Annotated in this window: 50 protein-coding genes and 5 tRNA genes (1 of these 55 cut by a window edge); 24 read left to right on the top strand and 31 right to left on the bottom strand. The window is 71.3% G+C overall.

Annotated elements, in window-relative coordinates; translation table 11 throughout:
• On the top strand, positions 1-120 hold the 3' portion of the coding sequence (locus tag Vse01_RS25035; protein WP_170863366.1) for a winged helix-turn-helix transcriptional regulator. Its footprint begins 552 nt before the window's first position; 120 of the gene's 672 nt are visible here — the last part of the coding sequence; its start codon lies beyond the left edge, outside the window; its stop codon occupies positions 118-120.
• A gap of 54 nt (positions 121-174) precedes the next feature.
• Here Vse01_RS25035 and Vse01_RS25030 read toward each other — a convergent pair whose 3' ends face one another.
• Entirely contained in the window at positions 175-1758 is a 1584-nt protein-coding gene (locus Vse01_RS25030) for an alpha/beta hydrolase (RefSeq protein WP_373870718.1), read from the bottom strand.
• Between the two features lie 33 nt (positions 1759-1791).
• Entirely contained in the window at positions 1792-2892 is a 1101-nt protein-coding gene (locus tag Vse01_RS25025) for an ATP-dependent DNA ligase (protein WP_093402857.1), read from the bottom strand.
• A 136-nt stretch (positions 2893-3028) separates the two neighbouring features.
• Here Vse01_RS25025 and Vse01_RS25020 point away from each other — a divergent pair, with 136 nt between their 5' ends.
• The gene (locus Vse01_RS25020; protein ID WP_093402858.1) at positions 3029-3241 is read left to right on the top strand and encodes a hypothetical protein; all 213 of its coding nucleotides are present in this window, start codon (positions 3029-3031) and stop codon (positions 3239-3241) included.
• A 9-nt stretch (positions 3242-3250) separates the two neighbouring features.
• Here the strand turns inward: Vse01_RS25020 and Vse01_RS25015 are convergent, their stop codons facing one another.
• The 11 genes from Vse01_RS25015 to Vse01_RS24965 form a co-directional block, all read right to left on the bottom strand.
• Complete coding sequence (locus Vse01_RS25015; protein ID WP_093402859.1) at positions 3251-4168, bottom strand: DNA-3-methyladenine glycosylase family protein; 918 nt, start codon at positions 4166-4168, stop codon at positions 3251-3253.
• Positions 4169-4289: 121 nt separating this feature from the next.
• Positions 4290-4958: a COG4315 family predicted lipoprotein gene (locus tag Vse01_RS25010; RefSeq protein ID WP_093402860.1), complete on the bottom strand. Its 669-nt coding sequence runs from the start codon at positions 4956-4958 to the stop codon at positions 4290-4292.
• A 219-nt stretch (positions 4959-5177) separates the two neighbouring features.
• The gene (locus Vse01_RS25005) at positions 5178-5954 is read right to left on the bottom strand and encodes an anti-sigma factor family protein (RefSeq protein WP_093402861.1); all 777 of its coding nucleotides are present in this window, start codon (positions 5952-5954) and stop codon (positions 5178-5180) included.
• The gene (locus Vse01_RS25000; RefSeq protein WP_093402862.1) at positions 5951-6643 is read right to left on the bottom strand and encodes a sigma-70 family RNA polymerase sigma factor; all 693 of its coding nucleotides are present in this window, start codon (positions 6641-6643) and stop codon (positions 5951-5953) included. Before Vse01_RS25000 ends, Vse01_RS25005 begins: the two co-directional genes overlap by 4 nt.
• Before the next feature lie 83 nt (positions 6644-6726).
• Entirely contained in the window at positions 6727-7584 is an 858-nt protein-coding gene (locus Vse01_RS24995) for a spermidine synthase (RefSeq protein ID WP_093402863.1), read from the bottom strand.
• Positions 7584-8549: a hypothetical protein gene (locus tag Vse01_RS24990; RefSeq protein ID WP_093403184.1), complete on the bottom strand. Its 966-nt coding sequence runs from the start codon at positions 8547-8549 to the stop codon at positions 7584-7586. The genes Vse01_RS24995 and Vse01_RS24990 overlap by 1 nt, the downstream gene beginning before the upstream one ends.
• Before the next feature lie 7 nt (positions 8550-8556).
• Entirely contained in the window at positions 8557-11031 is a 2475-nt protein-coding gene (locus Vse01_RS24985; RefSeq protein ID WP_093402864.1) for an AAA family ATPase, read from the bottom strand.
• Positions 11031-12179, bottom strand: a complete 1149-nt coding sequence (locus tag Vse01_RS24980) for an exonuclease SbcCD subunit D (RefSeq protein WP_093402865.1) — start codon at positions 12177-12179, stop codon at positions 11031-11033. The genes Vse01_RS24985 and Vse01_RS24980 overlap by 1 nt, the downstream gene beginning before the upstream one ends.
• Before the next feature lie 16 nt (positions 12180-12195).
• Positions 12196-13947, bottom strand: coding sequence for an ATP-binding protein (locus tag Vse01_RS24975; protein ID WP_093402866.1), 1752 nt, complete (start codon positions 13945-13947; stop codon positions 12196-12198).
• Between the two features lie 221 nt (positions 13948-14168).
• Complete coding sequence (locus Vse01_RS24970) at positions 14169-16475, bottom strand: hypothetical protein (protein WP_093402867.1); 2307 nt, start codon at positions 16473-16475, stop codon at positions 14169-14171.
• Between the two features lie 80 nt (positions 16476-16555).
• A complete protein-coding gene (locus Vse01_RS24965; protein ID WP_093402868.1) occupies positions 16556-17302 on the bottom strand; it encodes a pyrimidine reductase family protein in 747 nt (248 codons plus the stop codon).
• 151 nt (positions 17303-17453) lie between these two features.
• Between Vse01_RS24965 and Vse01_RS24960 the strand changes: the two genes are divergently transcribed.
• The 6 genes from Vse01_RS24960 (at position 17454) to Vse01_RS24935 (ending at position 24125) form a co-directional block, all read left to right on the top strand.
• A complete protein-coding gene (locus tag Vse01_RS24960; protein WP_093402869.1) occupies positions 17454-17999 on the top strand; it encodes a plasmid pRiA4b ORF-3 family protein in 546 nt (181 codons plus the stop codon).
• A 266-nt stretch (positions 18000-18265) separates the two neighbouring features.
• Positions 18266-19555, top strand: coding sequence for an ABC transporter substrate-binding protein (locus Vse01_RS24955; RefSeq protein WP_093402870.1), 1290 nt, complete (start codon positions 18266-18268; stop codon positions 19553-19555).
• Positions 19556-19744: 189 nt separating this feature from the next.
• Positions 19745-20713, top strand: a complete 969-nt coding sequence (locus tag Vse01_RS24950; RefSeq protein WP_093402871.1) for a carbohydrate ABC transporter permease — start codon at positions 19745-19747, stop codon at positions 20711-20713.
• Positions 20714-20723: 10 nt separating this feature from the next.
• A complete protein-coding gene (locus Vse01_RS24945; protein WP_093402872.1) occupies positions 20724-21566 on the top strand; it encodes a carbohydrate ABC transporter permease in 843 nt (280 codons plus the stop codon).
• Positions 21563-22996, top strand: a complete 1434-nt coding sequence (locus Vse01_RS24940) for a GH1 family beta-glucosidase (RefSeq protein ID WP_093402873.1) — start codon at positions 21563-21565, stop codon at positions 22994-22996. The genes Vse01_RS24945 and Vse01_RS24940 overlap by 4 nt, the downstream gene beginning before the upstream one ends.
• 82 nt (positions 22997-23078) lie before the next feature.
• Entirely contained in the window at positions 23079-24125 is a 1047-nt protein-coding gene (locus Vse01_RS24935) for a LacI family DNA-binding transcriptional regulator (protein ID WP_093402874.1), read from the top strand.
• A gap of 352 nt (positions 24126-24477) precedes the next feature.
• Here Vse01_RS24935 and Vse01_RS24930 read toward each other — a convergent pair whose 3' ends face one another.
• Together Vse01_RS24930 and Vse01_RS24925 are read right to left on the bottom strand one after the other, a co-directional pair.
• On the bottom strand, positions 24478-25698 hold the full coding sequence (locus Vse01_RS24930) for an acyl-CoA dehydrogenase family protein (RefSeq protein ID WP_093402875.1): 1221 nt from the start codon (positions 25696-25698) through the stop codon (positions 24478-24480).
• A complete protein-coding gene (locus Vse01_RS24925) occupies positions 25698-26750 on the bottom strand; it encodes a phosphotransferase family protein (protein ID WP_093402876.1) in 1053 nt (350 codons plus the stop codon). The genes Vse01_RS24930 and Vse01_RS24925 overlap by 1 nt, the downstream gene beginning before the upstream one ends.
• Positions 26751-26898: 148 nt before the next feature.
• On the opposite strand from Vse01_RS24925, the gene Vse01_RS24920 reads away from it, so the two are divergent.
• Both Vse01_RS24920 and Vse01_RS24915 read left to right on the top strand, forming a co-directional pair.
• Entirely contained in the window at positions 26899-27600 is a 702-nt protein-coding gene (locus Vse01_RS24920) for an ACT domain-containing protein (protein WP_093403185.1), read from the top strand.
• Between the two features lie 101 nt (positions 27601-27701).
• On the top strand, positions 27702-28763 hold the full coding sequence (locus Vse01_RS24915) for a GNAT family N-acetyltransferase (RefSeq protein WP_093402877.1): 1062 nt from the start codon (positions 27702-27704) through the stop codon (positions 28761-28763).
• 98 nt (positions 28764-28861) lie between these two features.
• Here the strand turns inward: Vse01_RS24915 and Vse01_RS24910 are convergent, their stop codons facing one another.
• Together Vse01_RS24910 and Vse01_RS24905 are read right to left on the bottom strand one after the other, a co-directional pair.
• Positions 28862-30430, bottom strand: a complete 1569-nt coding sequence (locus Vse01_RS24910; protein WP_093402878.1) for an aldehyde dehydrogenase family protein — start codon at positions 30428-30430, stop codon at positions 28862-28864.
• A gap of 349 nt (positions 30431-30779) precedes the next feature.
• Complete coding sequence (locus tag Vse01_RS24905; RefSeq protein WP_093402879.1) at positions 30780-31511, bottom strand: LPXTG cell wall anchor domain-containing protein; 732 nt, start codon at positions 31509-31511, stop codon at positions 30780-30782.
• A 361-nt stretch (positions 31512-31872) separates the two neighbouring features.
• On the opposite strand from Vse01_RS24905, the gene Vse01_RS24900 reads away from it, so the two are divergent.
• Positions 31873-34818 carry a glycoside hydrolase family 9 protein gene (locus tag Vse01_RS24900; RefSeq protein ID WP_373870717.1) on the top strand — a complete coding sequence of 982 codons (2946 nt, stop codon included), beginning with the start codon at positions 31873-31875 and terminating at the stop codon, positions 34816-34818.
• Between the two features lie 69 nt (positions 34819-34887).
• On the opposite strand, the gene Vse01_RS24895 is transcribed toward Vse01_RS24900, so the two are convergent.
• Entirely contained in the window at positions 34888-35445 is a 558-nt protein-coding gene (locus Vse01_RS24895) for a TetR/AcrR family transcriptional regulator (RefSeq protein WP_093402881.1), read from the bottom strand.
• 92 nt (positions 35446-35537) lie between these two features.
• Between Vse01_RS24895 and Vse01_RS24890 the strand changes: the two genes are divergently transcribed.
• On the top strand, positions 35538-36461 hold the full coding sequence (locus Vse01_RS24890) for an NmrA family NAD(P)-binding protein (RefSeq protein ID WP_093402882.1): 924 nt from the start codon (positions 35538-35540) through the stop codon (positions 36459-36461).
• Positions 36462-36466: 5 nt separating this feature from the next.
• Here the strand turns inward: Vse01_RS24890 and Vse01_RS24885 are convergent, their stop codons facing one another.
• Genes Vse01_RS24885 through bioB form a run of 3 tightly spaced genes read right to left on the bottom strand, consistent with a single transcriptional unit; the run spans position 36467 to position 38170 of the window.
• Positions 36467-36973 carry a GNAT family N-acetyltransferase gene (locus Vse01_RS24885; protein WP_093402883.1) on the bottom strand — a complete coding sequence of 169 codons (507 nt, stop codon included), beginning with the start codon at positions 36971-36973 and terminating at the stop codon, positions 36467-36469.
• Positions 36974-36977: 4 nt separating this feature from the next.
• A complete protein-coding gene (gene bsaP / locus Vse01_RS24880; RefSeq protein ID WP_093403187.1) occupies positions 36978-37175 on the bottom strand; it encodes a biotin synthase auxiliary protein BsaP in 198 nt (65 codons plus the stop codon).
• On the bottom strand, positions 37175-38170 hold the full coding sequence (gene bioB, locus Vse01_RS24875; protein WP_093402884.1) for a biotin synthase BioB: 996 nt from the start codon (positions 38168-38170) through the stop codon (positions 37175-37177). Before bioB ends, bsaP begins: the two co-directional genes overlap by 1 nt.
• A gap of 163 nt (positions 38171-38333) precedes the next feature.
• On the opposite strand from bioB, the gene Vse01_RS24870 reads away from it, so the two are divergent.
• Together Vse01_RS24870 and bioD are read left to right on the top strand one after the other, a co-directional pair.
• Complete coding sequence (locus Vse01_RS24870; protein ID WP_093403188.1) at positions 38334-39470, top strand: 8-amino-7-oxononanoate synthase; 1137 nt, start codon at positions 38334-38336, stop codon at positions 39468-39470.
• Positions 39458-40195: a dethiobiotin synthase gene (bioD, locus tag Vse01_RS24865; RefSeq protein WP_093402885.1), complete on the top strand. Its 738-nt coding sequence runs from the start codon at positions 39458-39460 to the stop codon at positions 40193-40195. The genes Vse01_RS24870 and bioD overlap by 13 nt, the downstream gene beginning before the upstream one ends.
• 13 nt (positions 40196-40208) lie before the next feature.
• On the opposite strand, the gene Vse01_RS24860 is transcribed toward bioD, so the two are convergent.
• Together Vse01_RS24860 and Vse01_RS24855 are read right to left on the bottom strand one after the other, a co-directional pair.
• Entirely contained in the window at positions 40209-41387 is a 1179-nt protein-coding gene (locus tag Vse01_RS24860; RefSeq protein WP_093402886.1) for a cytochrome P450, read from the bottom strand.
• A 9-nt stretch (positions 41388-41396) separates the two neighbouring features.
• Complete coding sequence (locus Vse01_RS24855) at positions 41397-42065, bottom strand: class I SAM-dependent methyltransferase (protein ID WP_093403190.1); 669 nt, start codon at positions 42063-42065, stop codon at positions 41397-41399.
• 176 nt (positions 42066-42241) lie between these two features.
• Between Vse01_RS24855 and Vse01_RS24850 the strand changes: the two genes are divergently transcribed.
• On the top strand, positions 42242-43144 hold the full coding sequence (locus Vse01_RS24850) for a hypothetical protein (protein ID WP_093402887.1): 903 nt from the start codon (positions 42242-42244) through the stop codon (positions 43142-43144).
• A gap of 59 nt (positions 43145-43203) precedes the next feature.
• On the opposite strand, the gene Vse01_RS24845 is transcribed toward Vse01_RS24850, so the two are convergent.
• Entirely contained in the window at positions 43204-43779 is a 576-nt protein-coding gene (locus Vse01_RS24845; protein ID WP_093402888.1) for a TIGR03086 family metal-binding protein, read from the bottom strand.
• Positions 43780-43870: 91 nt separating this feature from the next.
• Positions 43871-44473 carry a TetR/AcrR family transcriptional regulator gene (locus Vse01_RS24840; protein ID WP_093402889.1) on the bottom strand — a complete coding sequence of 201 codons (603 nt, stop codon included), beginning with the start codon at positions 44471-44473 and terminating at the stop codon, positions 43871-43873.
• A 175-nt stretch (positions 44474-44648) separates the two neighbouring features.
• Here Vse01_RS24840 and Vse01_RS24835 point away from each other — a divergent pair.
• From Vse01_RS24835 to Vse01_RS24815, 5 genes are all read left to right on the top strand, one after another.
• Positions 44649-44721: transfer RNA gene (locus Vse01_RS24835), tRNA-Gly, on the top strand.
• Positions 44722-44755: 34 nt separating this feature from the next.
• Positions 44756-44826 (top strand) — tRNA-Cys (locus tag Vse01_RS24830).
• A gap of 15 nt (positions 44827-44841) precedes the next feature.
• Positions 44842-44916, top strand: a tRNA-Val gene (locus tag Vse01_RS24825).
• Positions 44917-45045: 129 nt separating this feature from the next.
• Complete coding sequence (locus tag Vse01_RS24820; protein WP_093403192.1) at positions 45046-45642, top strand: PadR family transcriptional regulator; 597 nt, start codon at positions 45046-45048, stop codon at positions 45640-45642.
• The gene (locus Vse01_RS24815) at positions 45639-46859 is read left to right on the top strand and encodes an FAD-dependent monooxygenase (protein WP_093402890.1); all 1221 of its coding nucleotides are present in this window, start codon (positions 45639-45641) and stop codon (positions 46857-46859) included. Before Vse01_RS24820 ends, Vse01_RS24815 begins: the two co-directional genes overlap by 4 nt.
• An 82-nt stretch (positions 46860-46941) precedes the next feature.
• Here the strand turns inward: Vse01_RS24815 and Vse01_RS24810 are convergent, their stop codons facing one another.
• The gene (locus Vse01_RS24810) at positions 46942-47187 is read right to left on the bottom strand and encodes a DUF6458 family protein (RefSeq protein WP_093402891.1); all 246 of its coding nucleotides are present in this window, start codon (positions 47185-47187) and stop codon (positions 46942-46944) included.
• Positions 47188-47340: 153 nt separating this feature from the next.
• On the opposite strand from Vse01_RS24810, the gene Vse01_RS24805 reads away from it, so the two are divergent.
• Both Vse01_RS24805 and Vse01_RS24800 read left to right on the top strand, forming a co-directional pair.
• Positions 47341-47413, top strand: a tRNA-Gly gene (locus Vse01_RS24805).
• Positions 47414-47452: 39 nt separating this feature from the next.
• Positions 47453-47527 (top strand) — tRNA-Val (locus Vse01_RS24800).
• Between the two features lie 38 nt (positions 47528-47565).
• Here Vse01_RS24800 and Vse01_RS24795 read toward each other — a convergent pair.
• Positions 47566-47991 carry a hypothetical protein gene (locus Vse01_RS24795; protein ID WP_139233116.1) on the bottom strand — a complete coding sequence of 142 codons (426 nt, stop codon included), beginning with the start codon at positions 47989-47991 and terminating at the stop codon, positions 47566-47568.
• Positions 47992-48240: 249 nt separating this feature from the next.
• Positions 48241-49188, bottom strand: coding sequence for a helix-turn-helix domain-containing protein (locus tag Vse01_RS24790; protein WP_093402893.1), 948 nt, complete (start codon positions 49186-49188; stop codon positions 48241-48243).
• A gap of 106 nt (positions 49189-49294) precedes the next feature.
• Here Vse01_RS24790 and Vse01_RS24785 point away from each other — a divergent pair, with 106 nt between their 5' ends.
• The gene (locus Vse01_RS24785) at positions 49295-50371 is read left to right on the top strand and encodes a saccharopine dehydrogenase NADP-binding domain-containing protein (protein ID WP_093402894.1); all 1077 of its coding nucleotides are present in this window, start codon (positions 49295-49297) and stop codon (positions 50369-50371) included.
• A 96-nt stretch (positions 50372-50467) separates the two neighbouring features.
• Here Vse01_RS24785 and Vse01_RS24780 read toward each other — a convergent pair whose 3' ends face one another.
• The 3 genes from Vse01_RS24780 to Vse01_RS24770 form a co-directional block, all read right to left on the bottom strand.
• Positions 50468-51136 carry a polysaccharide deacetylase family protein gene (locus Vse01_RS24780; RefSeq protein ID WP_093402895.1) on the bottom strand — a complete coding sequence of 223 codons (669 nt, stop codon included), beginning with the start codon at positions 51134-51136 and terminating at the stop codon, positions 50468-50470.
• 94 nt (positions 51137-51230) lie between these two features.
• Positions 51231-52424: an endo-1,4-beta-xylanase gene (locus tag Vse01_RS24775; protein WP_093403193.1), complete on the bottom strand. Its 1194-nt coding sequence runs from the start codon at positions 52422-52424 to the stop codon at positions 51231-51233.
• A gap of 425 nt (positions 52425-52849) precedes the next feature.
• Complete coding sequence (locus tag Vse01_RS24770) at positions 52850-54472, bottom strand: glycoside hydrolase family 43 protein (RefSeq protein ID WP_093402896.1); 1623 nt, start codon at positions 54470-54472, stop codon at positions 52850-52852.
• 253 nt (positions 54473-54725) lie between these two features.
• Between Vse01_RS24770 and Vse01_RS24765 the strand changes: the two genes are divergently transcribed.
• Complete coding sequence (locus tag Vse01_RS24765) at positions 54726-56018, top strand: extracellular solute-binding protein (RefSeq protein WP_093402897.1); 1293 nt, start codon at positions 54726-54728, stop codon at positions 56016-56018.
• Positions 56019-56164: the final 146 nt, after the last annotated feature.

Genomic DNA, 56164 nt, shown 5'->3' with positions numbered 1-56164 from the left:
GTGCTCTTCGACGGCCTGCCGCTCACCGGCGCCGAGCGCGCCGGCACCGTACGCGTCGAGGGCGACCGCGACACCGTCACCGACGTTGTTCGCCTCTACCTCGCGGCCCCTCGCGGCTAGCGAGAGGGAGTACGCCGACGGATGCGCTGGCCGCCAGTCCGGGGAGCGGGCAGGCTAGCGCGCTGGGCAGCGCTTGCCGTCGGGCGGGACGGTGAGGTCGATCAGGTATGCGTTGACGGCCTGGGTGATACAGGTCGTCTGCGGGTAGGCGGTGTGCCCCTCGCCCTCCCAGGTGAGCACTCGCCCCACGCCCAGCATCTCGGCCAACGCCGGGGTCTGCTCGTACGGCGTGGCGGGGTCGCCTGTGGTGCCGACGACAAGGATCGGCGGGGCGCCCTCGGCGCGGCCGGTCGGGTAGGGGTCGCTGCCGCCGGGCCATTCGGTGCAGGAGACCAGGCCGGCGGCGAGCGGTGCGCCGAAGAGTGGGTACCGCGTGCGCCACTCGGACTGGAGCTGGCGGATCCGCTCCAGGTCGGGGCGTTGTTCCTCGTCGGCGCAGTTGATGGCCAGGTTGGCGTCGAACAGGTTGCTGTAGTTGCCGTCGGAGTCGCGGTCGGTGTAGTTGTCGGCGAGCCGGAACACGTCGGTCGGGTTGCCCTCGTTCAGCCGGTCGATGGCCTGAGCGAGCTGCTCCCAGCCGGGCTCGGAGTACAGCGACGAGACGATGGCGTAGAAGATCCAGCCGGCGGTGGCCTCCCGGCCGTCGGCGGAGCGGACGGGGGAGATCTCGGCCTTGTCCATCGCCGAGGTGACAGCCGCCCGGGCGTCGGGGGCGATGGGGCAGCGGGCCGCGTTTGCCGCGCACCACCTGGTGAAGTTGTCGAAGGCGCGTTCGAAGCCCCTCGCCTGGCTCTCCGAACCTTCGATCAGACCTTGCCGGGGGTCGACGGCGCCGTCGAGCACAAGCGCCCGCACCCGCTGCGGGAACAGTTGGGCGTACGTGGCCCCCAGCAGGGTGCCGTAGGAGTAGCCGAGGTAGGTCAGCTTCTCGTCGCCGACAGCGGCCCGGATCGCGTCGATGTCGCGGGCCGCCTGCTCGGTGCCGTACAGCGGTAGCTGGTCGCCGTACTTGGCGCCGCACCCTTGACCGATCTGCTCGTTGAGCGCGACGAAGTCGTCGAACGACGCCTGGCTCTCCGGGTCGGGGTTGTAGCCGAAGACGGCGTCGAGGTCGGCGTCGGAGATGCACTCGACCGGGCTGGACCGGGACACCCCGCGCGGGTCGAAGCCGACGATGTCGAAGCGTTCGAGGATCGCGTCGGGCAGGCCGCCGTACTGTTCGCCGAAGGTGAGGTAGACGGCGGTGTCGACGCCCGAGCCGCCGGGGCCGCCCGGGTTGACCAGCAGGGAGCCGATCCGGTCGCGCTGGTTGGTGGAACGGGCCCGGAGCAGCGCGATCTCGAAGGTCTCACCGGCGCCCGGACCGGTCGTGGCGGCGCTGCCGCCCGCCCAGTCGCGCGGCACCTGGATGCGGGTGCATTCGTACCTGATGTCCGGAGCGCGTCGCCCGACCACCTCGTCGGCCACCTCCGGGCAGGATCGCCAGGTCGGCGCGGCCCCCGGTGCCGCGGCCTCGCCGTCGACGTCGGTGCGCGGCGCGAACGCCGGCAGCGTGCAGCCGGCGGTGAGCACCACGGCGGCGGTCAGGCCGGCCATGGTGAGCCGGAAACGGCGGGTCCGATCGGGCGTACGGGTCACGAACGAGCCTCCGTGATCAGATTGCCGGCCAAGCTATGCGGGCCCGGCCGGTACCGCCGGGTCACCCCGCAGCACCTGGTCCACGTCGAACCGGACCGGCCGGTCGAGTTGATCGTATCGGCAGGAGAGCGGGTCGCGGTCGGGTCGCCAGCGAACGAAGCGCGCGGTGTGTCGGAACCGGTCACCCTCCATCGCGTCGTACGCCACCTCGACCACCAGTTGCGGGCGCAGCGGCTCCCATTCCAGGTTCTTCGTGCCGGTCCAGCGGCTGACCCCGCCGGGGATGCGTTGCCCGCGTTCGTGGTCGCCGTGCACCCACGGGTGCTCGGGCCCGGCGTCGCGGTAGGGGGCCAGCTCGTCCAGCAGCTCGGCGCGGCGGGCCATGGTGAACGAGGCGCTCACCCCGACGTGGTGCAGCACCCCGGCGTCGTCGTAGAGGCCGAGCAGCAGCGACCCGACCACCGGACCGGACTTGTGCCAGCGGAACCCGGCGACCACCGCGTCGGCGGTGCGGGCGTGCTTGACCTTGGACATGAGCCGCTTGCCCGGCTCGTACGGCAGGTCGGCGGGCTTGGCGATCAGCCCGTCCAGGCCGGCGCCCTCGAAGACGTCGAACCAGCGGCGCGCCACCTCGGCGTCGGTGGTGATCTGGGTGACGTGCACCGGGGGTCGCACCCCGGCCAGCGCCTGCTCCAGCCGGGCCCGGCGGGTCGGGTAGGGGGCGTCGAGCAGGCTCTCGTCGTCGAGCGCGAGCAGGTCGAAGGCGACGAAGTCGGCGGGGGTCGTCTCGGCGAGCAGCTTCACCCGGGAGGCCGCCGGGTGGATGCGCTGGGCCAGCAGCTCGAAGTCGAGCCGGGGCTTCCCGTCCGGGCCGTCGCGGCGGATCACGATCAGCTCGCCGTCGACCGCGCAACGCGGCGGCAGTTGCCGGCGGGCCTGCTCGACCACTTCGGGAAAGTAGCGGGTCATCATCTTGCCGCCCCGGCTGGCCAGCTCCACCTCGTCGCCGTCCCGGAGGACGATGCAGCGGAAGCCGTCCCACTTGGGCTCGTAGGTCATCCCCGGGGCGGTGGGGATCGAATTGACGCTGCGGGCGAGCATCGGCTCCACCGGCGAATTGATCGGCAGGTCCACGGCGATCAGTCAATCAGACGGCACCGACAGTGGTGAGCCGGATCACGGTCGCCCGGTGGGCGGCCTGTCCGCATCTGACCCGTCACGTACTACCCGGGCGAATCGCAAAACCGCAGGTCAGAGCTACTTTCGCGAGGTGGCGGAGTGGGTGTGCGGGTGCTGCGGGCGGTGGCGGGTCAGCGTCGAGCTGATCCACGGCCGGTACGTGTACCGGTTGGTGCACACCTATCCCCGGCGCTTCGGCGGCGGCAAGAACGTGCTCGGCGAGGTGGGGTCGGTGGACGAGTTGGCCGAGCTGCTGCGTCGGCGTACCCCGGTCGACCTGGCCGACCTGCGCGAGGCCGCCTGATCCCGGCGTTCAGTAGTGGGCGAAGGATCGGATCGGGGCGCGCGGGCCGAACTTCGGCGCCTGCACGGCGGCGGCCTCCAGCAGCCAGCAGACCCGGCCCCGGTGGCCCCGGAACGGCTCCAGCAGCTCCAGCATCCGGGCGTCGTCGCCGCGCGGTTCGCCGGCCAGGGCCCAGGCGACCGTGTTGGGTACGTGGTAGTCGCCGACGCTCACCGCGTCCGCGTCGCCGTACGCGACCCGGACCACCTCGGCGGCGGTCCACGGCCCGATGCCCGGGATCGACCGCAGCAGCCGGGTGGCCTGGGTCGAGTCGGCGCATCGTTGCAGGCGGTCGGCCATCCGCGCGGCCCGGATCAGGGTCTCGGCGCGGCGCTGTTCCACTCCGAACGGGTGGAAGACCCAGTAGGGGGCGGCGGCGATCACCGCCGGGTCGGGTGGCAGCAGCAGCCGTAGCGGACCCGGGGCCGGCTCGGCGAAGTGGCGCACGGTCGCCGCGTACCCCCGGTAGGCCTCCTTGCCGGTGACCTTCTGCTCCAACACGGCCCGCAGCACCCGGGGAAATATCAGCCCGCTGGCCGGCATCCGTAGCCCCGCCTGCTGGCTGGCCAGCCGCGCCACGACGGGGTGGCTCGCGGCCAGCTCGGCGAACCCGGTCAGGTCGTCGCGGAGGCCGGCCGCCGCGTCGGCATGCTCGACCATCCAGCCGGCGCCCGGCCCGTGGCCCTCGGCGATCAGATCGCCGCCCTCGGGTCGCAGGGCGAGGGTGCCCGGTCCGTCGGGTGTGCGCGCCGCCCACCAGAAGACGCCCGCGATCAGCCGCGCGCACGGGTCGTACGGACTGAAGGTGAGCGGACGCACCGAGGCGGCGAAACGGTAGCCGGCTGGTGTTCGCAGGACCCGCCTCGTGGTTGGTGCCGTCCAGTTCACCGGCTCACTCTGCCACGCGAGCCGCCCGGGTCGACGAGGCGCACCCTCTGGTCCGCGTCAGGAACGCCGGTGGCCGGCCGCGCCATTGCTGGCTGCGGCCGGCCACCGACGTGCTGACGGATCAGTAGTCGTAGTCGGAGTCCGAATCGTTGGACTCGGTCTTCGACGGCGGGGCGACCGCCTTCGGGGTGCCCTTGGGCAGGCACTCCAGGTTCTTGCTGCCGTCCGGGTTGACCACGAACCAGGTGCCGCCGACGCCCTGGCCCTTCCAGGCGCCCGGCTTCTTGTCGCCGATGTAGGTGTAGAGCGGCCACCCGTCGAGGGTGATCTGGCGGGTGCCGTCCTCGCGGGTGATCGTGCCGACGTCGTCGTCGGAGACGCCCTTCAGCTCCGGGGCGCCGTCGGTTAGCGCCGGCGGCCACACCTCGGCGCACTGGCCGTCGCAGTTGGACGACGGCGGGTCGTTGGTGTCGCGGTCGAAGCGGTACAGGATGTATCCGTCCTGGTTGACCACGGCGCTGCCCATCCGGGGGAACTTCTTGCCGGTCAGGCTGTCGGTCAGTTCGACACCGTCGGGCAGGGGAGCGTCGGTCTCTTCCTCCGCGCCCGGTGACGCCGAGGCACCCGGCTCCGCGCTGGCCTCGGGGTCGGCGGTCACGCTGGGCTCGGCCGCGGCGACGGCGACCGGCTCGGCCGCGCCCGCGTCCGCCCCGTTGTAGCCTGCGGGAGCGCAGGCCGTAAGTGCGAACATGGCGCCCACGGCGATGACGGTTCGCTTCATCTGTGCCACGTGCCCTCCTCATACTTGGCAAGTTCACCGGGAGATACGGGACTAGCGCTGTCAAGGTTGAATCCGAAAGGGTGGGCAAGTTCACAAGTATCCATTGAACCGTCTGGGTTCTCTGTCCGTGTGAGTCCGTATCCCCAGGTCGCCGCGCCGCGCCCGACCGGGTGGGCCCGCAACGACGAAGGCCCGCCTCGATCGAGGCGGGCCTTTCGAACAGGTGGATCAGGCCGCTGGGACGGTCACCAGAGTGTCCGTGGCACCCCGCGAATCGATCTCCTGCACCTCGAACTGCTTGATGTTGTCCCGCTTCGTCGACGTGGCCGCCGACAGGGTGAGCAACTGCGTGTTGGCGTTCGTGCCGTACCCGCCGTCCGGCACCAACCAGGTGGAGACGACCTCGGTGGAGCCGTCGTCGCGTACCACCACCAGGCGGCAGGTGCGCGGCCCCGGCAGCTTGCCCAGGCTGAAGTCCATCTTCGTGCCGAAGTCCTTCGAGGTCAGCCAGAACGTCGCCTCGACACCGGTGGCCGGGTCGGTGACATCGACCTGCTCACCCTCCTGTTCGTTGCCACCCAAGCTAGGGCCGCTGGGGTTGCCGGTGCGGTCGGTCGGTGGGCCCACCGGAGCCGTGGTCGGCCCGGCGAACGGCGGTGCGGTGCTGCTGTCGGTGAGATTGCTGAACACCACACCGGTCAGCCCACCGAAGACCACCACGGCCGCCGCGGTCGCCAGGACCTGCCGGAACCGGGCTCGCCGACGATGCGTACGCAGCGCCACGAGCGTCCGGTCCAGCAGGACCGGATCCGAGTGGGTCTGCTCCAGCGCCGTGATCGACTCCTCGTCGATGTCGGAGAGCAGCCCGACCACCGGCACCATCGTCTCCAGCTCGGCGGCACAGGCCCAGCAGGTCGCGAGGTGTTCCTCGAACCGCTCCATGTCCTGTTCGTCAAGCACGCCGAGCGCGTACGCGGCGACGTCCATGTGGTCAACCCGGCTCATTCCGTCACCCCCCTCTCCTGCAGAGCTGTGCGCAGCGCGCGCAGCGCGTAGTAGACCCGCGACTTCGCGGTGCCCAGTGGCAGACCGAGCTCCTCGGCCGCCTCCGGCACCGTCCGGCCCCGGAAGTACGTCGCCACCAGGATCTCCCGGTGCGACTGACTCAACGTTCGCAGCGCGTCCGCCACCGTCATCGACCGGAGTACCCGGTCGGTGCTGTCGGCCTCGGCGAACGCGGTCAGGTCCCGGTCGTACGTCTCGGCCGGGCGGGCCTGCTCGCTGCGGTGTTCGTCGATGGCGATCCGTCGCGCCACCGTCACCAGCCACGGCCGTAGCGACCCCTGTCCCTGCGTGCCCAGCCGATGCGCGTTGCGCCAGGCCCGCAGCAGGGTCTCCTGGACGATGTCCTCGGCGCGCTGCCGGTCACCGCCGGTCAACCGCATCACGAACATCAGCAGCGGCCCGGCGTGTTCCGCGTAGAGCGTGCGGACCAACTGGTCGGAATGGGCGGCTTCGGTGGTAGAAGCCTGGTGGCGGCCAGGGGTGGGTCGCGGCGTCACCGGGCTATTCTGGCGAGCCGCCGCACGAGAGTCGACCCCACGGGTGGACGTGGTCGGCCGCGACTGGGACCGGGCGGACATCCAGTCCACCCGCACCCGGTCGCCCTGCCAACCGACCGCCAGTGCGTGCATGCAGACCTCCGACGTCCATGGACAGAAAGCCGTCCCCCCACGGGCATGGCTGCTGACTGGTACGGGAGGCAGCACCGAACGGATCAACGTTCGACGGAAAAAATCCCCGGCGGAGGTGGCGTCGAGTCGACGGCGTCGGCGTCGTGCACCACCGTGGCGCCTCCGGTGAAGCGATCGAGTTCCGCCTCGACCAGCACCCGGCCGGGAAACCAGTCACCGGCGGCCCGGCGCGTCAGCGCGGCCACCGGCGGATCCTGACGGCCGGCGAGCAGCACCAGATTGCCGTAGCGCCGCCCTCGCAGCACGGCGGCGTCGGCGACCAGACACGCCCGGGGTAGCACCGCCCGTACGGTGGCCACCTGCCCCCGGGCGTGGCGCAGCGGCGGCCCGTCGGCGATGTTTGCCAGATACCAGCCCGCCGGGTGCAGCACCCGGGCCGCCTCGGCCGCGTACTCCACCGAGGTCAGCCGGGCCGGTGTCCGGGCACCCGCGAAGACGTCGGCGACCACCACGTCGTAACTGGCCTCCCGGGACGAGGCGAGTACCGCCCGCGCGTCACCCACGCGTACCTTCAGGCGCGGATCGGCCCGCCACGGCAACGCCCGCCGCACCAGGTCGACGAGCGCCCCGTCCACTTCGACCACCCGCTGCGTCGAGCCCGGGCGGGTGGCCGCGACGTACCGGGGCAGGGTCAGCGCACCGCCGCCCAGATGCAGCACCCGCAGCGGGGCACCCGCCGGTGCCACCAGGTCGATCGCGGCGGCCAGTCGACGGACGTACTCGAACTCCAGGTGCGTGGGATCGGTCAGGTCCACATGCGACTGCGGCGCGCCGTCGAGCAGCAGCGTCCACGAGCCGGACCGGTCCCGGTCCGGCACCAGCTCGGCGAGCCCCGTGTCGACCGGCTCGATGATCCGGTCGGCGGCGCGACGCCGACCCATCAGCGGCCGGTCCGGGTGGCGGCGCGGGCGGCGACGGTCAGCGCGCGGTGCAGCAGGCGCGCGTCGCCCAGCCGGGAGCGCAGCAGCCGCTCCAATCCGGCGATCGGCACGAGGTTCTGCGGGGCCCGGGGATCCTTGTACGGGCTGGACGCGAACCGGGGCAGGGTGACCGCCGACAGGTCGGCCAACCGCACCGCCTCGGCGGTCTCCAGGTCGGCGGAGCATTCCAGCCGGACGATTCCCGCCCACGGCGCGCCCGCAGCCACCGGCAGCCGCAGATACCACGACCAGCCGCCCCAGGCGGTGCCGAGCCGGAACACCGGCGAGCGGTGGCCCGGTGGCAGACCGGTGACCACGGCGGTGAGCCGGGCGTCGAGATACTGGCTGTGCTGGGTCTTGATGTAGCCGAGGGTGCGCGGCAGCTGCCGCCGGTTACGCAACGGCCCGTCGACCACCAGCAGGTCGTCGTCGGTCCGCGCGGCGGCCGAGACCTGCACCTCAAGCGCAGTCAACGGCCCCTGCACCGCCGCCGGCAGCTTGGCCAGCTCACCGCTGCCGCTGACCCGGTGCACCGGGTAGCGGACGTTGCCGGCCACCACGTCGGTCGCCGACGGGCTGGCGGTGAACAGGCCACGCTCCACCGTGGCGCCGGCCAGTTGCGCGGCACCGCGATCCAGGTCGCACCGCACCACCCCGGCCGCGTACGAGGCGGCCAGCCCGGGAAACGAACCGCCGTCCTCCTCGGCCGTCCAGATGCTGGCGTCGATCCGGCGTACCCCGTCGACAAGCAGCACCACGTCCGGTGCCCGGACCTCCGGACGGGGGCCGATCGCCCGCCAGTCCACCACCGGCAGCTCGTGCTCCGCCTCGACCTGGGCGCTGCTCGGCGCGGCCGGACCGGCCGGCGCGGCCTCGAACGACGCCCCGTAGCCCGGATCCCAGGCATCGACGAAGAAGCGGTTCACGTCCGCATCACCGGCCGGTCCGTTCCACCCGGGCCGAGCGGGCATCCTTGTGCACCTCGAAGCGGACCGGGATGCGCTCGGCCAGCGCCGGCACGTGGGTGACCACGCCGACCATCCGGTCGCCCCGGGCGGCGAGGTTCTCCAAAGTGGCGGCGACCGTGTCGAGGGTGGCCGCGTCGAGGGTGCCGAAACCCTCGTCCAACACGATCGACTCCAGGCTGGCCGCGGTGGTGGACATCCCGGCCAGCTGCTCGGACAACGCCAACGCCAGCGCCAGCGACGCCTGGAACGTCTCACCGCCGGAGAGTGTCCGCACCCCCCGACGCAGCCCGGCGTCGTGGTGGTCGACCACGAAGAACTCGCCCTTGTCGTGGACCAGGTCGTACTGACCGCCGGAGAGTTCCCGCAGGATCCCCGACGCACCGTCGACAAGCAGATCCAGCGCCTCGGCCAGCAACCACCGCTCGAAGTTGTTCGCCCGCAGGTGCCCCGCCAACGCCCGAGCCACCTGCGCCTCGCGTTCGTGCCCGGCCCGCTGCTCCCGCAGCGCCCCGGCCTGCTCGCGCCGCTCGGTCAGCCGGCGCAGCTCGGCCTCGGCCCGCTCCACCGCGACGGTGGCGGCGCGCACCGGGTCGTCCGGGGCGGGCAGCCCGGCGTGAGCGAAGATGCCGGCGATGCGGTCCGCCGCCGCGCCGGCCGCCGTCTCCGCCTCGACCACGGCCGTGGCCAGCCCGTCCCGCTCCGACCGGCGGTGCTGCGCCTGGTCCCGCGCCCACTCGGCCAACGTCGCCCAGGCACCGGCGACATCGTCACGGTCGGTGGCCGGCGGCCCGAACCGGGCCACCGCGTCGCGGGCGCCGTCGAAGCTGCGCCACGCCGTCCGCAGCCGATCCTGCGCCGCCTCCACCGCCGCCCGAGCCTGCCGGGCGGCGTCACGGCCGGCACGGACCGCCGTGGTCGCCTCGTCCAGCCCCTGCCGCAGCCGGGCCAGCTCCGTCAACCGCGCCCGCAGCGCCTCGGCGGTCGCCGCCCCGGCCAGCCGTTCATCCAGCTCGGCGAGTCGGGCCCGCAGCCCGTCATGTTCGGTACGGGCGCGCAGCAACACCCGCTCCAGGTCACGCGCGGCAGCGTCCCGCTCGGCGACGACCTTCCTGGCCGCCTCGCTCGCCGCCCGGGCCGCCTTGCCGGCCGCCACCGCCCGCGCCACCGCCGAACCGGTCGGAATCGCCGGCACCCGGGCCACCGTCTGCTCGCAGACCGGGCAGGCGTCGCCGTCGGTCAGGTGGGCCCGCAACGCCGTCGCCTGGTCGGCGGTCTTCGCCTCCTCGTGCGCCTGGAACGCCGCCGCCAGTTCCGCCTCGGCACGCTCCGCCGCCGCCTGCGCCCCGGTGAGGGCCCGCACCGCCGCGTCGTGCTCGCCGCCGGCCGCCTCCATCCCGGCCCGCACCTGCTCCGCCTGAGTGGACAACTGCTCCCGGTCGGCGTACGCCCGCAGCAGCATCCGCAGGGCGCTCTCGTCGCCGGCGGCGGTCAACTCGCCGCGCAGCTTCTCCTCGCGCTCCTCGGCCAGCGACACCGCGGTCGCCGCCGCGTCGGATTCGGCCCGGGCGGCGGTCACCGCCCGGGCCACCTCGGCCACCCCGTCCGGCGCTCGAACCTCGTCCAACGCGGCCAGTTCGGCGTCGAGCGTGGCCAGCGCCGCGTTGGCCTCCCGCACCGTCGTGCGTGCCGCTTCCAGTTCCGGTACGGCGGCGGTCACCGAACCGGCCAGCTCCCGCATCCGGTCGACCTGACCGGTGGCCAGTTCCAGCGCGTCGTCGTCGACGTCGGCCAGCCCGGCTAGCAGCTGATCGACCGCCTCCAGCTTCGCCTCCGCCTGCCCGGCCCGGGTGGTGGCCCGCTGCTGCACCTGCTCGTACACGCCGAGACCGAGCAGGTTGACCAGGATCTGCTGCCGGGTGGCCGGGCGGGCGTGCAGGAAGTCGGCGAATTGGCCCTGCGGCAGCACCACGCAGCTGGTGAACTGCTCGTACGGCAGGCCGACAGCGGCCAGCACGGCGGCGTCCATCTCCGCTGGGGTGCCGGCCACCACCTCGCCCAGATCCTCCGGGCTGAGCCCGGTGTCCAGCTTCGTGACGTCGAATCCGTCAGGCATCAGCTGCAACCCGGCACCGGCGGTCTTGACGTTGCCCCGGCTGTCCCGGCGCACCACCCGGGTGGCGACGTAGCGGGCCCCACCGGACTCGAAGACCAGCCGGACCCGCGCCTCGGTGGCCGACGGAGCGAGCGCGTTGCCCAGCCCTCGGGTGCCGCCCCACCGGGGCACCGTGCCGTAGAGCGCGAAACAGATCGCGTCAAGCACCGTGGACTTGCCCGAACCGGTCGGCCCGACCAGGGCGAAGAAGTCGGCGTCGGTGAAGTCGATTGTGGTCTCGTCGCGGAAGACGGTGAAACCCGCCAGGTCCAGTCGCATCGGCCGCATCAGTGATCGACCTCCTCGAGCAGCTCGTCGAAGAGTTCCCGGACGCCCTCGTCGGCATGCCCCCGGCTGTCCAGGTAGTCGGCGAACAACTGCCGGGGCGAGCGGCCGGACCGTTGGGCCACCCGGGTGCCGGTGCCGGGCGCCGGCACCAGCTCCGGGTCGATCCGGATCTCCAGGGCCCGGGGAAGCAACTGCTGCACCTCCTCGCGCAGGCCGGCGCGGGGCTGCTCGCGCACGTACACCCGCAGCCAACCCTCCGGCGCAGTGATCTCGGCGAGTTGGGCGAGGGTGCCGCGTACGGTGCGCAGCGCGGTGGCCGCGGTCACCGGTTCCTCCCGGATCCGCGCCGCCGTGGTCGCGGTGACCTCGACCAGGGTCACCGCAGGGACGTTCTCCTGCTCGCCGAAGTCGACCGCGAGCGGGGCACCGCTGTAGCGGATCGGGCACGGCCCCTGCACCCGCTGGGCGCGGTGCAGGTGCCCGAGCGCCACGTAGTGCGCGGTGCCGGGAAAGACCGAGGCGGGCACCGCGTAACCCATGATGGTGTGCGCGTCCCGCTCGCCGCCGCCGGTGGCCGCGCCGACCACGGTGAGGTGGGCGGTGACCAGGTGCACCCGGTCCGGCTCGTCGAAACCCTCGGTCAGCCGGGCCAGGATGCGGCCCAGATGGTCGGCGTACGTCTGGGTGGTCTCGGCGGCGGTCAGCTCGTACATCTCCACCGCGCGAACCGCGTACCGCTGGGACAGGAACGGCAGGGCGGCCAGCCGCCAGCGTTCCCCGCCGGCGGTGGTGCCGTCGATGACGTGTTCGGCCGGATCCTCCCGTACGCCGCCGCGCAGGGTGATGCCGGCGGCCTCGGCCCACGGGCGCAGCGCGTCCAGGGCCGGACCGTTGTCGTGGTTGCCGCCGATCGCCACCACGTCCGCGCCGGTGCGGCGCAGCGCGGTCAACGCCCGGGTGACCAGACGGGTCGCCTCCGGGGTCGGTGCCGCCGTGTCGTAGAGGTCACCGGCGATGACGACCAGGTCGGGCTGCTCCCGGCGGGCGATCTCGACGACCCCGGCCAGCACCTGCTTGTGCTCCTCGGCCCGCGACTGCCCCTTGAGGACCTTGCCCACGTGCCAGTCGGAGGTGTGCAGGATCTTCATTGACCAAGCCTCTGCGCTAGAACGGGATGTCGTCGTCGGCGCCGCCGCCGGAGCCGACGACCGCGAACGGATCGGCGGACTGGGTGATCGACCGCAGGGTCTGTGACGGCGCGGCCCCCGCCTCGGAGACCCGGGTCGCCCAGGCGGGGAACGGGAACTCCAGACAGAGCGGCACCGGGATGTCCGGCTGGTTGACGAACATCGTGCCCGGCTTGGCCAGCAGCGCGCGTTGCCGCTGGGCGGGCGGGAGGAAACCGTACTCAGGGCGGGACGCCTCGGCCGGATCGAGCCGGCCCACCACCCGGATGGCCGAGTTGGTGACGATGCGTCGTTCCACCTCACTTGCGGTCTGCTGCGCGCCGATCAGGATCACCCCGAGCGAACGGCCCCGCTCGGCGATGTCGAGCAGCACCTCCTTGATCGGGGAGGATCCCTCCCGGGGGGCGTACTTGTTCAGCTCGTCGAGCACCACGAACAGCAGCGGCTTGGCGGTGCCGGCCTTCTCCTTGCGCTCGAACTCGCTCTTGAGCGTCACACCGACCACGAAACGTTGCGCCCGGTCCGGCAAATTGTGCAGGTCCACCACGGTGACCTGGGCACTCTCGGCGGTGTTGATGCTGTGCGGGCGGCGGGTGGCCAGGTCGCCCCGGATCAGCCGGGACAGGTCCTTCTTGCTGCCGATCAACCGGCGGGCGAACGCGTTCACCGTGCCCAGCCCCACCGCGCTGCCCGCCCAGTCGCCGCGGGTCTCGTCGTCGCTGAGCTGCTCGACGATGTGGTCGACAAGGTCGCCGTAGCTGCCCAGGCGGACGCCGTCGATGCTGACCCCACCGTCGGCGGGCTGGGCGTAGCGGGCCAGGTGGGCGGCGACGGAGTGGACCACCATCGTGTACTGCTGCCGTTCGTCGTCGGCGTCGGCGAAGACGTACGGCAGCAGACGGTCGGCGCAGAACTCGGTGAGCGTCCAGTAGAAGCTGTCCACGCCGGTGAGCCGACTGCTCACGTCCGGCGTGCCCGAGGAGTCACCGACCCGGGGCGGGGCGTAGACCCGTACGTCGGGGAAGGCGTCCGCGGCCAGGCCGAGCCGGGCGTACGCGGCCCGGGTCGGATCGTCGAGCCGGGCGTTCGGATGGTCGAGGAAGAGCAGGTCCTCGCCCTTCACATTGAAGATCAGGGCCTTGGCGTTCACCGCGTCGCCGCCGAGCTGGCCGCTGCGGAACACCGAGTAGAGAAGAAAGGTGGCGAAGCTGGTCTTGGTGGCCACCCCGGAGATGCCGGAGATCGACACGTGCGCGCCCCGGCTGCCGTCGAGGAAGTCGGCGTTCAGATAGACAGGCACCCCGTCCCGGCCGGTGCCCATCGGGATCCGCCGTTCCATCCGGTCGAAGTGCAGCGCCCGGGCCCTTGCGTCGCCCTCCGCCCGGTGCACCACGGCACCCGGCTGCGGCGGCACGTAGAACTCCGGGTCGACCCGGGTGGTGGTGATCTCGGCGGCCTCCTGCACCATCGCCGGCAGCGTGCCGTCGGCGATGGCGAAGACGTCGGAGTCGAACTGCGCGCCCTCGTGCCGCGCCCGGACCTGGGTGACCACCCCGGCGATGGTCACCGGCTCCCGGTCGGGCAGCTCCCGCCGGGTCACCACCACGTCGTCGAGCTGGAGATAGCTGCCCGGGGCGACCGCCGTCCAGAACTGCAGGGGAGTGGCGTCGGCGGTGCCCAGCACCCGGCCCACCCCCTCGCCCGGGCCGTCGAACCCCTGGTCGGTCATCAAGCAACTCCGCTCGGCTGGTCGTCGCGGTCGGCACACACGCCCTGCATCCTGCCGGAGGAGTACGACAGGCCGCCACGCGACGCGGCGCAGGCCACGTAACGACCTCGCGCCGAACGCGCACGGCGATCGGTTCCTGACGGCGGGTGTCCGGGCCTCGTTGCGCCAAGCCGCCAAGCCGCCAAGCCGCCATGCCGCGAGGTCGCGGAGCCGCCGCGCCGTCAGGGCGTCGGGTGCAAGCTGGTGCCGGTGGCGGGCCGTAACCGACCGGCCAGGTCCCGCACGGCCGCCTCGTACGCCTCGTCGGTGTGGTACGGCCAGTGCCGGTTGATCGGCGGCGGGACGGTGTCGTCGGGTGGCACGGTGATGCCACGCGGGTCGCGCAGCCGCCTGTCGACAGTGCCGGCGGGGCCGGCGACGTGTGGCCGCTGGCCGGGGCGGTGGGCCGAGAAGATCGGCCCACCGACCGAGTCGGTGTCCCGCCACAGGTTCACCCACCGCCACCCGACCCGGTCGCCAAGTTCGACAAGGATCGGGTCGCCGAAGAAGGCCGGGCACAGGCGGGCGTACACCCGATGCAGGGGGCTGCCGTGGGTCAGCAGCGCCACCCGGGGCAGCACTCGGGACGGCAACTGGAGCAGGGTGGCGGCGGCCAGTACCGAGCCGTGGCTGTGCCCGGAGAGGATCACCCCACCGTGGTCGGCGAGCGCCGCGACCCGCTTGGCCAGTTCCGGTACGGCCCGCTCGGCGTAGCAGGGCGGCGCGAACGGGTGCACGGTGCGCGGCCAGAACGTGCCGAGGTCCCAGATCGCCGCCACCGTGCGCCGGGTCTCCTCGGAACGGTAGGAGAACACCCCGAGCACCACGATGCCGAGCGCAACCAGGCCGATGACGTACATGCCCACATCGGTCGCGAGGGCCAGGTCCGTGGCCGCCTCACCATCGGTGCCGGCCAGCCGTCGGCTCAGCTGCGACGGCCCGACCCCGATCAGGTCCAGTGCGACGACGGTGACGCCGACCACCGACAGCACCAGGAACACGGTGAGCACCGGCCCCAGGTGCTCGGCGATCGCGGCCCGCGCGATGATCTCTCGGACGTCCTCGCGTCGGGACCGGGCCTCCGGCGGCGGGTCGGGGAAGTCCCGCTGGATGATCTCCTCGGCCATCCGGCGTCGCTGCCGGCGGGTCACTGCGATCCGCCAGAGCACCGTGGCGGCGACGACCAGGACTGTGATCAGCCCGGCCAGGGCCGCCCAGCGGTAGGAAACCGGCGGTTCCAGCGGCGGCGCGCCAGGGGGGTTCTGCCGGGCCGGGTTCGGGATCTCGCCCCGGTCGAGCAGGTCGGCGACCCGGTAGACGAGGGCGGCGGCGAATCCGTACGAGGCGGCGACCGCCATGGCGGCGAAGACCGGGCTGGCGAGCCCACCCAGCCACGAGGTCCTGGCGGTCGAGCTGTGTCGGCGCTGGAGCAGGGTCACCGCGACGAGCGCGCCGAGCAGCGCGGCCTGGATCGCCACCAGCGCGGCCACCGCGTCTGCGTGACCGGGCAACTGCCCGCGTGGCGGCTCCGGCTCCAACGGCACCGCGCTGTAGGCGAGAGCCAGCACGGTGAGCGTGATGGCGCCGATCCGCAGCGGTCGGACGCCGCGCAGGTCGACCGGGCCTCGACCCGCTCCGTCCGGTGCGACCCGTGCCGGCCGGAGAAGCAGCACGGCACAGGCCACCAGCAGCAGCCAGGCGGCACCGAAGAGCAGGTAGCCGACCGCAGTGGGATGCACGTAGATCAGGGCGCCGAGCAGGCTGACATCGAGCACGCCGAGCCCAACCGCGACGTGGATGGCGCGCAGCCTGCGTACCACCAGTTCGTCGTTCCAGAATCCGGGGCTGTCGACCCGATCCTCGCCGCCGACGGTGCGGTCCTGTCCACGGGCGGCCGGAAATGCCTCGAACACCCGGGCGGAGCGTTCGCCGAGCCACCAGAGCAGCCGCAAGGCACCGATCGGTATCAGAGCGAGCAGTGCCAGACGGGGTCCGAGCGGCAGGTCGCCAAGCCACGACAGATAGCTGCGACCGCGCAGGCAGGGCTGGTAGGGAATGCACTGCCAGCCGATGATGTCGATGGTCACGCCCACCATGGAGAGCGTGAACGCGGCGGTCAGGGTCGCGGCGAGCAGGCGGCACAGCGGGCCGATCACACCGCCGGCCCCACCGGTTGCCGGCCGCGTCCACACCGCGAGGTTGACAAGCATGAACGGCAGCAGGAACAGCAGCGACGCGGTACGCACGGCGCCGCCGGCGGTCAGCGCCCCCCAGCGGTACGCCTCGACCCGCAGCGCCTGCGGCCGGTCGCTGACGCCGAAGCCGGGCCGGGGGCGGTAGAAGCCGGCGTTGTCGTCGCCGGCGACCCTGGTCACGACCGGATGGTCCAGCAGTGTTTCGGCGGCGGCTCCGGAGACCCCGTGGACCCGTAGCTCGACCACCTCGTACGCCACGTCTCCGCCCTCCGGCAGCCGCCGATACCGGTTCACGGTAGTGAGCTGACCTGCGCTTTCGCGGTCTTTTCGACAACTCGTGGCGGCGGCCGCAGCGGTGGTGGCGGAGCGGCCGGTCAGTGCCGGGCGTGGCGGAGCAGCAGGGTGCCGTCGTCGGCGCGAAGGACGTGCCGCAGCGGCAGGTGCCGGGCGGGACTCGGGTCACCGGCGGTGATCCGGCCGGGCCCGGCCCCGGCGAGCAGCGGTGCGATCGAGAGGCACACCTCGTCGACCAGGTCGGCGGCGGTGAGGGCGCCGAACAGGTGCGGACCGCCCTCGCAGAGCAGTTGACCGAGCCCGCGACGGCGCAGTTCGGCCAGGCCGGCGACCAGGTCGACCCGGTCGTCACCGAGGCGTACCAGGTCGGCCACGGCGGTCAGGCCGGGAGGTGCTGTCGCGTCGCGGCGAGTCAGCACCACCGGGCGCACGGGCGCGTCGGCGAAGGCGGCCTGGGCCGGATCGAGGTCGAGGGTGCCGGAGACCACGACCAGGGTCGGATACTCGGTCAGCCCGTGCGCACGTCGCCAGGCCCGGCGTCGCTCGTCGAGCCGGATCGCCCGGTAACCCTCGTGGCGCAGCGTGCCGGCGGCCACCAGCAGCGCGTCGCAGAGCATCCGGAGCAGCCCGAAGACCCGCTTGTCGGGTGCGCCGGACAGCCCGGCCGAGTAGCCGTCGAGACTTACCGCGCCGTCGACGCTGGTCACGAAGTTCATCCGCAGGTGTGGCCGGTCGGCGCGGCCGTACCGGGCGATGAGCGTGTCGTCGTCCACCGGCTCGGGTGACGGGTCCGGCCAGAGGACGGAAATCGGCGCTCCGTCGTTCATTCGCCGGCCGGACCGGTGACGGGAGGGGTCGGTCGGGGGGTACGGTGCTGGCAGTCGCACCAGTTCCGGCCCGGGCAGTCGTCGTGCCGCCGCGCCCGGCACGCTCGGCAGATCATGCTCGCAGCCTATGCCGAGGGAGGATGGGACACCCATGCCGCGTCAGATCTTCCAGCTGAGGATGTCCCTGTCCGGGGTTCGTCCGGTGATCTGGCGCCGGGTGCTGGTACCCGGCGGTTACACCCTGGACCGGCTGCACCGGGTGGTGCAGCACGCGATGGGCTGGCGCGACTGTCACCTGCACTCGTTCGAGATCGACGGCGTGCAGTACGGCGAACCCGACCCCGACGGCGAGCTGGCCCTGCACGACGAGTTGGACGTCCGGTTGGACGCGGTGGTCGGCAAGGGCAGCCGGTTCCACTACACGTACGACTTCGGCGACTGGTGGGAGCACGACCTGCTGGTGGAGGACGCCCTGACGGCCGAGGCGGACGAGCGCTATCCGCGCTGCCTCGACGGGGAGCGGGCCTGCCCACCGGAGGACGTCGGCGGACCGCAGGGCTACCTGGTGCTGCTCGCCGCGTTGGTCGAGCCGGGCCATCCGGAGCACCAGACGATGCGGGACTGGGTGGGTGCCGGCTTCGACCCGGCGGCCTTCGACGCCGGTCGGGTGGACACCCTGCTGCGTCGTCTCTGCTGAACACCGCTTCCGGATCGCAACCCAGCTGCGTTTCCCGATTGTTTGCCGGGTCAAACGAGCTGCGTGGTAACGATCTGGGATCGCTCCCACTGGACTATTGACACTCCCGACACCTGCCGGCAATCTCATGGGAGCGTTCCCAAGAGGCGTGGATCACATGGCGCGCCCTTGGGCGCCGACCCCGGCTGACGCAGCCGGTGTCGGCAGGCGCTGCGGCACCCCCCACCACAGACAAATGCAGCCTCACCATCGAAAGAGGGGTCAGGATGAGCCTCACCACGCGGCGTTCCCGCATGGCGGCAGCCGCCCTGGCCGCGATCACCGCTATCGGCGGTCTCGCGGCTTGCGGCAATGACGACGACACGCCGGCCGAGGGCGAGAAGCCCGCGAAGCTGGTCGTCGACACCTTCGGCGAGTTCGGCTACGACGAGCTCGTCAAGCAGTACGAGCAGCAGACCGGCATCAAGATCGAGCTGCGCAAGACCGCACAGCTCGGCGAGTACCGGCCGAAGCTGGTCCGTTACCTCGCCACCGGCAAGGGCGCGGCCGACGTGACCGCCCTGGAAGAGGGCATCCTCAACGAGTTCAAGGCCAACCCGCGCAACTGGGCCGACCTGACTCCGCTGGTGTCGTCCGAGATCACCGACGACTACCTGCCCTGGAAGTGGGAGCTGGGCAAGGCACCGGACGGTCGGCTGATCGGCCTGCCGACCGACGTCGGCAGCCTCGCGGTCTGCTACCGCAAGGACCTCTTCGAGGCCGCCGGCCTGCCCACCGATCGGGAGGCGGTCTCGGCGCTCTGGCCGGACTGGAACGGCTTCCACCAGGCTGGCCAGAAGTACAAGCAGGCCACCGGCAAGGCGTTCGTCGACTCGATCACCGCCGTCTCCAACGGCGTGCTGTTCCAGCAGGGCAGCGACCTGTTCTACGACAAGGAGAACAACATCATCGCGGACTCCAGCCCCGCGGTGAAGTCTGCCTGGGACACCGCCACCTCGATGGTGGACATCTCCGCCAAGGCGTCCACCTGGTCGCCCGAGTGGTCCGGCGGCTTCAAGCAGGGCACCTTCGCGGCCACCTTCTGCCCGTCCTGGATGCTCGGCATCGTCGCGGACAACTCCGGCGAGGAGAACAAGGGCAAGTGGGACGTGGCGGCCGTGCCGGGCGGCGGCGGTAACTGGGGCGGCTCGTGGCTGGCCGTGCCGGAGCAGAGCAAGTACCCGGAGGAGGCGGCGAAGCTCGCCGAGTTCCTGACCAACGCCACCAGCCAGGTGGAGGCCTTCAAGGCCAAGGGCCCGCTGCCCACCAACCTGGAGGCGCTGAAGAACGAGGCCTTCCTCAGCTACACCAACGAGTACTTCAGCAACGCGCCGACCGGCAAGATCTTCGGCGAGAGCGTCGCCCAGATCCAGCCGATCCACCTGGGCCCGAAGCACCAGGCGGTCAAGGAGAACGCGTTCGAGCCGGCGATGCGGGCGTTCGAGAACGGGCAGGCCAGCAAGGATGCGGCCTGGGAGCAGTTCACTAAGGACGCGCAGACCCAGGGCGTCTTCTGAGTGATTCCCTTCCGGTGGCGTTCGGGACTACCCGGACGCCACCGGTCGGTCCCCACCGCGCAGCATCCTGCGTGAGGGCCCCCGGGCCTCGCTGGAAAAGGAAACTCGAATGAGCGAGCGTAAGCGAGCGAATCATCACCTCAGTGCCGTGGTGCCTCGTGGCGGCACGGAGCGCAGCGGAGTGTCGTCATGAGCCTGTCGGCCACGACGGCACCGCCGTCGCCAGCAGCACCACCCCCCGATGTCCCCGCCCGGCGCCGCCGGGGCTATCTCTTCAACCGCCTGGATCTCAAGTACTCCCCGTACCTCTACATCGCGCCGTTCTTCCTGATCTTCGGAGCCTTCGGGCTGTACCCGATGCTGCGCACCGCCTGGATGTCGCTGCACGACTGGGACATGGTCGGCGAGCACACGTTCATCGGGCTGGACAACTACACCGAGTTGTTCTCCGACGAATACTTCTGGAACGCGCTGGTCAACACGTTCGGCATCTTCGCCCTGTCGACCATCCCGCAGCTGCTGATGGCGCTGTTCCTGGCGAATCTGCTCAATCAGACCCTGCTGCGCGCCAAGACCTTCTTCCGGATGGCCATCTTCGTGCCGAACGTGGTTTCGGTGGCCGCCGTCGCGATCGTCTTCGGCATGCTGTTCCAGCGCGACTTCGGCCTGTTCAACTGGCTGCTCGGCCTCATCGGGGTGGACCAGATCGACTGGCGTGCGCAGGAGTGGAGTTCCTGGACCGCGATCGCCACGATGGTCAACTGGCGGTGGACCGGCTACAACACCCTGATCCTGCTCGCCGGCATGCAGGCCATCCCGAAGGATCTGTACGAGGCGGCCGCGATCGACGGGGCCAGCCCGTGGCGGCAGTTCTGGCAGATCACCCTGCCGATGCTCAAGCCCACCTTCATCTTCGTGGTCATCCTCTCCACGATCGGCGGCATGCAGCTGTTCACCGAGCCGCTGCTCTTCGCCAACGGCAGCATCATCGGCGGCAACCAGCGGGAGTTCCAGACGCTGGCGATGTACATGTACGAGAAGGGCATCTACAACCTGAGTACCGCAGGTTACGGAGCCGCGGTCGCCTGGGCGATCTTCATGATCATCGTCCTCGTGTCGCTGATCAACTTCATACTCGTCCGCCGCGCGGCCAAGTGAGGAGAGATCGATGATCTCGGCTTCAAAGCGCCTGTGGCGCACCAGTCCACTGACCTACATGGCGCTCGTCCTGGCGGCGTTGCTGTCGATCTACCCCTTCTACTACATGATCGTGATCGGCACCCGGAGCCTGGAGTCCATCAACGACGTGCCGCCGCCGATGACCCCGGCCGGCGCGTTCGGTGACAACTTCGGGCGGGTGCTCGACAACGACGCGGCCAACTTCCTCAAGGGCCTGATGAACTCGATCATCGTCTCGTCGGTGGTCACCGTGTCGGTGGTGCTCACCGGCTCCCTGGCCGGCTTCGCCTTCGCGAAGCTGCGCTTCCGCGGTCGCAACGTGCTGCTGCTGGCGATCATCGTCACCATGATGATCCCGACCCAGATGGGCCTCATCCCGCTCTGGAGCATGATGCAGTCGCTGGGGTGGTACGACACCCTCTACGCGGTGACCGTGCCGTTCCTGGTCAGCGCCTTCGGCGTCTTCATGATGCGGCAGTACGCCAGCCAGGCGATCTCCGACGAGCTGATCGAGGCCGGCCGCGTCGACGGTGCCAGCACCTTCCGGATCTACTGGAACATCGTGCTGCCCGCGCTGCGCCCAGCGGCCGGCGTGCTCGGTCTGCTCACCTTCATGGAGACCTGGAACTCCTTCCTCTGGCCGTACGCGATCCTCACCCCGGAGAACCCGACCCTGCAGGTCTCGCTCTCCTTCCTCTCGTACGCCTACTACACGGACTATTCCCAGGTCTTCGCCGCCACGGCGGTCGGCACCATCCCGCTGGTGCTCGTCTTTCTTCTCTTCGGCCGCCAGATCATCGGCGGGATCATGGAAGGTGCAGTCAAGTCGTGAGCAACCCCGCCACCCCGCCCGCCGTCGGCGTCCTCGACGAGCGTCCGCCACTTACCTTCCCGCCCGGCTTCCTCTGGGGCGCGGCGACCGCCGCGTACCAGATCGAGGGCGCGGCGAACGAAGGCGGTCGGACCGCGTCGATCTGGGACACCTTCAGCCACACCGAGGGTCGGACGGTCGCCGGGCACACCGGCGACGTCGCCTGCGACCACTACCACCGGCTCAGCGACGACGTCCGGCTGATGGCCGAGCTCGGGCTGAAGTCGTACCGGTTCTCGGTGTCCTGGCCCCGGGTGCAGCCGGGCGGGTCGGGTCCGGCGAACGCCGAAGGGCTCGACTTCTACCAGCGGCTGGTCGACGAGCTGCTGGCCAACGGGATCGAGCCCTGGCTCACCCTCTACCACTGGGATCTGCCGCAGGAGTTGGAGGACGCCGGTGGCTGGCCGGCCCGGGACACCGCCGCCCGGTTCGCCGACTACTCGCTGTTGGTGGCGGACGCGCTGGGCGACCGGGTGAAGTACTGGACCACGCTCAACGAGCCCTGGTGCTCGGCCTTCCTCGGGTACGGCTCCGGGGTGCACGCCCCGGGCCGCTCCGACGGGGCCGACGCGGTCCGTGCCGGACATCACCTGATGCTCGGCCACGGGCTCGCCGTGCAGGCGCTGCGTACGGCGGTGCCGCAGGCGCAGCTCGGGGTGACCGTCAACCTGTACCCGGTCACCCCGGCCAGCGACTCGCCGGGCGACGTCGACGCGGCCCGGCGGATCGACGCGCTGGCCAACCGGTTCTTCCTCGACCCGATCCTGCGCGGCGCCTACCCGGACGACCTGGTGGCCGACCTGGCGAAGGTCACCGACTTCAGCCACGTTCACGACGGTGACCTGGCCACCATCTCCACCCCGCTGGACGTGGTGGGCGTCAACTACTACAGCCGGCACGTGGTGGCCGCGCCGATCCCCGGCGAGCAGCCGGAGGCATACTGGCGGGACCAGGCCTGCTGGCCGGGCAGCGAGGACGTCCGGTTCGTAACCCGGGGGGTCCCGGTGACCGACATGAACTGGGAGATCGACGCTCCCGGGCTGGTGGAGACGCTGCGCCGGGTTCACGAAGAGTACACGGACCTTCCGCTCTACGTGACCGAGAACGGCTCGGCCTTCGTCGACGAGGTAGTCGAGGGTCAGGTCGACGACGTCGACCGGCTGGCCTATTTCGACGCCCACCTGCGCGCCTCCCACGAGGCGATCAGCGCGGGCGTCCCCCTGCGGGGATACTTCGCCTGGTCGCTGATGGATAATTTCGAGTGGGCCTGGGGCTACACGAAGCGGTTCGGCATGATCTACGTCGACTACGACAAGCAGACCCGCATCCCCAAGTCCAGTGCCAGGTGGTACGCGGAGGTGATCCGACGCAACGGTCTGGCCGCACAATAGGGCGATGGCCAGCCAGTAACGGGCGGCCCGGCACCAGCGCTGGTGAAGGTGCCGGGGCCGCCTGACGTCGGAGGAGCAGACGATGACAACGCAGCGCACCCGGTCGCTCGGGCGGCCGACGCTCGACGCGGTTGCCGCCCGCGCCGGGGTGGGCCGCGGCACGGTCTCCCGGGTGGTCAACGGCTCCCCGCAGGTGAGTCCGGAGGCCCGGGCCGCCGTGCAACAGGCCATTGCCGAACTGGGGTACGTACCCAACCGCGCGGCTCGGGCGCTGGTCACCCAGCGGACCGACTCGGTTGCCCTGGTGGTCAGCGAGTCCGGTGAGCGGATCTTCGCCGAGCCGTTCTTCGCCGGCATCGTCCGGGGGATCAGCTCCGCCCTGCTGGAGACGCCGTTGCAGCTCTGGCTGGCCATGGCCCAGTCGCCGCTGGAGCGGGAGCGGGTCGAGCACCACCTGACCAACCAGCACATCGACGGCGTACTGCTGCTGTCGCTGCACGACGACGATCCGCTGCCCACCCTGCTGGAGGAGCGTGGCCTGCCCACCGTGCTCGGCGGGCGGCCCGCGCGGATGCTGCACCCCGAGGCGCAGCCCGCCTCGTTCGTCGACGTCAACAACGCCGGTGGGGCACGCCAGGCGGTCGAGTACCTCGCCGGTCGGGGACGGCGGCGCATCGCCACCATCGCCGGCCCGCAGGACATGGGCGCCGGCCTGGCCCGGTTGTCCGGCTATCGGGATGCGGTCCGCACCGCCGGGTTCGGCGTCAACCCCGACCTGATCGCGTACGGCGACTTCAGCGAGGAGAGCGGCGCGACGGCCATGCGGGGGTTGCTGGAGCGCTGCCCCGACCTGGACGCCGTCTTCGTGGCCGCCGACCTGATGGCCTTCGGTGCCATGCGGACGCTGCGGGAGGCCGGCCGTCGGGTGCCGCAGGACGTGGCCGTGGTCGGTTTCGGCGACGAACCGATCGCCCGGCAGGCCAACCCGCCACTGACGTCGGTGTTCCAGCCGGTGGAGGAGATGGGCCGGCAGATGGCGCGGCTGCTGGTCGACCGGATCCGCGGCGACGAGCTTGCCACTCCACACGTCGTCCTGGACACCCAGTTCGTCGAGCGCGCCTCCGCCTGAACCACGCGCCACCCCGGGCGGGTGCTGGCGGCGGGTCGTACGCGGGCCGGCGCTTACCCGGCCCCCGATAACTCTCCGCAGTTCTGACGCTGTGTCACTTCTCCCCGGCGGCCCTCAGTGCCACCTCGCACGCTTTGCTCTGCTTCAACCCACGCACTAGCGCCTGAACTGCGGTAATGCGAAGGTGGGATCGAGTCACCGGCTCGGCGCGGTTGCTGAAAGTAACTGTTGCGTCGGTTGAAGCAGAGCAAAGGTGGGGTACACCGGGTCTGGGGGAGCGGTGAAGACCACGGAAAGTCACGCCGGAGGGCTTGTCGGATGCGGGTCTGATCAGCCGGGTGGGCGGTGGTGTTCAGGCGGGGGCGGTCCAGCGGCGAAGCTCGCGTTTGGCGAGGCTGTTGCGGTGCACCTCGTCGGGACCGTCGGCGAGGCGCAGCGTGCGGGCCTGGGCCCAGAGCGCGGCGAGGGGAGTGTCCTGGCTGACCCCGGCCGCGCCGTACGCCTGGATGGCCTTGTCGATGACCCACTCGGCCATCGCCGGTGTGGCGATCTTGATGGCCTGGATCTCGGTGTGTGCGCCCTTGTTGCCGACGGTGTCCATCAGCCAGGCCGTCTTGAGCACCAGCAGCCGGGCCTGTTCGATGCGGACCCGGGCCTCGGCGATCCACTCGCGTACCACGCCCTGCTCGGCGAGCGGGCGACCGAAGGCGACCCGCTCGACGGCCCGACGGCAGAGCAGTTCCAACGCCCGCTCGGCCATCCCGATCAGGCGCATGCAGTGGTGGATCCGGCCGGGGCCGAGCCGGGCCTGGGCGATGGCGAAGCCGGTGCCCTCGGCACCGACCAGGTTCTCCGCCGGCACCCGTACGCTGTCGAAGTCGATCTCGGCGTGCCCGCCGTGCGAGGCGTCGCTGTAGCCGAAGACCCGCATCCCCCGGCGGACGGTGACCCCGGGAGTGTCGCGGGGGACCAGGATCATGCTCTGCTGGCGGTGCCGGTCGGCGTCCGGGTCGGTCTTGCCCATCACGATGAGGATCTCGCAGGCCGGGTCCATCGCGCCGGAGGACCACCACTTGCGGCCGTCGACGACGTAGTGGTCGCCGTCGCGGCGGATCGACGTGGCGATGTTCGTCGCGTCGGAGGAGGCCACGTCGGGCTCGGTCATGCAGAACGCGGAGCGGATCTCGCCCGCCAGCAGCGGCGTGAGCCAGCGTTCCTGCTGGGCGGGGGAGCCGAACTCGGCGAGCAGCTCCATGTTGCCGGTGTCCGGTGCGGCGCAGTTGAGCGCCTCCGCAGCGAGGTGCGGGCTGCGGCCGGTCAGTTCGGCCAGCGGAGCGTACTGGAGATTGGTCAGCCCGGCACCGTGGCGCGGATCGGGCAGGAAGAGGTTCCACAGGCCGCGTCGGCGCGCCTCGGCCTTCAGCTCGGCCAGCACCGGCGGCCGGGCCCACGGATCACCGGCGGCGGCCACCTGGGCGGCGTGCACCGGCTCGGCCGGGTACACGTGCCGCTCCAGGAAATCGGTCAGCTCCGTGCGCAGCTGCTCGGTCCGGGCGTCGTACGCGAAGTCCATCAGGTCTCCCTCACCGCGGTCAGTCCGTGTGCGACAAGCGGGGCAACGAGGCCCCCGATGGTGTCGAAGCCCTCGCCGAGGGTCTGGCCGAGGGTGTGCCGGTAGTGGATGCCCTCGCAGATGACGGCGAGTTTGAAGCAGCCCAGCGCGATGTGCCAGTGCAGCGGGCCGACGTCGACGTCGCTGCGGCCGGCGTACCGGGCGATCAGCTCGGCGCCGCCGGGGAAGCCGGCACGCGGGCCGAGACCGTCGGCGACGGGGTTTCCGTCGGAGGCCGCACTGCCGCCGAGCACCTCCCAGTACGTCAGCAACAGCCCCAGGTCGGCCAGCGGGTCGCCCAGGGTGGCCATCTCCCAGTCCAGCACCGCCGTCACCGTCACCGGGTCGACGGTGGCGAGCAGGTTGTCCAGCCGGAAGTCCCCGTGCACGATCCGGCCGGCGTTGGCTCCGTCCGGCGCGGTGGCGGCGAGCCGGTCGCGTAGCTCGTCGATGCCGGGCAGCGGCCGGCTGCGGGAGCGATCGAGCTGCCCCGACCAGCGGCGGACCTGCCGGGCCAGGAACCCTTCCGGGCGGCCGAAGTCGGCCAGCCCGACCGCCGCCGGCTCCACCGTGTGCAGCGCTGCCAGGGTGTCCATCATCGTCATGGCCAGCCCGTGTCGCTGCTCGCCGGTGAGCCGGTCGGTGCGGGAACGGCTCCGGAACACCTCGCCCGGCACCCGCTCCATCAGGTAGAACGGCGCCCCCAGCACCTCCGGCTCGGGACAGAGCAGCAGGGCGCCGGGCACCGGGACGTCGGTCGGGGCGAGCGCCGAGATGACCCGGAACTCCCGGGTCATGTCGTGCGCGGTGGCCAGCACGTGCCCGAGCGGGGGTCGACGCAGCACCATTTCCCGATCGCCGGCGTGCACCAGGTAGGTCAGGTTCGACCGGCCACCGGCGATCAGCTCGGCCCGTAACGGGCCGGCGGCCAGATCGGGGCGGTGCGCCGCCAGGTGGTCGCCGAGCCGGTCCAGATCCAGACCGGCGGGCGAGCCGGCGGTCGGTTCGGTCATCCGGACAGTCCATGGCAGCTCCGGCGGCTTGTCAAGGTCAGGTTTGACCCTCGGGACATGCCGCCGCAACAGGGACGAAATGGTCAACTGTCAGGCTGACACCAGCCTGCCGGCCACTGTGCCGGCCCGCCGAGCGGAGGGGTTTGAGATGTTGCTGCGCGTTCGGGTCACCCTGCCGGACCGTCCTGGCACGCTCGGTCAGGTCGCGCGCACCCTCGGCGTGTCCGGGGCGGACATCGTCCAGGTGGTCGTGCTGGAACGCCTCGGCGGGCGGGCGGTCGACGACTTCACGGTGGTGTGGCCGGGCGTCGCGCGGGTGGAGCGCCTGCTGGCCGGCCTGGCGGCGATCCCCGGCGTACGGGTGGACGGGGTCTGGCGGGCGATCGGCGCGCCCACCACCACCGGCCAGGACGCCGAACTGCTGGCCCAGGTCGCCGCCAACCCGGCCGACGGACTGGCGACCCTTGTCGACGCGGTGCCCGGGCTGCTCGCCGCCGACTGGTCCGTCGCCGCGATGGTGCCGGTGGACTGGGCATCGCGTACCGGAGGGGGCGGTGCGACGGTCGGGCACGCCAGTTGGCGTACCCCGGTGCCGCCCATGCTGCCGGAGGTGACCCCGCTGCGCGCCCGGTCGATGACCGCGCCCGACGGCGGCCATTTCGCGGTCGCACCGTTCGGTCGGGCCGGGCTGGTGCTGGTGGTGTCCCGCGAGCACAGCGAGACCCTAACGCCGGCCGCCTTCCACTCCACCGAGGTGGATCGGCTCGCCCAGTTGGTCCGGGCCTGCGCCGTGATCCTCGGTGACCGGCTCGACCTGGTCGGCGCTCCGCCGGTCAGCGCCAAACCCTGAGCCGTTGTGACGCAGACCGCAGGGCCGATCGCGGCTGGACACGGTGAGGCAACCGACCGGCAACAGCCGCGGACGAGGGTGGCAGGCGAAGGGAGGCAACGATGACGCTGTGGCGGATCCGAGCCACCGTGGACGACCGACCGGGTTACCTGTCGGTGCTCACGGCGAGCCTCGCGTTGCGTGGAGTCAACATCCTCACCGTGCAGGTGCACACCACCGAGCAGGGTGCCGTCGATGATTTCCTCGTCGACGCGCCGGACACCCTCGACGAGGCGGGACTGCTCGCCGCGGTCGAGCGGGGCCGGGGGCGGGACTGCTGGGTGGCGCGCAGCGAGGCGCGTGGCCTGGCCGATCAGCCGACCCGGGTGCTCGGGCTGGCGACCCGGCTGGTGCACGACCCGGACGCGACAGGTGAGGTGCTACGGGCCCTGCTCGGCGCCGACGAGGTGACCTGGCGGGCCGCGCCGGCCCTGGCCCGGCCCGGGATCGACGGGATGACGATGCTGCTGGCCGACCCGAACGGCGGGTCGTACACCCTGCGCCGGGTCGCGCCGAGTTTCACCCCGGCCGAGTACGCCCGAGCCCAGGCGCTGCTCGAACTGGGGGCCACCGCCGCCCGGCGCAGCACCGAACAGGTCACCGTGGTCCTGCCCGACGGCGCCGAGCTGACCGTACGCCCCGCCGTCGCGGAGGACCTGACGGCCGTGGTCGAGTTGCACCAGGCCTGCTCGGTGCGCAGCCGGCAGCGCCGTTACCTCGGCGGAGCGGTACTTCCCTCCCCGGCCCGACTGCGTCGGCTCCTGGAGCCGGCCCGTGGGCTGACCCTGGTCGCCGCGACGACCGGCTCCGGCGGGGCGGCGGAGTCGGTCGTCGCGATGGCGAACCTGCTCGCCGAGGGCGACGAGGCCGAGGTGGCGCTGTTGGTACGCGACGACTGGCAGCGCCGTGGGCTGGGCTCGACGTTGCTGCGTCGGTTGACCCGGCAGGCCGAGTCGGCCGGCTACGCGGCGATGGTGCTGCACGTCCAGGCGGACAACGCGCCGATGCTGCGTACGCTGCGCCGGTTGTCCCGGCCGAGCACCGTCCAGCGGGACGGCGCACTGCTGACCATGACCGTGCCGTTGGCCGCCGAGGTGCCGGCGACAGCGAAGAGCGCCGGCTGACGGCCCAGACGACCGACCTCCGGTGCGGAGGCCGGTGAGGTGGGCAGGATTCCCGGTGCGGGGGTCCTGCCCACCGCGTGCCTCCTGACCGGCTGCGGTCAGATGCTCGGAGGTAGGGCGGTGCGGTCCTGGAAGTTGCCGTAGAGGCGATCGTCGGCGCCCACGGTGACGGCTTGGACCAGCAGATCCCCACCGACGAAGGCACCCTTCCAGGAAGCGCCCCGGCCGCCGAACGGCTCCTGCCGGTCACCCCGGGAGCGGGGCCGGTTGATGCCCACCTTGAAGGCTTGCAGGTCGACTGCCAGCTTCGCCGCCTCGTCGGTGTCGTCGCAGGCGAGGGAGGCCACCAGTGCGCCGTTTGAGGCGTTCATCTGGGCCAGCAACTCGTCGGTGGTGTCCACCACGACGATGGTGTCGACCGGACCGAACGGCTCGGCGTGCATGAGCCGGGACCGGCCGGGTGGGGCGAGCAGCACCGACGGCGCGACGTACGCCGAGGTGTCCTGCCCGGGCAGGAACGGCGCCCCGTCGAGTTTGCCCCGGTACAACGGGACGGCGCCGCCCCGTACCGCCTCGTCGACCTTGCGGTGCAGCTCGTCGGCCTTGGCGGCGCTGATCAGCGGGCCGAAGTCCAGCTCCGGCAACGGGTCTCCGGCCTGCCAGGTCTCGACGACCGCGAGCGGGTGCCCGAACCGGACCGAGCGGACCACCGGCAGGTACATGTCGAGGAACTCGTCGACCAGGTCCCGCTGGACCACGAACCGGGGGTACGCGGTGCAGCGCTGTTTGCCGTACTCGAAGCCCTTCTTGAGGTGAGCCGCGAGCAGATCCCACTGGGAGAAGTCCCAGATGCCCCAGGCGTTGAGGCCCTCCTGCTCGATGAAGTGGCGTTTGTTCGAGTCGAGCAGCGCGGCGGCCACCTTGCCCCCGTTGGAGCGGCCACCCACGAACGCCACCGCGCCGATCTCCGGTGCCCGGACCAGTACCTCGGACAACGCCTCGCCGCTGCCGGAGAGCAGGGTGGCGGGCAGCCCGGCGCGGTGCATCAGTGCGTGCGCCACGGTGAGACAGACCGCGCCGCCCTGGGACGGTGTCTTGGCGATGACCGCGTTGCCGGCGAGCAGCTGCACCAGTTCGGCGTGCACCAGCACGCTCATCGGGTAGTTCCAGGAGGCGATGTTGCTGACCGGGCCGGGCAGCGGGGCGCGACCGCCGGCGAGCATCCGATCGATCTCGTCGACGTACCAGCGCACCCCGTCGAGTGCGCGGTCCACGTCGGCGCAGGCCAGGCGCCACGGCTTGCCGATCTCCCAGACCAGCAGCAGGGCCAGCAGGTCGCGTTGGTCGGTGAGGGCGTCCAGGGCGTCGGTGACCCGCGACCTGCGTTCGGCCAGCGGGATCTCGGCCCAGCTGGCGTGGGCCGCGGCGGCGTGCGCGACCGCGTCGTGGGCGGTCGCCGCGTCCAGTCGCGGCAGGTTGACAAGCACACTGTTGTCGACCGGGGTACGCGTCGGCGTGGGCGTGCCGCCGGTACGCCAGCCGCCGCCGACCAGGTTCCGCAACGTGGTGGTGCCGTCGGCTGGGCGGTCGAACGCCTCACCGGTGGCGGCCACCGCCCGGGCGAGGGTGTCCGGCCAGGAGGTTCCGTCGGCGAGCCGTAGAGCCATCGCGATCTCCTCAGGTGGGCGGGGAGCGGCCATCGAGGGGCGCCGCCAGGTGCCGCGTACTGTCGCGTGCCGCCCAGCGCGACGGCAACAGTACGGTCCGTATCGCAGGACACCCGAGGCTTGGCGCTCCTCAGTGGAGGGCCCGCCCTGTCCCGTGGCCGACGCCCCTCACCTGCCGATTTGCCCCAGGCGTATTGCTAAACGTCGATGATGTGAACATTCCCCCTTTGTTACTGGTGAGTACGATCGCGGCTACCTGGCGGTGGCATCGGCCTGGGAGGCGTCCACTCGTACCCAATGACGAGAACGGCCGCCGGAGGGTGCCGGCGGCCGTTCTGGGATGGTGCTGTCAGCTGGTGAAGGTGATCCCGTCACGCCGACGTCGCAGCGCGACCAGGGCGACACCGCCACCGATCAGGCCGACGCCGACCAGAGCCATGGTCGTCGCCGCCGCGCCGGTGACCGGCAGGCTGCCGTCGTCGTCACCGCCGCCACCGCCGGTGCCGTTCGACGGGCTGGCCGACGGCGTGTCCGACGGGACCGGCGACTCGGGGACGGTCGGCGTCGGGGTGGGCGACTCCGAAGTGGTGGGCGTGGGCGTCGGTGACTCCGGGGTCGGCTGGCCGGCGCAGGTGTGGCTGAGGTTGAAGCGGTCACCCTGGCCGCTGATCGTGGCGCTGCCGTCCACCAGCGTCCACCCGGCCGGGGTGAACAGATAGGCGTGGATAAGTCGGGACTCGTTCTGCCCAGCGGGGTAGAGCGCGTCGGGGTAGGCGTCGGCGGCGTCGGGCACGGTGACGTCGACCGTGCCGGAGCCGTTGTCGAAGGTGAGTGTCAGGCTCTCGAAACCGCCTGCGGACGGACCGCCGGGCAGGACGAAGTGCCAGCCGTCGTGGTCGGTGGGGCGATCGGCGAACCTGGTGTCCGCGCACTGTTGCTGGAAGTCGGCCGCAGTGGAACCCTGGTGGGCCGAGTGAAGCGGAACTGTGCTGCTCGCCCAGGCCGGGGCGGCGAGGGCGAGGAGGGCCGTGGCGGCGACGCCGGAAACGGCCGCACGCGCCACGTGCCGACGCTGTGGCATGAGAATTCCTCCGGATCTCAGCGGGATGACGGCACATGCTCGCATCCGGATGGCCGGTTCTGATCTCGGGCGAACGGTCTGACCTGGGCAGACCTGAAGTCGCGATGTGCCCGCGAGGGTGTCTCCGGGGCTGTCGGCGCGCGTGTCGGTGTAACGCCAGACGGCCCTCCGACGCCCAGCGGCATCGCCGGGCGGGCTTCCCAACCGACGGTGCCCGGATTACATTGTCAACTATCCATGGGAGCGCTCCCGGTCCTGTTGGAGCCACCTCGCCGCCACCACCACCGCCGGCAGCCGTCCACCCCGACGCGGGCACGCGTCCGGTCGATGCCGTCGGGCACGCATCGACAGGAGTAGTCGCATGCATCTACCCCCACGGTCGGGCCGCGTCCACGCCGACCGACCTCTGCCGAACCAGCCCTGGCTGCGTCACCGCCCCGACCAGCCCTGGCCCCGCCGGATGCTGGCCGCCGTCACCGCACTCGCCGCCGGCCTCGCGCTCGCGCTCGGCGTACCCGCGACCGGTGCCGCCGCCGCGCCGACCGACGGTGCCGGTGCCGCCGCCGCGGCCCCGGCCTTCAACTACGCCGAGGCGCTACAGAAGTCCCTGCTGTTCTACGAGGCGCAGCAGTCCGGGGAACTGCCCGACTGGAACCGCGTCTCGTGGCGCGGCGACTCGGCGCTCCGCGACGGCTCGGACGTCGGACTCGACCTCACCGGCGGCTGGTACGACGCCGGTGACCATGTGAAGTTCGGCTTTCCGATGGCGTTCAGCACCACCATGCTGGCCTGGGGCGCGGTTGAGTACCGGGCCGGGTACGCGGCGTCCGGCCAGCTCACCCACCTGCTGAACAACCTGCGCTACGTCAACGACTACTTCGTCAAGGCGCACCCGTCGCCGAACGTCCTGTACGGACAGGTGGGCAACGGCGACGACGACCACAAGTGGTGGGGGCCGGCCGAGGTGATGCCGATGGCGCGGCCCGCGTACAAGATCGACGCGAGTTGTGGCGGCGCGGACCTGGCGGGGGAGACCGCCGCCGCGATGGCCGCCTCGTCCATGGTGTTCCGACCCACCGACGCCGCGTACGCCGACAAGCTGCTGACCCACGCCCGGCAGCTCTACACCTTCGCCGACACGGTGCGGAAGAACTACCACGAGTGCATCACCGACGCGACAAGCTTCTACCGGTCCTGGAGCGGCTACCAGGACGAACTCGTCTGGGGTGCGATCTGGCTGTACCGGGCCACCGGCGACGCCGCGTACCTGGCCAAGGCCGAGAGCGAGTACGACAAGCTCGGCACCGAGCCGCAGACCACCACCCGCTCGTACAAATGGACCGTGGCCTGGGACAACAAGCAGTTCGGGGCGTACGTGCTGCTGGCCAACCTGACCGGCAAGCAGAAGTACATCGACGACGCCAACCGGTGGCTGGACTTCTGGACCGTCGGCGTCAACGGCGAGCGGGTCCGGTACTCGCCCGGCGGGATGGCGGTGCTCGACTCGTGGGGCGCGCTGCGCTACGCGGCCAACACCGCGTTCGCCGCGCTGGTCTACAGCGACAAGACCACCGACGCGACCCGCAAGGCGCGCTACCACGACTTCGCCGTCCGGCAGATCAACTACGCGCTCGGCGACAACCCGCGCAACTCCAGCTACGTGATCGGCTTCGGCGCCAACCCGCCGAAGAACCCCCACCACCGCACCGCGCACGGCTCCTGGTGGGACAGCCAGACGGTGCCCACCGAGACCCGGCACACCCTCTACGGCGCGCTTGTCGGCGGGCCGTCCTCGCCGAACGACGCGTACACCGACAACCGGTCCGACTACGTGATGAACGAGGTCGCCACCGACTACAACGCCGGCTTCACCTCCGCGCTGGCCCGGCTCTCCCAGGAGTACGGCGGCACCCCGCTGGCCAACTTCCCGGTCCCCGAGCAGCCCGACATCGACGAACTGACCGTGGAGACCACGGTCATGCAGAACGAGACGCGAGCCACCGGCATCAAGGCGATCATCTACAACAAGTCGGCCTTCCCGGCCCGGGCACTGACCGACGCGAAGTTCCGCTACTACTTCCGGCCCGACGGCACCGGCCCGGTGCAGGTGACCTCCAGCTACACCCAGGGCTGCCCGGCACCGACCACCGCCCGCCAGGCCAGCGGCGACCTCTGGTACGTCGAGGTCGACTGCACCGGGCACACGATCGCGCCGGCCGGCCAGTCGCAGCACCGGATGGAGGTGCAGTTCAAGGTCGGTGTGCCCGAGGGTGGCACCTGGAACCCGGCGAACGATCCGTCGTACCAGGCCACCGCCGGGCCGAACCGCAACGTGCCGCTCTATTCCGGAGGCGAGGTGGTGTGGGGCTCGGAGCCCGCGCCGGACGCCCCCGACACCACCCGGCCGACCACCCCCGGCACCCCGGTGGCCACCTCGGTCAGCTCCCGAGCGGTGAGTCTTACCTGGGAGCCGTCCACCGACTCCGGCAGCGGGATCGACGTCTACCTTGTCAGCACCCGCCAGATCGGCAGCGACGCGATCACGTTGAGCAACGCCAGCACCAACTCGCTGACGATCGACGTGCTGCCGGCCCGGACGTACGAGTTCAGCGTGGTGGCCCGGGACAGGGCCGGCAACACGTCCTTCTCGTCGCCATCGCTGAGCGTGACGACTCCCGCCGTGGACACGGGGGACACCGTCCCACCGACCGCGCCGGGCACGCCCACGGTCTCCGCCGTCACCTCGACCGGTGCGACGCTGACCTGGGCTCCGTCGACCGACAACGTGGGCGTCGTCGGGTACCGGATCTACCGTTCGTACCTGGTCGACACCCTGATCGACACGGTCACCGAGCCGACCTATCGGCTGACCGGCTTGACTCCTGACAGCACGACCCCGTTCTACGTGGTCGCGATCGACGCCGCAGGCAATGCCTCGCCGCCCTCGCAGACGGTGATGGTGAGCACCTCGGCGCCGCTGCCCACGTCGCCCTGCCGGGTCACCTACGGCAGCAACGACTGGAGCAGCGGTTTCACCGCGAACATCACCATCACCAACACCGGTACGACCGCGATCAACGGCTGGACGCTGGCGTTCAGCTTCCCGGACGCCGGACAGCGGGTCGGCCAGGGCTGGTCGGCCACCTACGCCCAGACCGGTGCGGCGGTGACCGCCACGAACATGTCGTACAACGGCAACCTGGCACCGGGCGCGTCGGTAGGCATCGGTTTCAACGGCACCCACACCGGCAGCAACCCGAAGCCCACCACGTTCACGCTCAACGGCGCCACCTGCGCCATCGGCTGAGGGTCGATCGCCTGACCTCGGCGGCGTTCGTGTCGCGTGACCGAGCAGCTCACCGTCTCGGTGGGTTCGCTATCGCGGCCGGACGCCGTCGAGGGCCAGGCGGAGCAGGCGGACGGCCCTGGGTGGATCGCCTTCGGTGGCCTGGGCGATCGCCTGAACCAGCGCAATCAGGTCGTCCGGCGAAACATCAGGTCGGACGGTGGCCAGGTGATGCGCGCGGCCCAGCAGGTCCGCTGTCGCCTCGCGGACCACCGAGTGGCAGGTCTGGCTGTAAGGGGCAGCGCTGTCCGCCGCGTCGAGTGCGGCCGCCAACCCGCGGGTGCTCGCTGCGGCGACCATCAGTTCTTCCAACCACGTGAGCAGCGCCGCGTGGGGGTCTTCGCCGGCCAGTTCGGCGGCGCGTCGGCGAAGGTGCGCGGTGCTGTCCTGGAAGACCTCCTCGAGCATCGTGTGCCGAGAGGGGAAGTGCCGGTGCAGTGTGGCGGAGCCCACACCGGCCTCGCGGGCGATCTTCTCAAGGGAGACCTGCGCCCCGTCCTGGGCGACCAGGGCGGCGGCCACCGCGACGAGCCGCATGTGGTTGCGCTGCCAGTCGGATCGCTGTGGGCGGGTGTGGGCTTCGGTCATCGGTGGCACTTCCCACTGCCGGAAACGGTGTGGCACCCCGTATCGTAGCCCAGGCCAATCGGGGTGCTACCCCATTTTTCCAGGAGGCTTACGTGTCCACATCACTACCCCTTTCCGTCCTGGTGACCGGAGCTACCGGCAACCAGGGCGGCGCGGTGACCCGCACCCTGCTCGCCGCTGGCGTCCCGGTACGCGCCCTGGTGCGGGACCCCGCCGCCGAGCGCGCCACCGCCCTGGCTGATCTCGGAGCGGTGCTCGTACCCGGCGACCTCGACGACATCACGTCGCTCGGGTCGGCCGTCGCCGACGTGCATGGGGTGTTCTCGGTGCAGACGATCGACCTCACCGGCGGCACGGGTGACGCCGAGATTCGGCGCGGTGAGAACCTCGTCAGGGCCGCTCGTGCGGCGGGCGTCGCACACGTCGTCCACACCTCGGTCGCGGGCGTGGCCGCTGTCGACGACGAGCGCTTCGACGAGGACCGTTACGGTGCGTTCACGCGGCATTACTACCGCAGCAAGGCCGCAGTCGAGGAACTCGTGCGGGGGGCCGGCTTCCCCGGATGGACAATCCTGAGGCCGGCCACCTTCATGGAAAGCTTCGTCCGGCCGTCGGTCTACTTCGCCGACCTGACCTCGGACCGTCTCCAGGTCGCCGTCGACCCCGACGTCCGGCTGCCGTTCGTCGCGGTGCGCGACATCGGCACCGCCGCCGCCGCGGCGTTCGCACAACCCGAGCGGTTTCACGGCGTTGAACTCGAACTAGCCGGTGACGTACGCAGCTTCCGCGAGATCGCCGAAGAACTGTCCCAAGTTCTCGGGACGACCATCGAGCTACCCGGCAGCGGGCAGGACATTCGGGACGAGGGTCCGTTGGCGGCGTTCTTCCAGGGACAGCGATTCATGAGCGCACACCCCGCACCGGCACGCCCCGAGTTGGCCGCCGCCTTGGGCGTACCGACAACCACCTTCGCGCAGTGGGCTCGGCTCACGCTGCGCACCACGATCGGCGGATAACGGGCTCAGTCGGCCAGTTCGTCGGCGAGCAGGTCCATCAGCAGGCCGTCGTGCCAGCGGCCGTCCTCGCCACGCTCGTAGCGGCGCAGCACCCCGACCGGGCGGAAACCAACCTTCGCGTACGCCCGGATGGCGGCGGTGTTCGCCGCGGCCGGGTCGATGGTGAAGCGGTGGTGGCCGTGGTCGTCGATCAGGTGGCGGATCAGGACGCGGATGGCGTCCCCGGCGAGCCCGGCACCGCGTACCGAGGGGTCGAGGAAGATGTCGAGCCCGGCGTGCCGGTAATCCGGGTCGTCCTCGGCGTGCCACTGAATCGCGCCGACCACCCGGTCGCCGTGCTCGATGGCGTACACCGAGGTGCCCTCCTCGGCGAGATCCGCCTCGACGGCGGCGACCAGGTCGTCGCCGCCGCGCCACCAGCGGCGTACCTCGGGCTCGGCGCGGATCCTCGCCAGCGCGGGCACGTCGGCGGCCGTCGCCGGTCGCAGGGTCACCGCCTTGCCGCGCAGCATCCGCTCAGCTCCGAATCTCGCCGTGTTCCACGCAGATCGCTGACCAGCCGATCGGCAGCACCTGCACCTTCATCCGGCGTCGGCACCGCGCGCAGTACCGGGGCGGCTCCAGGGCGCGGGCCGCCGCACACTGCTCGTGGGCGCCGGACGCTGCCGCCTCCCCGCACCTGTCGCACCAGGTCTGAGCTGCCACGGCTGGCATCACAGGGTCGCCGACAGCGCCTTGACCGGCATCTTCAGCTCGTCGAGCAGCTTGAGGTCGTCGGTGGCCGGTCGGCCGAGGGTGGTCAGGTAGTTGCCGACGATCACGGCGTTGATGCCGCCGAGCAGCCCGTCGCGGGTACCGAGATCACCCAGGGTTATCTCGCGGCCGCCCGCGTACCGCAGGATGGTGCGCGGCATGGCCAGCCGGAACGCGGCGATGGCCCGCAGCGCGTCCCTGCCCTCCACCACCGGGCGGTCACCCAGCGGGGTGCCGGGCCGAGGGTTGAGGAAGTTCAGTGGCACCTCGTGCGGATCGAGCTCGGCGAGCTGCGCGGCGAACTCGGCCCGCTGCTCGACGGTCTCACCGAGGCCGAGGATGCCGCCGCAGCAGACCTCCATGCCGGATTCGCGGACCATCCGCAGGGTCTCCCACCGCTCCTCCCACGAGTGCGTGGTGACCACGTTCGGAAAGTACGACCGGCAGGTTTCCAGGTTGTGGTTGTAGCGGTGCACACCCATGTCGACCAGCTCGTCGACCTGCTCCTGAGTGAGCATGCCGAGCGAGGCGGCGACCTGGATGTCGACCTCCGCCTTGATCGCGGCGACCCCTTCACGCATCTGCTTCATCAGCCGGTCGTCCGGGCCCCGGACGGCGGCCACGATGCAGAACTCGGTCGCCCCGGTCGCGGCGGTCTGCTTCGCCGCCTGCACCAGCGAGGGAATGTCCAACCACACCGACCGCACCGGCGAGGTGAACAGGCCGGACTGGGAACAGAAGTGGCAGTCCTCCGGGCAGCCGCCGGTCTTCAGCGACACGATGCCCTCGACCTCGACCTCCGGGCCGCACCAGCGCATCCGCACCTCGTGGGCGAGCTGAAGGGTGGCGGACAGGTGCTCGTCGGGCAGGTTCAGCACGGCGAGGACACCGGCCTCGTCGAGACCGACGCCGTTGTGCAGCACCTGGTCCCGGGCCTGGTCGAGGATCTCTGGCATGGCACGTACCCTACAAGGCCGCCGCGCCGCCCGGTCCGACCCGGCCGCCCGGTGGCTCAGCGCGGCGAGCCGTACGCCGCCACGCCGGTGCGGGCATCCCGGGTGGTAACTTCGCCCGGCGGAAGCGCCTGACGGGCGGAACCGGCGGGGAAGGGACGTGGCGGTGGCGGACTGGCTGGCGGCGCTGGACCGCCGCGCCGAGCTGCGGGCCAAGGCGGGACTGACCCGCCGGCTGCATCCGCGCGCCGCCGCCGACGGTGTGGTCGACCTGGCCGGCAACGACTACCTGGGCCTGGCCGCGCACCCTGAGGTGGTTGCCGCCGCCGCGCAGGCCCTTGCCGCGTACGGGCTGGGTGCGACCGGTTCACGGCTGATCCGCGGCTCCACCGAAGTCCATCACACGCTTGAGGAAACGCTCGCCGACTGGCTCGGCACCGACCGGGCGCTCGTCTTCTCCTCCGGGTACCTGGCCAACCTCGGTGCGGTCCGCGCGCTGGTGCGTCCCCGTACGCTGCTGATCTCCGACGCGCACAACCACGCCTCACTCATCGACGGCTGCCGGATCTCCGGTGCGGAGACGGTGGTGACCCCGCACGCCGACGTGGCGGCGGTCGCCGCCGCCCTCGCCGCCGCCCCGGGCCGACCGGCGGTGGTGGTCACCGAGTCGGTCTTCTCCGTCGACGGCGACCTCGCCCCGTTGGCGCGGCTGCACGCCACCGCCCGCGAACACGGCGCGTTGCTGCTCGTCGACGACGCACACGCGCTGGGCGTGGTCGGTCCGGACGGTGCCGGCGCGGTCGCCGAGGCCGGGCTTACCGGCGAACCCGACGTGGTGGTCACCGCGACCCTGTCCAAGGCACTCGGCGGGGCCGGTGGCGTGGTGGCCGGCCCGGCCGAGTTCGTCCGGCACCTGGTGGAGACCGCGCGGACCTTCATCTACGACACCGCCCTGCCGCCCGTGGTGGCGGCCGGGGTGCAGGCCGCCGTCGGGCTGGCGCGCTCCGGCGCCGGCCTGCGCGCCGAGCTGGCCGAGCGGGCCGCCCACGCGGTCGGCCGGCTGCGCGCCGCCGGCCTGGACGTCTCCGCTGCCGACGCCGCCGTCGTCTCGATCACCGCGCCCAGCCCGGAGGCGGCGACGGCGTGGGCCACCGCCTGCCGGGACCGGGGGGTGGCGGTCGGCTGTTTCCGCCCGCCCTCCACCCCGGACAGCCGGTCGAGGCTGCGCCTGACCGTCAGCGCCGGGGTGCCGCGGGCGGACTTCGAACACGCCCTGGAGGTCATCGTGGAATGTGCGCCATGACGGATCAGTGGCGTGGACCGGTGCTTGTCACCGGCACCGACACCGAGGTCGGCAAGACGGTGGTGACCGCGGCGATCACGGCCGCGGCGCAGGCGGCCGGGCTGCGGGTGGCGGTGGTCAAACCCGGTCAGACCGGTACGGCCACCGGCGATCCCGGTGATGTCGAGACGGTCGCCCGGCTGGCTGCCCCGATGACCTGTCGTACGCTGGCCAGCTTTCCGGACCCGCTCGCGCCGTTGGCCGCCGCCCGGGTGGCCGAACTGCCGCCGCTGGAGCTGTACAACGCGGTCGACGCGGTGCGGGAGGAGGCCGACAAGCACGATCTGGTGTTGGTCGAGGGGGCCGGCGGACTGCTCGTACCGATGGGCCTGCGGCCGTCTGGGGAGCCGTGGACCGTCGCCGACCTGGCCGTGTCACTGGGCGCTCCGGCGGTGGTGGTGGCTCGGGCCGGCCTGGGCACCCTCAACCACACCGCGCTCACCCTGGAGGCCCTGGACCGGCGGGCCGTGCCGGCGGGCGTGATCATCGGCGCCTGGCCGGCTGAGCCTGAGCTGGTGCACTGGGCGAACCTCAGCGACCTGCTGCCGAATCTGCTCGGCGCGCTGCCGGCCGGGGCCGGGGCGATGGACCCGGGAGTGTTCCGGCGTTCCGCGCCGGGCTGGCTCACCCCGGCCCTGTACGGCGTGCTCGACGACTGGCGCGCCTGGGCCGACGAGACCACCTGAGCCGCGGTGCCGGTCAGCGGCGGACGACGAAGGTGTCGGGCATCCGGAAGGTGAGATTGTCGGGATAGTGGGGCGGACGCACCACGCGTACCCCGGTCAGCAGCGGTGCGGCCTCGCGCACCAGCGTGGTGGCTTCCATCCGGGCGAGTTGGTCGCCGACGCAGCGGTGCACGCCCGCACCGAAGGCCAGATGCCGGCGTGACCCGCGCTGCCCCGGGCGGTACTCGTCCGGCGACTGCACGACCTCCGGGTCCCGTCCGGCGCGGGCCAGCCACAGCACCACGCTGGTACCCGCCCGCACCCCCGTCCCGCCCAGCGTGGTGTCCACGGCGGCGACCCGCCGCCAGGTGACGATCGGTGGTTCCAGCCGCAGCCCCTCCTCGACCACGTCGGCGACCGGCACCGAGCCGTCGCGTAGCCCGGCGAGCACCGCCGGCTCGGCGGTGAGCCGGTGCAGCAGCAGGGTGAGGAACTGCGAGGTGGTCTCCTGGCCGGCGACCAGCAGGAAGAACAGTGCGCCGACGACCACGTCGGGCGGGTGCCCGGCGGCGCGCAGGGACGCGGCCAGGCCGTCGCCGGTGGCCGCGAACTCCCGCAGCAACCGGTGGAAACGACCCACCTCGACGGCGAGCAGGCGCTGCCGGTCGGCGTCCAGCGGCGCCCAGAAGAGTTCCAGCGCCGCGCGGGCGAACTCCTTCACCGCCGCGACGGGTGCGTCGGGCAGGTCGACCAGCCGGGCCAGGACCAGCAGCGGTAGGTCGGCGGCGAGGCTCGCGTGCAGGTCGACAGGTGCGCCGGTGTCCAGGGTGACGGTCAGTTCGGCGACCCGTTGCCGGACCAGCGCGGACAGCCACTCCCGTTGGGCGGCCACCCGGGTCGGGTGCAGGGCGTCGGCGACCAGGGCACGGATCTCCGGGTGGCTGGCGCCAGCGTTGTTGGCCAGCGTCGGCGGCAGCCGGAACCGGTGGGCGGCGAGCACCCGCAGCGCCGCCACCGGCATCGGGGTGACCGCGTCCAGCGCGTTGTCGGGTCGGAACGTCGTGGGGTCGGTGAGCACTTGGCGGACCAGGGCGTGCCGGGTCACCAGCAGGTGCTCGACGCCCACGTGATCGGCGACCCGGGCCACGTCGGGCCAGTGGGCGACGCCGGCCCCGGGGTCTGCCGGGACCTGCTCCCAGCTGCGGAACAGCACGGCGTCACGCTAGTCGGCCGCCTCCGGCCGCCCGGCGCGCAGCCGCCACACCGTGGTGCGCTTCACCCGTACGCTCTCCAGCGCCTCGCTGACCGGCACGTCGTAGGCGGCGAGTTCGTCGAAGCGTTCCCGGGGCAGGAAGGCCCGTCCCGGGTCGCCGACCAGCACCGACGCCCCGGCCCGGGTGGCGCGCAGCAGGAACCGCAGCACCCGGTTGGCCATCGCCTCGCTGTAGAAGACGTCGCCGGCCAGGATCACCTCGGCGTCGCCCGCGTCGCCGTCGAGGATGTCGCCGAGTTCGGCGTCCACGCGTACCTCGTTGGCCTCGGCGTTGAGCGCGACGGCCGCGACGGCAAGTTCGTCGACCTCCACGGCGCGGACGGCGGTCGCGCCGGCCCGGGCGGCGGCGATGGCCACCAGGCCGGAGCCGGAGGCCAGGTCGAGTACCCGGCGGCCGGCGACGGCCTCCGGGTGGTCGGTGACGTAGCGTGCCAGGCCCTGGCCGCCGGCCCAGGCAAAGGCCCAGAACGGTGGCGGCCGGTCGCTGCGGAACTCGCCCTCGGTCAGCTCCCACAACCCGATCGGCTCGTCCGCCTGGTGCAGCCGCACCTCGGGTACGAAGGCGACGGGGGCGAGCCGGGCGTGCAGCCGGACGAAGGCGGCGGAGAGCGCGGACATCCGGTGATTGTCCACCGTCACCGTGCCCGGCGTGTCGCGGGTGATCCGTAAGCGGTTCAATACCGTACGTGAAATCGGGCATCTTGCTTCACGGTACGTGCGAACACGCCCGTCTACCGGGTGGCCTCCCGCGCTCCTAGCGTTGCCAATGGAGGCGACCAACGGGAGGACGGATCGTGAAGAGGCTGTGGCGTTACACGCTACGGATCGGGGTGGCGCTGGCATGTCTCACCGGAGTGGACTTCGCCATGGCCGCGCCGGCGCACGCGGCGTTCGCCACCGAACTCGGCGGCCTGCCGGACCAGTTCACCGCCGGTGGGCGGGTGGCGACGATCTCCGCTGTGGTGTCCCGCGACGACCAGGGCGACTGCATCAAGGTGCGCTGGTCCCTGGTGCTGGGTGTGCAGGGGCTGCGACTGGACCAGGTGCGGGTGGATCGGATCGAGGAGACCGGCTCGTTTCCGGTGGAGGTGCGAGCCGAGGGTGACGCGGCACGGCTGACCGACCGTCAGCTCGACCCGGGCACGCTCTGCCCGGGGCGTACGGTCACCGCGCAGTACCGGATCGCGTTCGACCGGGACGCCGACGGGGGACGGGTGAGCCTTGCCGCTGAGGCGTACGACCGGAACCTGCGGTTGCTGTCTCGTCAGACGGCGACCCGCGAGGTGGTGGGTCGGGGCGCGGAAGCCCGCCCCACGACCGCGTCACCCACCCCGTCCGAGGCGCCGACTGTGGACCCGACGGAGGAGCCGGTCGAGGTGCCGACGGTGGATCCGACCGAGGAGGAGAGCGAACCCGCCGACGACGCGGGGTACGCGGGTGGGGCGGCCGAACCGCCGGACGCCGACGCGGCCGGTAACCAGACCGGCAGCGGGCTGGGTCTGACCGAGGTGGCCTTCCTCCTCGGCGGTCTGCTGCTCTTCCTCGGGGTGGGCCTGCTGCTGCGGTTGCGGCAGCTGACTCGTGAGCCCGAGGCCGCGGTCGACGCCGGCGGTCCGATGCCCGACCGTTGGGAACGGCGGTCGGACCCGCGGAGCCGATGGCGGACGGTACCCCGTGACGGCGGTTACCTGAGCTGATTCAAGCCACGGTGGGGCGGGCGGGCTGCCGTCCGTCCCCACCGTGGCGTCCGGTCACGTCACGGGGCCCAGTCGGGGTCGCGGCCGAAGGCGGCCAGTAGCCGGTCCTGTTCGCCGGCGCCGGCGGGCAGTTCGACCTCGGGCTGGACGAGCCCGTTGCTCCGGTAGTCCTCGACGTGGCGGGAGTACCAGCGGGCCGCCTCGGCGACCGCGTCGGCGTCCATCGTCGGATCCGCGCCGATCGCCACCGCCAGGTCCCAGCCGTGTACGAGGTGTTCGGCCAGCAGTTGGTGCAGGTACTCCTCGGCGGAGGTGGCGCCGGCCGACAGGTGCACCGTCCGGTCCAGGGTGCCCGGGCTGGTCGCGGCGACCTCGGCCTGCGCCGCGGCCTCGCGGGCGGTCTGGATCGGGTCGGCACCCAGCTGGTCGCCGTCGTAGCGGTCGCCGACCTCGTCGATGGTGCGTCCGGCGAGCAGCGGCACGCTCCAGCGTTCCTCGTTGACCACGTGATTGACAAGTGTGCGGACGTCCCAGCCGGGGCAGGGGGTGGTGGCCGACCATTGTCCGGGGTGCACCTGTTCCACCCGGTCGGTGAACTCGGCCAGGCTGCGCCGGTACGTCTTCAGCAGCTCCATGCCGCCTTTGTTCCCGTCGGCGGCGCGGGTAACCCGCCGGATTCGGTGGCGCGGGTAACCGTCGGCTGCCCCGGCCGCCGACCGCGCCTGCCTATTCCAGCTGCTCGGGATCCAGTCCCAGTTCCCGGGCGGTCACCAGGCGCACCCACTCGGCGAACTGCCGGCGGGAAATCACCCGGTCGTGCACGGCGAGCTGCACCGCCAGGCCGTCCATCACGGCGCTGATCCGCCAGGCCGCGCCGGCCGGGTCGGTGCAGACGAAGCTGCCCTCCCGGACCCCGTCGGCGATCACCGTGGCGAGGTCCTGCCGCCACCGCAGGTCAAGCTTGCGGGAGACCTTCTCCAACTCGGGGGTACGCAGGGACTCCGCCCAGCCGTCGATCCACATGGACCAGGAGGTGGCGCGCCCGGCCGGGGTGTAGAGGCGCAGGATGCGGCGGAGCTTGCTCAGCGGCGGGGCGCTGGAGCGGGTGACCGCGTCGAGTCGGGCCAGATCCTGCTCGACGGCGTACGCGAAGGCCTGGGCGAGCAGTCGTTCCTTCGTGGCAAAGTGATAGAAGACAAGTGCCTGGCTCACCCCGGCGGCTTGCGCCACATCGGCCGTGCGGGTGTTCGCCAACCCGCGCTGCCCGATCACGTCACATGCGGTGCGCAGCAGGGCATCCAGGCGGATTTCCGCCGCACGTCTCGTCACGCCCGTCACCGTATCCGATCGAAACGGATACGGCCGGTCACCAAACCCCCGTTGATCCTGCTTACGACAGTCGGAAGCCGGACAGTTCCGGACTCGCCGGGACGGGAGCCCGATTTGGCATCCGTTCCACCGCTCGGCTAGAGTTCTCATCCGTCACCGGGTATTCCCGGGGCGTGCGGACGTAGCGCAGTTGGTAGCGCATCACCTTGCCAAGGTGAGGGTCGCGGGTTCGAGTCCCGTCGTCCGCTCGGAGCTGCCGCCACGCGTGACGGGGGCAACCTCGGTGGGGTGGCCGAGAGGCGAGGCAACGGCCTGCAAAGCCGTGTACGCGGGTTCAAATCCCGTCCCCACCTCGGTAAGAACAGCAAGGGCGATTGGCGCAGTGGGAGCGCGCTTCCTTGACACGGAAGAGGTCACTGGTTCAAACCCAGTATCGCCCACCAGTAAATGAAGGCCCGCTACCGGAGATCCGGTAGCGGGCCTTTTCGCATGTCTCAGTCGTACCCCCGCGTGAGCGGGTTGACGCTCCATTGGTCAGTCCTGCATAGTCAGCATTGACTAAGGGAGTGGTGGTGGATCGACGTCGGAGAGTGCCCAACCCGCTGGCCCTGGCCGTGCTGGCCTGGCTGATGTGGGAGCCGATGCACCCCTACGAGCTGGGTCGACGGCTCAAGCAGACCGGTCAGGACAAGCTCATCCGGTACACCCGCAGCTCCCTTTACATGGTCATCGAGCAGCTCGCCCGGGCCGGGTTCGTCACCGCTCAGGAGACGGTCCGGGACAGCGCCCGCCCCGAGCGCACGGTGTACGCGATCACCGAAGAGGGCCGGCACGAGGTGCACGACTGGCTGCGCTCCCTGCTCGCCCAGCCCCGCGACGAATATCCGCACTTCGCCGTCGCGCTGTCGCTGCTCAGCCTGCTCCCGCCCGACGAGGCGGTCGAGGTGCTGCGCCGCCGGTCGGCGGCGCTGGCCGGCCGGATCGAGGAGACCCGCACGACCATGGAGGAGGCCCGCGCCGACGGCGTCGCCTGGATCTTCCTGGTCGAGGAGCAGTACGCGCTCGCGTTGCTGGAGGCCGAGCGCCGGTTCGTCACCGAGCTGATCGAGTCACTCAAGCAGCCGGACTATGCGAAGTCCTGGCAGGAGACCATGGGGGGTCGCGCATGACATCCGTCCGAACCGCGCTGGTGATCGGCGGCGGGATTGCCGGGCCGGTGACCGCGATGGCGCTGGGCCGGGCCGGGATCGAGGCCACGGTCCACGAGGCGTACCCGTCGGCGGCCGAGGGGAGCGGAGTCACCCTGACCATGGCACCCAACGGCCTGGCCGCGTTGCGCTGGGTCGATGCCGAGCGGGCCGTCGAGGAAGTGGGGCTGCCCATGCGACGGACCGTGGTCACCGACGGTCGCGGAGGCCGCATCGGCGCCTTCCCGCACGTGGCGGTGGAACCGGTCACGCTGGGGCTGTGGCGTGACGACCTGGCCCGGGTGCTGCGCGAACGGGCCGAGGCGCAGGGCGTGCGCATCGTGTACGACAAGCGACTGGTCGACGCCGAACAGCGCGCCGACGGCGTGCTCGCCCGGTTCGCGGACGGCTCCACGGCCAGCGCCGACGTGCTGATCGGCGCGGACGGCATCCGCTCCCGGGTGCGTACGCTCATCGACCCGCAGGCACCCGGGCCGCAGGTGCTGCCACTGCTGAACCTCGGTGGCGCGGCCCGGTACGCGGTGCCCGACGCCGATCCGGAGGCGATGTACTTCGTCTTCGGATCCCGTGCCTTCTTCGGCTACTGGGTGCAGCCCGACGGTCGCACGGCCTGGTTCGCCAACGTGCCGGATCACCGACCGACAAGCTACGCCGAGGCGAGCCAGATTCCGCGATCGCAGTGGTTGCACCGGCTCCGCGAGGTGTTTGCCGACGACGTGCCGGCCCGGCAGGTGCTCGCCCACACCGAGCCGGACGACCTGGTGGCCATCGGATCGATCGAGAGCATGCCGTCGGTGCCGCGTTGGCACGACGGCCGGATGGCGCTTGTGGGCGACGCGGTGCACGCGCCGTCACCGAGTTCCGGCCAGGGCGCGTCACTGGCCGTGGAGAGCGCCGTGCAGTTGGCCCGCTGCCTGCGGGACCACCCCGACGTGCCGGCCGCGTTCGACGCGTACGAGCGGCTGCGCCGTGGGCGGGTCGAGAAGGTGCTCCGGCGGGGACGGCAGACGACGTCCACCAAGACGGTCGGCCCGGTCGCGAAGCGGATGATGCGGCTCATGATGCCGTTGGCGTTGCGTACCTTCCTCGACCCGGAGCGGACGCTCGGCCCGGAGCAGCGCTACCGGATCGACTGGGACGCGCCGGTCGCCACGGAACTCGCCGCCGGCCGCTCCTGAGTCGATGAGCCGCGCGCCGCGCCGGGTCGCCGACGCGTGGCGGTGGCGGCACCGTCCGGTGACCGCCACCGCCCGCAGCCGGTCACATCGGCGGCGCGACGTCCCGCCGCTCCTCGACCCGGCGGTACTCCACCGGCTCCTCCGTGGTGGTGGCGACCGTCTGGCGACGGCGGCCCCAGACGAGCGTGGTCAGGATCAGGCCGAGCACGCCGGCGGCCATCAGGATCCAGCCGACCACGTCCAAATCGAGCCCGCCGATGCTGGCGTTGACCGCGAAGGTGAGGATGGCGCCGAGCGCCAACAGGAAAATGCTGGTGCCGATACCCATGACAGCCTCCTTTGTCCGGGGGGTGCGGTGTGCTGTCGGGAGGGCTCTGTACCCGGGTCGGGAGCGGCGCAATCACCGGCTGTCGGGGGCGGCGCCTCCGGCGATCTTGTCATCGGGTAGAGTTGCCCCGTCGCCGGCGCAGCCGGAGGCAGTGCGGACGTAGCGCAGCTGGTAGCGCATCACCTTGCCAAGGTGAGGGTCGCGGGTTCGAATCCCGTCGTCCGCTCGCGGTCCGGCCGCACCCTGGGGTGCCGCCGGTCTCCACGGGCGATTGGCGCAGTGGGAGCGCGCTTCCTTGACACGGAAGAGGTCACTGGTTCAAACCCAGTATCGCCCACCAGCACTCGCTGGCCTCCGAGCGCACCACCCGCCAGCACCTCAAGCTGCGCAGGCATATGTGTCATCGTTGGCGGCCCACTGCCAGTCCTGCCTGTTCGCTATGCCGTCGAGCCTGCCGTTGGCGCGGATCCCGTCAACTACCTCAAACCAACCTCTGGTGAGCATCGCCATCGAGGAATCCTGCAACTCCTGCCGCTCGACCGGATCGCTGGGCATGACAACGTGGGGATACCAGTAGCCGACGGCCGACAGGTCGTTACGCGACACCCGGTCGTCGGGGTTGTTGCTGTGCGCGGCCGTGTCCACGAGACGCAGCCACTTGAGAATCTTCTTCGCTGCCTGCTTGCAGCTGGTAATGCTCACCGCTTGTGCGGGTGCGGCCGCCGTGGCGACGACTCCGCCGGACACAGCCAGGGACAGCGCGGCCGCGATGGCAGCGCGCCGTAACAACGATGGTCTACGCACGAGGAACTCCCTCAGTCGCAAATGGATGCACTGAGTCTTGCCGTCGGGTCCATGGGGGTCGATCCCGCCAGCTACCCGGACGAACTCACTTCAGCAGGATCGACAAACCGAATGCCGGCTGGTACGGGAATGCGGTTTCGGGTTGTGCCGCAGTCGGTCCAGCCGATTCGAGTCGCGCCCTGGATCTTCGATCCGGGCCGTCCACCAGCAGTGTTGTATATCGCCGGCAGCGCACAGCCGCGCTGGCGCTCAGGCTCGGAAGGTCCGCCGATAGGTGTCCGGTGGTACGCCGATCAGGCGGTGGAAGTGCCGGCGCAACGTGGTAGCCGTCCCCATGCCGGCGGCCGAGGCGATGGTGTCGATGCTGTCGTCGGTGCTCTCCAGCAGCTCCTGTGCGCGACGGATCCGCTGCGTCAGCAGCCACTGGAGCGGGGTCGTGCCGGTCACCGAGCGGAACTGGCGGGTCAGCTGGCGGGAGCTGAGACTCGCCTGGCGGGCCAGATCCTCGACGGTGAGCGGCTGGTCCAGGCGGCGCATCACCCAGGGAAGCAGCTCGGTCAGGGGACGGCCGTCCCGGGCGGGCACCGGTGTGCTGACGAACTGGGCCTGACCACCGGCCCGGTGCGGTGGCACGACCAGGCGGCGGGCGACCACGTTGGCGATCGCCGGGCCGTGATCGCGGCGGACCAGGTGCAGGCACAGGTCCATGGCCGCGGCCTTGCCGGCGGAGGTGAGCACGCGGCCGTTGTCGACGTAGAGCACGTCCGGGTCGACAGTCACCCTCGGATAGCGCGCGGCCAGCTCCCGGGTGTGGGCCCAGTGCGTCGTCGCCCGCCGCCCGTCCAGCAGGCCGGCGGCGGCCAGCACGAACACGCCCGTGCAGAGGGAGACCACCCGCGCACCCGATTCGTACGCCGTACGCACCGCCTCGACCAGCTCGCCGGGAGGCTCCTGTTCGACGTCCGCCAGGGCGGGAACGATCACGGTGTCGGCGGCTGCCAACCGGTCGAGCCCATGGTCCGGCTTCAGCAGGAACCGGCCGACGTGGACGGGGCGCGTGCCGCACACCTGGGCGTCGTACCAGGGACCGGGCACGGCGTCCGGCGCGGAGCCGAAGACTTCGCAGGCCAGCGCCAGTTCGAAGTGCAGCATGCCGTCGGTGGCGGCGATCGCGACGGAGTGCGGGGCGACGCTCATGTCGGAAATTGTACGGGTCGTGTCGTTCCGGACACTCGTCCCGCCTCGCCGGCCCCGGCAGAGTCATGCCCAGAAGATCACGCGGAGCGGCGAGCAGGGGGCAGGCATGGGAGCGGGGCGAGAGGTGGCGGTGTTCGGCGCGTACGGGCACACCGGCCGGTTCGTGGTGGCGGAGTTGTGCGAGCGCGGGTACGTGCCGCTGCTGCTCGGCCGCGACCAGGACAAGCTGCTGGCGTTGGCGCGGACCCGACCGGGGCTGGAAACGCGACAGGCGGCGGTCGACGATCCGGCCTCCCTCGACCGCGCGCTGCACGGCGCGACCGCTGTGGTCAACTGTGCCGGGCCGTTCGCCTCCACCGCCGCCGCGTTGGTGGCGGCGGCGCTGCGCGCCGGCATCCCGTACGTCGACGTGGCGGCGGAGATCGAGGCGAACCTGGACACGTTCCGGCACTTCGCGGCGCCGGCCCGCGCCGCGGGCATCGCGGTGGTCCCGGCGATGGCCTTCTTCGGCGGTCTCGGCGACCTGTTGGTCACCACCGTTCTGGACGACGCGGCGGCGGCGGACGAGGTGCACATCGCCTACGGCCTGAGCAGTTGGCGACCCACCCCCGGAACTCGCGCGTCGGGCGCGGTGTCGGCACGGCGGCGAGGTGACCGCCGGGTCCGCTACACGGGCGGGCAACTGGAGTACCACGACGACGCGCTGCCGAGCCTGGAGTGGCCCTTCCCGGCTCCGCTGGGCCGGCAACGGGTCATCGGGGACTTCACGATGGCCGACGTCGTCACCGTGCCCAGCCACCTGACCGTCCCCAGGGTGCGCACCTACATGGCGGCCACTGCGGCGGCGGACCTGTCCGCTGCGGACGCGTCGGCGCCTACCCCGGTCGATGAGCGCGGCCGATCCGCGCAGACCTTCGTCGTCGACGTTCTCGTCCGAGCCGGCGGTACGCACCGGCGCCTGGCGGCGACGGGTCAGGACATCTACGCGATCAGCGCGCCCCTCGCGGTGGAGGCCGTCGACCGCATCCTCACCGGCCGGACCAGGGCCGTCGGCGTCGCCTCGGCGGGCGCGATGTTCGACGCGCCAGATTTCCTCGCCGCCCTGTCCCCGTGCCTGTCGCTGCATGTTCCGTCCGAACCCGCGCCGGTGGGCCTCGGTCCGGGGTCGTCCCGCCCACGATGATCGGCGGCCGGATGGCCGGACACCGTCGAGCGTGGACCTGTTCCGGACGGAGCCACCGTGCAGCGGTCCCGACGGGCCGATTACCGGTCGGCGGCGTCAGCGGCCGTCGGCGCTGGTGGGCAGGGCGAAGCGCCAGCCGTCCGCATGCAGGGCGGGGATGGCCCGGTCGACGGCGTCGACGGTCTGGCTGCGGTCGCCGCCGCCGTCATGCAGCAGCACCACCGCGCCCGGGGCGACGCCCTCAATGAGGCGTCGCAGCAGCTCGTCGGTGCCGGGCGGTTCCCAGTCCGTCACGGCGAGCCGCCAGCCCATCGGCCGCATCCCGAGCGCCGTGGCCACGCCGGGCGTCTGGCCCCAGGCCCCGTACGGTGCCCGGAAGTAGGGGACCCGGACGTGCGGGACGGCGTGCCGGATGACGGCGTTGGTCTCCAGCAGGTCCGAGGCGATCCGCCCGGCGGCCCAGGCGCCCATGTCGTCGTGGTGCATGCTGTGGTTGCCCAGCGCATGCCCGGCCGCGACGATCCGGCGCACCAGCTCGGGGTGCTCGATGACCCGGTCGCCCTGAAGGAAGAAGACCGCCCGGACGTCGTGGGCGGCCAAGATGTCGAGCAGGTGCGGGGTGTGCTCCGGGTGCGGTCCGTCATCGAAGGTGAGGCAGACGACCCGTTCGGTGCCGATCACCTCGGTGGGCCGTACCGGTGGCGGTCCGACGCCCAGCCTGGACGCGGCAGGCGGGGGACGCAGGGGCTGCGTGGTGGACGACATCGATCGGACCTTCCGCTGGTGGGCCGTGTGGGGCGCTTGGCGCCCCACACGGCCCGCTGGTGGTGGATGGCTGGTCCGCCCGCCGGGACGAGGGTCAGCGGCGGGGCTTGGGTGCGATGCGGGGCAGGACGTACGGCGGGCCGGCGAGGATCAGGTCGGACTTGATCTCGTGGTAGGCCAGCTTGGGCTGGTAGTTCTCGTCCATGATGGTGGCCAGGCCCTCCGGCGGGTCGTCGAACCAGCCCGGCACCCAGGAGTGCTTGTCGCTGAAGCCCCAGACGGTGTACGAGAGGCAGCTGCGTACGGCCAGGCAGGCCTTCATCAGCACGCTGTGGTTGGCGGCCGACGCCTGCAACCGGGGGTTGATCTCCTCGGAGTTGCCGGCCTGGACCGCCTCGGTCATCTGGCTGCGGACGTCCACCTCGGTGAACGCGGTCGCCACCCCGAGCGAGGTGAACTTCTTCAGCGCCTCGGTCACCTGGAAGGTGTTGAAGTTGCCGTACTGGGTGCCGAGGTGGCCCTGCGCGCCGACACCGTCGATCGGTACGCCCTGGGAACGCAGCCGCTTGACCATGTCGTAGACGAACTGGGTCTTGTCGTCGGCCGGGTTGCCGGAGCCGAACGCCTCGATGTTGTAGTCGTTGTAGAACAGCAGCGCCTTGGGGTCGGCCGCGCGGGCCCACCGGAACGCGTCAGCGATGTAGTCGGGCCCGAGGTTCTCGGCCCAGAAACCCTTGTAGTGCAGGGTGGGCGGAGTGTCCCAGGGGTCGCTGACCGCCTCGTTGACGACGTCCCACTGCCAGATCTTGCCCTTGTAGCGCTTGACCACCGTGGTGATGTGCTTGCGCAGCAGCTCGCGCAGCTCCTGCTTGCTGATGGAGCCGTCGGCGACCCCCTCGGTCAGCCACTGCGGCAGCTGGTTGTGCCAGACGAGCACGTGACCTCGTACGCTCTGGCGGTTGCGCTTGGCGAAGTTGATGAGCTGGTCGGCCGGCTCCCAGTTGTAGGTGCCGCGGGTGGGTTCGAGGCTCTCCCACTTCATGGCGTTCTCGGCGGTGACCGAGACGAACTCGGATCCGGCGATCTTGCGGTACTCCGGGTCGGCGCTGTCATTGAGGGCGTCCGCGCTGACGGCGGTGCCGATCTGTAGGCCGTGACGCAGGCCGAGGGCGCCCAGGGTCTTCGCGGTCGGGTCGTACGGCCGGCCGGCCGTGGCCGGCACCATGTTCAAAGTCGCAGCGGTCGCGACGGCGACCGCTCCGACGGCCATCCACCGTCTCAACTTCATCTGCATTCCTCTCGATCCTCAATCGACATATGTCGATCATGAAGCGCCGGTTCGGGCCGGTGCTGAGCAGGTTGGCAGCGGTACGCGGCGCCATGGCCGGAGGTGTCGCGTGGTCGCGGAGGGCGCCGATATTTTTCCGGATGTCGATCGGTAACTTGGTCGAAACGTTAGGGCCATCGATGGCCACAGTCAACCACGAAAACTTCCGGAAGCAGCCCGTGTGCACTGCTGGAACGTCCGGTTTACAACCGGAAACTTCCGGATCCAACCTCGGCTCCGTGCCCTCGGATCGGCGCCCCGCCACCCGTACGAAGTGGCCGGGCCGGCTCGCTCCCGCGGGTTCCGTGGACGGGGTCGAGCCGGCCCGGGGCTAGGGCCCGCCGGCGCAGGTCGGTCGGACGGCGTACGTCGCCGGTCGATGAGGATCAGTGTTCGAGATAGGTGGCGTGATCGAAGTCGGCGTAGCGCCCGTCGCCGCCGATGTCCTGCACCCAGAGGCCGAGCAGGGCACCGGTGAAGCCCCAGGCCGCCGGTTCGCCGTCGACGATCCGGGCCGCGTGTTCGTCCGACAGGATGGTGGCGTCCAGTTCCACCGGCAGTCGCCGCCAACCGTCACCGAGGTCGTACGCGAAGTGCAGTACCGGGCCGTCGAAGGTGACCCGCAGGCCCACCCGCAGCCGGCCGCCGGTGTCGACGGTCAGGTGCGGGTACGCGGTGCGGTGGCCACCGTCGCAGCTGAGCAGCTCCAGCACCGACCGTCCGTCGTCGGCCCGGGTCAGGTAGAGGTGGTGCCAGTTCTCAGTGTTGTAGTAGCCGGTGATGCCCGCCAGGTGCCGATGGTCGCCCGGGTCGAACTCGACGACGGTCTCCAGCGAGCAATGGACCGCACCCACAGGTCGTGCCACCAGGCTGGGCGTCTGCTTACCGACGGGGGACTGGCCACCGTGCACCCGCAGGTGCGACGGGCGGGAGCGCAGGTCGATCCAGTCGTCCGTCGCCGGTCGGCGCAGGGTCGACCAGCCGGCGCCCAGCTGCGGAGCGTCGAAGTGGTCGGTGGCCGGCTCGTCGGGCCACGGATGGGCCGGCAGGTCCGGGGCGGGGATCTCGTCGGCCGGCACCCGGCCGGACACGCACGGCCAGCCCCCCGGTGACCAGTCGACCTTCTGGAGCGCGGTTTCCCGCCCGAGCACGCAGTTGCCGAGGGGCGTGTAGGGACGGGCCACCAGGTGGGCCAAATACCACTCACCACGCTGGGTGCGGACCAGACTGCCGTGGCCGGCCTTCTGCAGCGTCAGCTCCGGCCGGCCGACAGAGGTGAGCAGGGGCCCGGCCGGGTCCACCTCGTACGGCCCGAACAGCTCTCGCGACCGGGCCACGGTGACCTGGTGCTCCCAGCTGGTGCCGCCCTCGGCGGTGACCAGCCAGTACCAGCCGTCGTGCCGGTAGAGGTGCGGTCCCTCGGTCAGCCCCACCTCGGTGCCGGTGAAGATGATCCGGGGTCGGCCGACCAGTTGCCGTCGGGCCGGGTCATACTGCTGAATCTCGATGCCACCGAAGCGGTCACGCCCCGGCCGCCAGTCAGCACTCATCGCCAGCAGCCAGGAGGTGCCGTCGTCGTCGTGGAACAGCGCGGCGTCGAAGCCGTGCGAGTGCAGCCGTACCGGGTCCGACCATGGTCCCGTGATGGTCGGCGCGGTGGTGAGGAAGTTCTGTGCGTCCCAGTAACCGCTGGCGAAGCTGGCGACGTCGCTGTAGACCAGGTAGAACAGTCCGTCGTGGTACGTGAGGTCGGGTGCCCAGATCCCGTTGGAGTCGCCGCACCCGCGCAGGTCGAGCAGGCGTCGTTCGGTGATGATCCCGCCGAGCTCCCGCCAGTGGACGAGATCCTTCGAGTGGTGCACCCGTACGCCGGGGTACCACTCGAACGTCGAGGTCGCCAGATAGTAGTCGTCATCGACCCGCAGGATGGACGGATCCGGATGGAAGCCGGTGAGGACGGGGTTGCGGATCGACCGGGCGATAGCCACGTCTGCGATCTCGGTCGACATGTTCGACTCCTTCAGGTCACGATCCCGGTTAATTCCCGGAAATACTCCGGAAGTGCCAAGATTGCGCTCACGGTATCGGCTGGCGTCCCCTCGCGACACCCCCTTGACCGGCGACGCAAGCCCGTCGTAACGTGCCGGCCATCACGTCGAAAATACCGGTATCGAAGCGAAACTTGCGATCCCGTTTTCATGGCCGCCGCTGAGTGCGGTGGTGTTCCCTCCGCGTAACTACGCCTCCCCGAAGGGATGAACCATGACATCGCACCTCTCCCGCCGGTCGCTGCTGGGGTTGGCCGGCGCGGGCGCCGGCGCACTCCTGCTCGGCGCCTGCGGGGATGGGGACAGCGGCGCTTCCGCGAACCCGCAGAAGATCAGATGGTGGCACGTCCAGGACGCCGAGCCGATGCTCAGCGTCTGGGCCGACCTGGCTCGGCAGTACGAGAACGAGCACACCCACGTCACCGTCGAGGTACAGCCGTTGGAGGTCGAGGCGTTCAAGACCAAGCTGAACGGGGCGGTCGAGGCGGCGATGCCACCGGACCTGTTCCAGTCGTGGGGCGGCGGAGCACTGCAACAGCAGGTCGAGGCCGGCCTCGTCAAGGACATCACCAGCGAGGTCCAGGGGTGGATCGGTCAGCTGCTGCCCGCCTCGTTGCAGCCGTACACGGTGAACGACAAGATCTACGGCATTCCGTTCGACATCGGCATGGTCGGCTTCTGGTACAACCGGGACCACTTCGCCAAGGCCAACATCGAGACGCCGCCGAAGACCTGGGGCGAGTTGCTGGAAGTGGTCAACAAGCTCAAGGCCGTCAACATCGCTCCGATCGCGCTCGGCGGCAAGGACAAGTGGCCCGGGCACTACTACTGGGCGTACCTGGCGATGCGGATCGGCGGTCTCGAGGCGCTGCAGCGCGCGGCCGAGGACCGCAACTTCGACACGCCGGTCTTCATCGCCGCTGGCGAACGCCTCCGGGAACTTGTCGACATGCAGCCGTTCCAGAAGGGCTACCTGCGCGCGGAGTACGGGTCCGAGACCGGACAGGCCGCGACGATGGGCAACGAGGAGGCCGCCATGGAGCTGATGGGCCAGTGGGCACCGTCGGTGCAGGCGTCCTCCTCGACCAGCAAGCGCGGCCTCGGTGACCGCCTCGCCTTCTTCCCCTTCCCGGCCGTCGAGGACGGCAAGGGCTCGGCCACCGACGCGTTCGGTGGCGGCAACGGCTTCGTGGTCGGCCGCGACGCACCGCCCGCAACCGTGGAGTTCCTGCGGACGCTGCTGCAGGCGAGGAACCAGCGCCGGGCCGCACAGACCGGCGCGGTGCTGCCCACCAACCAGGCCGCGGTCGGCGGGATCAAGGACCTGAACAACCAGGTCGTGGCGGCGAACCTGGGCATCGCGACCGGCTTCCAGCTCTACCTCGACCAGGCGTACCCGCCAGCGGTGGGTCAGCAGGTGAACGAGAGTGTGGCACAGCTGATCGCCGGCACGAAGCGGCCGGACCAGATCGTCAAGGACATCACCAGGGTCGCGAAGAAGCAGTAGCGGGCGTCGCCGGCGCTCGGGCACCGCGCCGTCGCCGTACGTCAGCCTGTCGGCGCTCCTGCCGGCGGCGTTGAGGGTTGAGCGAAGTAGGGAGGGCGCATGGCTGCCAACGACAACCGGACAGTGACCATCGCGGCCATCGCCCG

The sequence above is a fragment of the Micromonospora sediminimaris genome (assembly GCF_016863575.1).
Lineage (GTDB): Bacteria > Actinomycetota > Actinomycetes > Mycobacteriales > Micromonosporaceae > Micromonospora > Micromonospora sediminimaris.
The sequence above is the reverse complement of the archived record's forward strand: the minus strand, read 5'-3'. Positions and strand labels throughout refer to the sequence as shown.

Bases quoted from the DNA above. Each gene is read 5' to 3' on its own strand.
- Vse01_RS25005 (WP_093402861.1), bottom strand. From the start codon at position 5,954: ATGAGCCGGGTTGACCACATGGACGTCGCCGCGTACGCGCTCGGCGTG.
- Vse01_RS25000 (WP_093402862.1), bottom strand. From the start codon at position 6,643: ATGCACGCACTGGCGGTCGGTTGGCAGGGCGACCGGGTGCGGGTGGAC.
- Vse01_RS24995 (WP_093402863.1), bottom strand. From the start codon at position 7,584: ATGGGTCGGCGTCGCGCCGCCGACCGGATCATCGAGCCGGTCGACACG.
- Vse01_RS24985 (WP_093402864.1), bottom strand. From the start codon at position 11,031: ATGCGGCCGATGCGACTGGACCTGGCGGGTTTCACCGTCTTCCGCGAC.
- Vse01_RS24980 (WP_093402865.1), bottom strand. From the start codon at position 12,179: ATGAAGATCCTGCACACCTCCGACTGGCACGTGGGCAAGGTCCTCAAG.
- Vse01_RS24975 (WP_093402866.1), bottom strand. From the start codon at position 13,947: ATGACCGACCAGGGGTTCGACGGCCCGGGCGAGGGGGTGGGCCGGGTG.
- Vse01_RS24965 (WP_093402868.1), bottom strand. From the start codon at position 17,302: ATGAACGACGGAGCGCCGATTTCCGTCCTCTGGCCGGACCCGTCACCC.
- Vse01_RS24960 (WP_093402869.1), top strand. From the start codon at position 17,454: ATGCCGCGTCAGATCTTCCAGCTGAGGATGTCCCTGTCCGGGGTTCGT.
- Vse01_RS24955 (WP_093402870.1), top strand. From the start codon at position 18,266: ATGAGCCTCACCACGCGGCGTTCCCGCATGGCGGCAGCCGCCCTGGCC.
- Vse01_RS24950 (WP_093402871.1), top strand. From the start codon at position 19,745: ATGAGCCTGTCGGCCACGACGGCACCGCCGTCGCCAGCAGCACCACCC.
- Vse01_RS24945 (WP_093402872.1), top strand. From the start codon at position 20,724: ATGATCTCGGCTTCAAAGCGCCTGTGGCGCACCAGTCCACTGACCTAC.
- Vse01_RS24935 (WP_093402874.1), top strand. From the start codon at position 23,079: ATGACAACGCAGCGCACCCGGTCGCTCGGGCGGCCGACGCTCGACGCG.
- Vse01_RS24930 (WP_093402875.1), bottom strand. From the start codon at position 25,698: ATGGACTTCGCGTACGACGCCCGGACCGAGCAGCTGCGCACGGAGCTG.
- Vse01_RS24925 (WP_093402876.1), bottom strand. From the start codon at position 26,750: ATGACCGAACCGACCGCCGGCTCGCCCGCCGGTCTGGATCTGGACCGG.
- Vse01_RS24920 (WP_093403185.1), top strand. From the start codon at position 26,899: ATGTTGCTGCGCGTTCGGGTCACCCTGCCGGACCGTCCTGGCACGCTC.
- Vse01_RS24915 (WP_093402877.1), top strand. From the start codon at position 27,702: ATGACGCTGTGGCGGATCCGAGCCACCGTGGACGACCGACCGGGTTAC.
- Vse01_RS24910 (WP_093402878.1), bottom strand. From the start codon at position 30,430: ATGGCTCTACGGCTCGCCGACGGAACCTCCTGGCCGGACACCCTCGCC.
- Vse01_RS24905 (WP_093402879.1), bottom strand. From the start codon at position 31,511: ATGCCACAGCGTCGGCACGTGGCGCGTGCGGCCGTTTCCGGCGTCGCC.
- Vse01_RS24900 (WP_373870717.1), top strand. From the start codon at position 31,873: ATGCATCTACCCCCACGGTCGGGCCGCGTCCACGCCGACCGACCTCTG.
- Vse01_RS24895 (WP_093402881.1), bottom strand. From the start codon at position 35,445: ATGACCGAAGCCCACACCCGCCCACAGCGATCCGACTGGCAGCGCAAC.
- Vse01_RS24885 (WP_093402883.1), bottom strand. From the start codon at position 36,973: ATGCTGCGCGGCAAGGCGGTGACCCTGCGACCGGCGACGGCCGCCGAC.
- bsaP (WP_093403187.1), bottom strand. From the start codon at position 37,175: ATGCCAGCCGTGGCAGCTCAGACCTGGTGCGACAGGTGCGGGGAGGCG.
- bioB (WP_093402884.1), bottom strand. From the start codon at position 38,170: ATGCCAGAGATCCTCGACCAGGCCCGGGACCAGGTGCTGCACAACGGC.
- bioD (WP_093402885.1), top strand. From the start codon at position 39,458: ATGTGCGCCATGACGGATCAGTGGCGTGGACCGGTGCTTGTCACCGGC.
- Vse01_RS24855 (WP_093403190.1), bottom strand. From the start codon at position 42,065: ATGTCCGCGCTCTCCGCCGCCTTCGTCCGGCTGCACGCCCGGCTCGCC.
- Vse01_RS24845 (WP_093402888.1), bottom strand. From the start codon at position 43,779: ATGGAGCTGCTGAAGACGTACCGGCGCAGCCTGGCCGAGTTCACCGAC.
- Vse01_RS24815 (WP_093402890.1), top strand. From the start codon at position 45,639: ATGACATCCGTCCGAACCGCGCTGGTGATCGGCGGCGGGATTGCCGGG.
- Vse01_RS24810 (WP_093402891.1), bottom strand. From the start codon at position 47,187: ATGGGTATCGGCACCAGCATTTTCCTGTTGGCGCTCGGCGCCATCCTC.
- Vse01_RS24790 (WP_093402893.1), bottom strand. From the start codon at position 49,188: ATGAGCGTCGCCCCGCACTCCGTCGCGATCGCCGCCACCGACGGCATG.
- Vse01_RS24785 (WP_093402894.1), top strand. From the start codon at position 49,295: ATGGGAGCGGGGCGAGAGGTGGCGGTGTTCGGCGCGTACGGGCACACC.
- Vse01_RS24780 (WP_093402895.1), bottom strand. From the start codon at position 51,136: ATGTCGTCCACCACGCAGCCCCTGCGTCCCCCGCCTGCCGCGTCCAGG.
- Vse01_RS24775 (WP_093403193.1), bottom strand. From the start codon at position 52,424: ATGAAGTTGAGACGGTGGATGGCCGTCGGAGCGGTCGCCGTCGCGACC.
- Vse01_RS24770 (WP_093402896.1), bottom strand. From the start codon at position 54,472: ATGTCGACCGAGATCGCAGACGTGGCTATCGCCCGGTCGATCCGCAAC.
- Vse01_RS24765 (WP_093402897.1), top strand. From the start codon at position 54,726: ATGACATCGCACCTCTCCCGCCGGTCGCTGCTGGGGTTGGCCGGCGCG.